Raw genomic sequence first — 57,671 nt, 5'->3', positions numbered from 1 at the left:
TATCATTAGCTGCACCTTGCCTACATAAAGCCGCTTGCGAGATAATAATATCACCAATTTTTATTCTATTTTGAATTGCGCCACAAGTACCGATACGAATAATAGTTTTAATTCCCACCTGTATTAATTCATTAACCACAATACTCAAAGATGGCGCACCCATGCCACTGGTAGCCAGAAGAATTGGGGTAGAATTATCTAGATAGCCAAGATAACTATTTAATCCGCGATAATCCGATAGTAAACGTGCATTTTGTAAATAAGTTTCGGCAATATAGCGCGAGCGTTCTGGTTCCCCCGATAATAGGGTGATAGTCGGTTTTACTGTGCCTAAATCCTCACTGCTAAAGTTGAGATGATAGGGTTTTTGGTGAGATAAGTTATTGGACATTGAAGTTAACTAAATACTGAAAAAAGGTAAGGAAAATCAATTCCTTACCTGATGATTGTAGCCTTTTGAAAACAAATTTACACTTTTGCTGACTCTTTAACTAACTTATCCCAACCCAATTCCTTGAGGTTATTGTTGCGACGCAGGGGACGAGTAGCTAACTCTAAAATATCTCGCGCATTGGTAAAACCGTGGATTTGAGCAAAAGTAAATTCTACCGACCATTTAGTGTTAATTCCCCGCGCTTCTAAGGGATTTGCATGGGCCATTCCCGTAATCACTAAATCGGGTTTTAACTCGTAAATGCGCTGAATCTGATTATAGTTATCAGGTTTTTCGATAATTTTCGGGATGGGGACACCCATATCATTACAGGTTTTTTCTAGTAATGCTAATTCGGCCGCTTGGTAGCGTTTATCCATGTAGGGAATACCGATTTCATCGCAAGTCATCCCACAGCGAATTAGGAAACGTGCCAGAGAAATTTCTAGTAAATTATCCCCCATAAAGAAGACCGATTTACCGCGCACAAGTTGCAGATAATCCTCTAAACTTTCCCAAATTTTTGCCTCTCTTTCTTCTAATCCCTGGGGTTGTACTCCCAAAACCGAACAGATTTTTTCTATCCAAGCGCGGGTTCCATCCGGACCGATGGGAAAGGGTGCGCCAATTAATTTACACTTACGACGACGCATTAAAGTGGTGGCAGTTCTTGATAGAAAAGGATTGACACCAGCGACATAATAACCTTCTTCAATTACCGGTAATTCAGTAAAACGTTTGGCAGGCAACCAACCATCAATTTTAACTCCTTGTTTTTTCAATTCTAGGGTTAAATTGGTCACAATCGGGTCGGGAACAGAACCAAATAAAACCAAAGGATGATGGTCTTTATATTCCGATTCTTCCTGTTTAATTTCTTCTTTTTTACGTCCAAAAGTTAAGAGTTTCTGGATAGCATTCCGTTCTTCTTTTTCATCTTCGTGCTTAACTTTTTCGGGACATTTATGCACCATAGAAGCGAGGACGGTATCTTCCCCTTGGGTAAAGGCATAATCTAAACCATTAGCGCGCGCTGTCACGATAGGAATACCGATTTCTGACTCTAGTTTCGGTGCTAATCCTTCTAAGTCCATTTTGATGATTTCGGTGGTACAAGTACCGATAAAAACGATAACGCTAGGGTTTCTATCTCGTTTAATTTGTAAGCAGAGGCGTTTTAATTCTTCGTAGTCTTTTAGTTGAGCGGAAATATCCCCTTCTTCTAATTCAGCCATAGCATAACGTGGTTCAGCAAAAATCATCACCCCCATAGCATTTTGCAGGAAGTAACCACAGGTTTTTGTGCCGATAACAAGGAAGAAACTATCTTCGATTTTTTGGTATAACCAAGCAACACAGCTAATCGGACAAAAGGTGTGATAGTTGCCGGTTTCACAATCAAATTGTAAAGCGCTCGGTTCTTGAGTGGCAGTCATGTTTTTTTGTTCTCCTTAATTGCGGAATTGGTTTAGGTATTCAGTATGTGGATTGGTTTCAGGCAGTAAAGGAATGGCTTCAGCTTCTTGGATTTTTGCTCTTTCTTCTTCTCGTTTTTCGAGTTCTATCTCAGGGTCAAAATTTAAACCTAAAGCATCGACAAGTTTATTACTATCGTTGCTGAGAACACAAAAAGGACTCATCCACATAAATAATTGTGTTTCTAAAGCAGTAGCTACTCCCAGAATTAGATGAGAAGAAGGACGTTTTCCCATATCAGGAGTGTTTATCCAAGAATTAGTAGCAGTCGTAAAAACCTTAATCCAAGCTTGATTAATTTGGTAGTAATCCAACCATTTATCTTTAAGTGCTGCTTTTAATTCCTCAAAGTTACTCATTTTGTCCCCCTGACTGAATAATGATGTTTTCCCTATTCTCATTCCCAATGAGAGGAAAAAATGATCATTATCGAGTCCTCGATAAAATTCGTGGTTAGGATGGGTTAGGCGACGATAAGTTAGGCTATTAACTAATAAGTTAATTATTCGCCGTAACCCACCCAGAAAAAGAGTTTATTGGTGGTTATTGGTGGGTTACGCTGTCCCTAACCCACCCGACAAAATAATCTAAACCATCATTAGATCTAATTCCGCTTCGGCGTTAACTTTGGGTTTATCAGCATTAAGATAGAAATCTGATAATAAAGTGAATAACTCCCGGTCGGCAGATTCTTTAGGAATAACTCCTTCTGGTTTGGCTAAAATCTGATCGGCAATATTGAGATAATAGTCACAAACGTAACTTAACATCGGGTCTTTGTCGGCCATTTCAAAGAGAGTTTGACCTTTAACTCTGGAGACGCGAATATCTTCAATTAAGGGTAAAACTTCTAACACTGGCATGGGAACATGATCTACATATTTATTAATTAAATCGCGTTTTGAGGTGCGATTACCAATTAATCCGGCTAGTCGCAGGGGATGGGTGCGCGCTTTTTCCCGGACGGAAGCGGCAATGCGATTGGCGGCAAAAAGAGCATCAAAGCCGTTATCTGTGACAATTATGCAGTAATCGGCGTAATTTAAGGGTGCGGCAAATCCCCCACAGACCACATCCCCCAAAACATCAAACAAAATCACGTCAAATTCATCAAAAGCGTTCAATTCTTTTAATAATTTCACCGTTTCCCCGACGACGTAACCGCCACAACCGGCGCCGGCAGGGGGGCCACCCGCTTCCACGCATTTGACACCACCGTAACCTTCATAGATAACGTCTTCGGGCCAGATGTCTTCGTAGTGAAAATCTTTTTCTTGTAGGGTATCGATGATTGTGGGAATAAGAAAGCCTGTCAGGGTGAAAGTGCTATCATGCTTGGGGTCACAGCCTATTTGTAGGACTTTTTTGCCTCTTTTGGCTAAAGCAGCCGAAATATTACAGCTTGTTGTCGATTTACCGATGCCACCTTTTCCGTAGACTGCGAGTGTTAAAGGCATGGAAGTTCTCCTAAATGTACGCTTGAATGGTGAGTTTGTTTATCAGTGCTTCGATCGCAATTATTGACCATCTCCCCACTCCTTGGCAAGAGGCTCAATTTTTATCTGCTATAGCTAGAGTGAGAATAAAAGCGTAAAAAGTAGATAAATAATTTTTTACAGCCTATAAAGTCTCTGAAATCGACAAAAACTTATAAAAACAGTTTTATTTATATATTTACTTTAAATAAAAACAATAAACAAAAAACCGCCAAAGCTTTACAAAAACTCGATAAACAGGGTTTTACCGTGCCAAACCGGGACAAAAAAGGCCAAGATAGAGCCAGTCTAGAGACCGATGTCAGATTTTCGTGAATAATCATTACAATTTTCCCGGTCAGCAGATTAAATAAATCGATCCTGAGAAGGATGCTGAAAAAATCTGTAGTACAATTAGAACAAAGTACCTGTAGGGTTTCCCATGCGAGTTAAGCAAAAAACGCTGACTACACTCTTATTAGAGAATAAAGCTCCTAAATATCGTCCTTTTCTGGGTTTTTTTCTGGCTGGGTTTCCTTTGCTGTTTTTAGCATATTTGGTTTTTTTCCAGCGCGCTTATCTCGACTGCATTCGGTTAGGCACAAAAAGGATAGATTGTCAATATGTCCAAGAGTATAATTTTCCTGTTTCTAGTCGGGAAAATTTTTCTTTAACTCACATTAAAGCTACGGCTGTCTATCAGGAAGTTTTTATCAGTGTTGAGCAGGAAAAAACTGTTAATAACACGGTTTTATTGGTCGGAAGAAATAACCATCTCTACATCGAAAATTTTCGGGATGTGCAGTCAGCTAGTGATTTTAAAACTCAATTTGATAGTTTTGTGAATAGATATCAAAATCAGGAAATTATTGCCAAAAGTCCCCTAGATACCTTGTCAGCACTGCTAGAACAGCATCATAATTATCGCTATTATCTTTGGGGTATGTTATGCTTATTCTCTGGTCTATTGTTACTTTATGATGCCAGCTATTGGGAGAGTTATGTCTTTAATCAGGGTACCGCTACCCTAACCCATAAGCGACAACATTTAACTTTTAGAAGTGAAAGTGATTATCTTCTAGAGAGAATTGTTGAGGCAAAGGTAGAAGATTACAAAGGCTTTTTGGGGTCTAATTACCAGCGAATTATTTTAATCCTATCGAACGGGGAAAAAATTATTCTCAATCTCCGTTTACTGGAATCTATAAGTAACGGAAAAAGGGAAGAAAAAATCCTGGCAATGATTGCCGAAAAGTTAAACTTAACTCAAGAGGAACTATTAATCTAAGTAAATGCGCTCAAATTTTAGTTATTTAAAGTCTCTTTTTTTCGGTTTCCTATTGGTGACTGTGTTAGTTTATATATTGCGCGGCATGGGAATATTATCCTTTTTACCCGGAGGATTAATTTTGTTATTAATTCTGTCCTCCGTGGTGACGGGAATCCTCTACGGAATCGATAAAACCCGCCGTTTTTAGGAAAATATTGACTCTTCCTTCCAGACAGAAACGAGAAGAGTCGAACGGTTCTAACGTCAATGTCAAGATTGCGGTCGTTAGTTTCTGAGCAATCCCACTGATAAAAATATCGGCTGCATCTCCTGTTTGTGATATGAGATGCAGCCATTGCCAAAGGCTAACACACCCAGGCTAATTAACCGGGGACTAAAGAAGATTTGAGCGCAAAAATTTTCTCGATTACCTCTTCTACCACCTTATCGGGAGTGGAAGCACCAGAAGTCACTCCGACGATAATTTTTCCCTCATTTAACCAGTTATCGGTGATGATTAAATCGCCACCTAAAGGTTTATGTTCGATGCGATTACCGGGGAGAATGCGCTCGGCACTATCGATATGATAGGAGGGAATGGCACGCTCGATCGCTATTTCCTGTAGGTGAGTGGTATTAGAGGAATTATAACCCCCAATTACCACCATTAAAGAAAGCGGTTCTTTCACCAGTTCAAACATGGCATCTTGACGCTCTTGAGTGGCATCACAGATGGTATTAAAACTCATGAAATGATCTTTAAAATCGATCGGTCCGTACTTTCTCAACATAGTATGCTCAAAGAGTTTGCCAATTGCCTCCGTTTCACTTTTCAGCATCGTGGTTTGATTGGCAATACCGATATAATCTAGATTGCGATCGGGATCGAAACCCTGGGAATGAGCATTTTTAAACTTCTCTAAGAACTCATTTTTATCGCCACCGTGGAGAATATAATTAGCGACATAATTAGCTTGAGCCAAATTTAAAACGATCAGATAAGTGCCAGCAAAAGAGCTAGTGGCGATCGTTTCTTCGTGATTATATTTCCCGTGAATAATCGAAGTGTGGTCGCTTTTTTTGTGTTTTTCCACGGAATTCCACACCTTAGAAACCCAGGGACAAGTGGTATCCACAATCATGCAACCCTTATCGTTAAGTATTTGCATTTCCGAGACACTAGCCCCAAAAGCAGGTAAAATCACCACATCCCCCGATTCCACCACAGTAAAGTCTTTTTGGCCATTTTCCACCGGAATAAAACCCACGGCCATGGAGCGCAGACGCTGATTAACCGAGGGATTGTGAATAATTTCGTTAGTAATCCAGATACGTTCCTGGGGAAAATGTTGACGAGTTTCGTAGGCCATAGCAACAGCGCGTTCTACCCCCCAACAAAAACCAAAAGCTTGAGCGAGATAGATCGTCACGTCACCCCGTTCTAAACGATAATTATTTTCACGAATTTCTTGGATCAGGTCGCTTTGATACTCATTGGTCATCGCATCCATTACTTCCTCTTTGTGACCGAATCCCTTGCGGTTATAGTTATCCGATTGCTGTAGGGTGCGTTTAAAGGATTTTGTATCCATGATTCTCTGATAGGGGTATTGGTGGCGCTAAATTGGGCGAGACAGTAGCTTGCCATATATTAAAAATACCTTATCTAGTCAGCGCAGGAAGCTTTTAGAGACGAGAGAGAAATTCCTCGTCGATATCGTAACCAAACTGTTGAGCGAAAAATTTTAAGCGAGATAAAGCAGGAATTTGCTGACTTTTCAGCCAATCAGACAAAATAAAGAGTTTTTGCATCACAAAAATCTCTAAAGCTTCGGGGTTATATTGAATTCCTTCCCCGCGATGGAATTGATGCGGGACCAACATAGCCGCATAACGAGCGATTTCTCCCTGTTTTGGGTCAAGAATAAAGATTAACCAGGGATAAACTGCGTCTAAATGCAGAAACCACAGCCTGACTTCCGGTATCTCCGATAATTCTCGCAGATCACCCTCCGCACGAGGATAATCTATCTCTAATTGTAGAGCTTGTTCCAGTTCAGCGATCGCTGATCGGGACTGATAATCTTGAATAATAGTCTCTAAAGATGAAAGATCGAGATTTTGGATTTGATTGGGGTTAAGAGGAATTTTGACAGTCATAGGGGCAAATAAAAGGTTATATCGGGCGAAATTACGGTTTTTTATCCCCAGATAGGCAATGATCTATCTCAGAAAATACTCTCGATCGGGACAAAAAAACTAAGTATGACTATTCTCTCACTCCGGAGCGGCCAGGGAAACCGGACTAAAATCACCAAGGTTGGATTTCTCCTACAATTTAACCTACCCTGCACACCGGGTTTTTTAGTCGGCAAAATCGGGAACCAGGGACAGGAATTATGGGAAAATAAGCGTATCTTCTCCGCTTTTATCCCATGCAGGCCAACTTTTTTACTAATATCCTCTTACCCGTTGCCCTAGGCATTTTAATGTTAGGCATGGGATTAGGATTAATTGCCGCCGATTTTCAGCGTATCACCCGTTATCCCAAGGCAGTCCTGATCGGTTTAGTCAATCAAATTATTATTCTACCGATCGTCGGTTTTATTATTGTTTCTCTTTTGCCTCTCCGGCCAGAAATTGCCGTCGGTTTAATGATTGTCGCCATTTGCCCCGGCGGTCCTTCCTCCAATGTTTTAACCTATTTAGCTAAGGGAGATGTGGCTCTTTCTGTTACTTTAACCGCTTTTAGCAGCATCATCACCATTTTCACAATACCTTTTTTAGCTAGTTTCACTCTCCAGCATTTTATGGGGGAAAGTGCCGCCATCTCCCTACCCATTGGTTCCACTATGGCGCAGATATTTTTGATTATACTTTTACCCCTGGTTATCGGTATGACTATCCGCCATTACTTCCCTTTACTGGCCAAAAGTCTCGAACCGATAACTAATCGTTTGGCCGTAATTTTTCTAGCAGTTATTATCTTCTTATTAATCCTGAGAGAATGGCAACGTTTACCTTTATTTATCGCTCAAACTGGCCTGGCAGTGATTATTTTAAACACGGTTGCTTCCCTAATTGGGTTTTTTATTGGTCGTTTATTTCAATTAACTATTCCCCAAAGAATTTGTATCGCCATCGAAGTGGGTATTCAAAGCGGCACTTTAGCTATTGCTATCACTGCCGGTTTATTAAAGAATCCCGATCTGGCTATTCCCGCAGTTGTCTATAGTTTATGGATGTATGTCAGCGCTTTTATCGCTGTTTATTATGGTCGCCAAAAAGCCGCTTTGGCAAAATAGCTAAATCGGGTGATAGGATATAGCTAAAAAACTGATAACTGATTATGTTAATTGGTAAATATTTAACCCTAGAAGAATTATCTACCTGTTCCCAAACCTATCAAAAGTACGCAGCACAAATCGACCCCTATCCAAAAAATCCTGCAACGATAACCGCTTGGCAAAATCTCGCTCACTTTATTATCGATCCAATTATTGATAATTTTGGTCGAGAAAAATTCCAATTAACCTACGGATTTTGTTCCAATGATCTGAGAAAATTTCTCCAAAAAAAAGACCCGATCACCGGCTTAAAAAACGGTAGAATCGATCCCAGTCGTGATCAACATTGCGGCCACGAAATTAATCAAAAAGGTCAATATTATTGTCAGCGATTGGGGGCAGCCTGTGATTTTCTGATTATCGATTTAACGAGCGATCGCCTGATAGATTGGATTTTAACCGCAAAATTACCCTTTGATTCTCTCTATTTTTACGGAATTAATCGCCCGATTCATATCAGCTACGGACCCCAACATAAACGAGATCTATGGACTTTTACCCCTAAAGGAACACCGACTAAAAAAGGTTTACAATCATGGTTAGAAGCGGCAAAATCTATCGATTCTGAAACAAAAAAATCCCCCGAAACTGGGGGATAACCAAGACTTAAAACCGTCTTCTTTTAGATTTCTGGTTCCTGATCGTCGTCATCGTCCTCATCGGCCGGTTCCGTGGGGAAAGGAACCGAACCCATGTCTAATTTATCCCGCAATAACTTCTCAATTTCTGCCGCTACTTCTGGCTTTTCTTCGAGATATTTAACGGCATTATCGCGACCCTGGGCAATATTTTCGCCATTATAGCTATACCATGCCCCTTTGCGAGTAACCACGTTAGTTTGTTCGGCAATATCCAGCATACAACCCACTTGGGAAATGCCTTTACCGAAGATAATATCAAATTCAGCAATCCGGAAAGGAGGCGCGACTTTATTTTTAGCCACCTTAACTTTAGCCCGAATTCCGTATTCTCCTTCCGTGCCTTTTTTCAGAGTTTGAATGCGACGGATATCTAAACGCACCGAGGCATAAAATTTTAAGGCCGTTCCCCCGGTGGTCACTTCAGGATTGCCGTAGGTGACACCGATTTTTTGCCGCAGTTGGTTGAGGAAAATCACCACACAACCGGATTTACCAATATTACCGGCAATTTTTCGCAGGGCTTTACTCATCAAACGGGCCTGCAAACCCACCTGATTATCCCCCATTTCCCCCTCAATTTCCGCCCGCGGCACTAAAGCAGCCACCGAGTCGATGACAACGATATCCACGGCCGAAGAACGCACTAACTGGTCAACTATTTCTAAGGCTGCCTCCCCCGTATCCGGTTGTGCTACCAGTAAATTATTGATATCTACCCCTAAATCTTCCGAATAGGTGGGATCTAAAGCGTGTTCCGCATCGACAAAGGCCGCCACTCCCCCAGCTTTCTGCACTTCTGCGATCGCATGGAGGGCTAAGGTGGTTTTGCCGGAACTTTCCGGCCCGTAAATTTCGACGATACGGCCCTTCGGTAAACCGCCACCCAAAGCCATATCTAGGGTTAAAGCACCACTAGGCACGGTTTCCACCCGCATCCGGGTGGCGTCTCCCAAACGCATAATCGAACCTTTGCCAAAGTTGCGCTCGATTTGAGTTAAGACTAAACCTAAGGCTTTATCTCGATCGGGATTACTTGTCATTGTCGCCATTAATTTTCTCCCCAGTTTTCTTAAGTAGTACAGCAGTATGCAAAGATTGTAGCCTGTTTTAATCTTGATCACCAAAAAGTTAGAAACTTTTTCCAGAATGGTGATCAAAAATCAAAAGTTTTGATTTTTACAGCCAAGGTCGGCTCATCTGTTCTAATTGCGTCACCTCTTGCGCTTCTAAACTCCATCCTAAGGCCCCGGCATTTTCCCTCGCTTGGGCCGCAGTTTTTGCCCCCGGAATGGGAATTACATCCCCTTGGGCGATTAACCAATTGAGGGCGACTTGTGCGGGGGTTTTTTGGTATTTTGCGCCCAACTCTTGCAGTACCCTTAAAATTGGGGCTATTTTCTCCAAACCTTCTTTTTTGAACCGCGAGTCAACTTTTCTGGCTCCATCGGGCAAATTCTGGCTTTCTGGGCTATATTTACCCGTCAGTAGTCCTTGAGCGAGGGGGCTGTAGGCGAGGATGGTGACACCTAATTCCTTGGCCGTGGCTAAAATTGCCTTAGTTTCTATTTTGCGATACAAAAGCGAATACTGCACCTGATTGACCGCTAAGGGAACCTCTTTTTTCGCCAAAATCTGGCTTGCTTGACGCATTTGCTCGGCGGAATAATTACTTACACCCACGGAACCAATCCGGCCGCGTTTTACTTCTTCCCCTAGGGCATTCATTAGGGTTTCTTGGCTAATTAGGAAGGTGAAGGGCCAATGTACTTGGTAAAGGGTAATTTTATCGGTTTTTAGACGGTTTAAGCTCTCGGTAATGGCATTATGCACCGCATTCGCCCCCAATCGCCACGGTACGGGGGCAAACTTGCTGGCAATATCGATGGGAATATCGGTCTGTTGGGTAAATTTTCCTAAGAGTCGTTCCGATTCCCCCAGTCCATAGACTTCGGCAGTGTCAAAAAAGGTGATTCCTGCCTCTACTGCCGCTTTAAAGGCCTCCTCTACCTGACTAGCTCCGTATTCCTTGCCATAGTTCCAGAATAGTTTATCTCCCCATGCCCAAGTCCCGATTCCCAAGGCACTGACGGCAATTCCTGTTTGTCCGAGATTAGCGGTTTGTCTAGTCATATTCCCTACAAAGAATGACAGCGTTTCTCATTTAAAGTTGAAGTGTAACCTATATTTGGTCTGACTCCCCACTAACCCCCTTTTTTGATTCTGGGAAATTCCCACCCATAATTAATGGGAAAGGACTTGACTTTGCCGGCGACTTGCGCTATGCTTTTCTTATAATGGGAATCCGTGCAAAATTTTTTTAGACCCGCAGATTTCCATTATGAATAAAATCTTTTAAAAATATTATCCCAAAATCTGCCGAGAAAAGCAAGCAAAATTTTGCCGATAATTGTTAAGTTTTGTTAACAAAGAAATACAGAGATCAGCAAGGTCAAAAAATCGAAGTCTCTTGCTGATCCTGTTTGTCGCTTAACCTATGATTAGGTTAGGCGAATTTTGCGCTTTGACTAATTGTTAGTGCTAACTTCCGTGGTTTCAACAATTGCCGTCGGTTGGCAGGGAGTGGGTTGAAATTTCTCTGGAAAAGAGAAGCCTAAAAATGATGCGATCGCAAATATGGTGCTGATAATTTTGGCAAGACTGACAAGGTCTTCTCTGTACTTTAACCAATATTTATACATAATCATCAATCCTTTTACCTAGGAGGTGAACTATCTTTAGATTAAAAAAAATCTGATTATTTGTCGTTACTCAAAAGTCCTAAAAATGGTACTTTTTTTAGGTACTCTCAAGTAACCTGACAAGGTACTGAAAAGTAATCTTAAGTCCTGTTACCCTTAAAAAATGATGATAAATGAACTAAAAATGACTGAAATTAAACCCCTTTCATGGACTGAATTAGAAATGCTGGTTAATGATCTGAAAAAAAAGCATACAAACAAGGGATTAACGGACGTGGAGACAAAAATATTAAAAGGTATTTTTGATGATAAAAAATATGCTGATCTAGCGGAAGAAATTAGGCAAGAAGAACAGTCAATCAAGAATGCGGCTTATGATTTATTTAAAATCTTGTCAGAGCAAACAGGTGAAAAGATTGGAAAGAGTAATCTGATTACTGCTTTGGCAAGGTGGTATAGAGATAATTCTCAGACATTTGATCATAACAATAAACCGCAAACTCAGCAATCAAATAAAGTTCTTGAATTAGTTATTGAGGTAGGGATAGACGACCTGACACCAGAGAAAATTGATAAGATTAACAACCTTATTCAAAAAATCGCCAAAGACAACACGATCAAGCCTATTATGAAACTTAAAGGCAGTATTCGGCTATTTTTAGAAGGTTCAGAAGATGGACTACAGAGCCTAGCAGATTTACATCAATCGGGGGAATTGCAAGCCCGTCTCAATGAACTTAAATCAGACGATATACCCGAAATTATCGTCACAAAAGCAGAGTTCACTACAGATGCAAAAGTTATTGAAAAAGCCGAATTAATTAAGGCAATTCGAGAGGGAACAATCGATAAGACAACTCTACGATTTGTTGATTTAAGTGGGGCTATCCTGAGTGGGGCTGACCTGAGTGGGGCTGACCTGAGTGAGGCTGACCTGAGTGGGGCTAACCTGAGTGGGGCTATCCTGAGAAAGGCTATCCTGAGAAAGGCTATCCTGAGAAGGGCTATCCTGAGTGAGGCTGACCTGAGTGGGGCTGACCTGAGAATGGCTGACCTGAGAGGGGCTGACCTGAGAGGGGCTGACCTGAGTTGGGCTGACCTGACAATGGCTTACCTCAGTGAAGCTGACCTCAGTGAGGCTATCCTGAGTGAGGCTGACCTGAGTTGGGCTGTCCTAAGTGAGGCTGACCTGAGAAGGGCTATCCTGAGTGAGGCTGACCTGAGTGGGGCTGACCTGACAATGGCTTACCTGAGAGGGGCTGACCTGAGAGGGGCTAACCTGAGTGAGGCTGACCTGATTGGGGCTAACCTGAGTGAGGCTTACCTGAGTGGGGCTGTCCTAAGTGAGGCTGACCTGGGTGGGGCTAACCTGAGAAGGGCTAACCTGAGTGAGGCTGTCCTAAGTGAGGCTGACCTGAGTTGGGCTAACCTGAGAAGGGCTATCCTGATTGAGGCTGACCTGAGTGAGGCTAACCTGAGTGGGGCTGACGTTAAAAACGCTATCTTTATCGATGCAACGGGGATCACCCCCGAACAAAAACAGGATTTAATTCGACGAGGGGCAATTTTTGGGGATAATTCTAACGATCGCAGTAAAGTATTAGTTTAAAACAGCCTTTGATCTCCACCTTCAGCAGAGATTTAGGTGGGGTTGGCTGAATAAATGTGAAATATAGACGAGGTAAGGGGTTTGGCGGCCTGTTTGGCCAAGCAGCTGCAAGATTTTCAAGCTGGTGGCTCAAAAACCTTGTATCTTAACCGGCGATCGCTCCTACTTTTTCAGCCAACCCATAATTAATGGGAAAGGACTTGACTTTGCCGGCGACTTGCGCTATGCTTTTCTTATAATGGGAATCCGTGCAAAATTTTTTTAGACTCGCAGATTTCCATTATGAATAAAATCTTTTAAAAATATTATCCCAAAATCTCCCGACAAAAGCAAGCAAAATTTTGGCGATAATTGTTAAGTTTTGTTAACAAAGAAATACAGAGATCAGCAAGGTCAAAAAATCGAAATCTCTTGCTGATCCTGTTTGTCGCCTAAGCTATGATTAGGTTAGGCGAGTTTGGCGCTTTTCTCTAATTAAGATTAACCCACCGCAAACCCTGTATATTCTCTGACTAGGGGTTCATGAAAGGCTAAAACAATATCTTCTTTAGGAACACCTAAATTAACTAATTCATTGGCAATTCCCACCTCAGTGCCATCATGTTGTATCCAGATTTTACCCTTTTTAATATCGAGATGCAAAACACAACCATGATATCTTCGTCTATTTTTCCAGCCAACATACATCAATTGATAGTGATCGCCAACAGTATCAAAAATCAATTGTTGTTCAATCGGATCTTTAGATGAACCTATCTGAGAATATTCAGTAATGACTTGCTTGACATAGTGACGATATTGTTCTAATTTTTCCATGCGACAATTACCTCCCCAATCGGATCATAAATAATCAGGTAAATTTGAAATCGTTTAACGACAGTTTGAATAAATCGCAATTCAAAAAAACTATAATAAATATCTAAGGGAACAGCTAAATATAACTGTCTTTTAGGTTCTTTTTCTTCTAAAGCAACACGATAATTAAAGAATTGTCCAATGGCAGTATGAAACTCTGAAATAGTGGATTTACCGATAAAACTTTTAATTTCAACGGCTATCGTTTTATTGTCTTTTTCTGCGGCTATCAGTTGCTCTGCTCCTAAATCGACATACATTTCTACATCACCCACTTCAATCCTTAAAGGGTCATCCGTAATGATCCAACCCTCTTTTTCTAATCCTTTTCTCACTGCACCATGAAAACGATCTTTAGCAGACATGAATCTTGAAGTTAGCAGGCATAATAATTATTAATTATAACATTTCGTCATGACGATCGATCCGGGGTGAGAACATCTCAAACCCTATTGACAATTGGCCAATTTTGTGATCCGCATGGGTATTTCAAGTGATAAGCTAAGACGTATTTAAACCGCTTATTCTTAGATTAGCCCCCCCTTGCCTGATCTCAACAAGCAATTTGAATTACGAACAGCTTAACTAGCCGACATCTGTGATAAAATCGGCCTTGTCTTTCTTCTGCCAGCGCGAAGCCGAGCGGCGGTATGTTGAGCTTATTTCCCCTTTTACTTTTTACTTGGTATAAATCGTGCAGGTTTTCATTTATCATACTCCCGAACTTACCCCCGTCCATACTCTACCCGATTGCGCCGTCGTTATCGATGTTTTAAGAGCGACAACCACGATCGCCACTGCCCTCAATGCCGGTGCAGAAGCAGTGCAAACCTTCAGCGATCTGAAAACCCTGATGCAGGTGAGTGATACCTGGCAACCGGCAAAACGTCTCCGGGCAGGAGAAAGAGGCGGCGCAAAAGTGGAAGGCTGCGATCTGGGCAATTCTCCCCTCGATTGTACCCCTGATTTAATGAAAGGTCGTCGTCTGTTTATCAGCACCACTAACGGCACCCGCGCTCTGCAAAGGGTGGAAGAATCCCCGATCGTGATCACTGCGGCTATGATCAATCGGCAAGCTGCGGTTAATTACTTATTGGATAGGCAGCCCGACACCGTCTGGATTGTTGGCTCTGGTTGGGAAGGGGGTTATTCTCTGGAAGATACGGCCTGTGCTGGAGCGATCGCCAATGCGCTACAAGAACAATCGGGGCAAATGGCGATCGGTAATGATGAGGTGATCGCCTCGATCGCTCTTTATCGTCAATGGCAAAATGATCTTTTAGGAATGTTCCACAGTTGTAGTCATGGTCAGCGCCTCTTGCGTCTCCACTGTCAAGAAGATTTAAAATACTGCGCTAATATTGACTCTCTTGATGTTTTACCGATCCAAAAAGAACCGAGCATTTTAGTCAAACTTTAGACATTTCCCCCCAGAGAAAGGGTCATCCGTGCGGGTAGGATTGATGCTCCTGAGTAACGCACAGAAAACGGGTTTCTCGGAGAAACCCGTTTTCTACTCATGCAAAAGGCAAAACGGAGAATAAATAATCAGTTTTTAATAACTGGATTTAGTATTATTTATAGTTTGCTGATCATAGAGTTCTTGCATAATTAATTGTTGATAGTTCAAAAATGAGAAAAATAGGCATAAAATTGCATAAAATCTCTAAATAGAGCATTTAATAATGTTCATTCTTAATTCTCCTGACTCCTGACTCCTGACTACTGACTACTGACTCCTCACCTAAGGTCAGATTTTTGATTTTTGCAAGAGGTCTCATGACTATCGATTCTTTACTGCAATCTTTTCAGCGTTTTGGGGTTAATCTCGGTTTAGAAAGAATAAAAAATCTGCTGGAGATTTTAGGCAATCCCCAAGATCAAATTCCGATTATTCATGTCACGGGAACTAATGGCAAAGGTTCGGTTTGTGCCTATCTATCCTCCATTCTCAGCACTGCTGGTTACAAAGTCGGACGTTATATTTCTCCCCATTTAATTGATTGGACAGAAAGAATCTCTATTAATGGCGAAAATATTGAAACTGCGACTTTAGAAAACCTGCTTAAAGATATAGAATCGCTTATCGATCCCCAGCAGGAAAGTCCTACTCAATTTGAGGTAATTACTGCCGCTGCTTGGCTGTATTTTGCCCGGGAAAAGGTGGATATTGCCGTGATGGAAGTGGGTTTAGGAGGAAGATTAGATGCGACTAATGTTTGCGCTCAACCTTTAGTTACTGTCATCACTTCTATTAGTCGGGAACATTGGCAAAATTTAGGGCCGACGGTTGCCGATATTGCCGGCGAAAAAGCGGGGATATTAAAAGCGAATTGTCCCGCAGTTATCGGACAATTACCGGAATCAGCGCAGGGGGTAGTTAGGGAGAGAATCAAGCTGTTAAATTGTCCGACGGTATGGGTAGAAGCTGCCGAAAAAATTGCCGATAATCGGGCCAAATATCAAGGGTTAGAATATCCTTTATCCTTAGCGGGAGATTTTCAATTAACTAATTCGGCTATAGCGATCGCTGTTGTTAATATTTTACGTCGGCAAGGTTGGCAAATTAGCGATGAAGTCGTGCAAGAAGGAATGGCAAAAACTCGCTGGTTAGGACGTTTACAAACCGTTAATTGGTGTCAGCGAGAAATTTTAATAGATGGCGCTCATAATCCTGCTGCTGCTATTGGTTTAAGGCAGTATGTAGATAGTTTAAAGGCTCCAAAAATTATCTGGGTGATGGGAATTTTATCGACTAAAGATCATCGGGAAATATTCCAAGCTTTATTAAGAAAAGGCGATAGTTTATATTTAGTTCCCGTCCCCGATCATAGCAGTGCCAATCCTGAAACCTTAGCGGAATTAGCGGCTTCAATTTGTCCAGAATTATCTCACCTAGAGACTTGTTCCGATGTATTTTTAGGACTAAAAAAAGCCATCCAAGAATCGGCCGATAGTCAGATAATTCTCTGTGGATCGCTTTATTTAGTCGGTTACTTTTTAGGGAGTTTGCTTCAGGGAAAATAAAACATCAATTTTACTGGTGGTTTTATCAGGCATAGTGGCAGTAATTCCGATCCCGCGTACCGATTCTAAAAAGGCCTTTGCTTCCGGGGTTAATTCCGTGGCAGGAAGATTATTAATTCCCCCTGCTTTAGCGATAATTTGCTCCACATCGATGAAGAAATAACCGAGATTATTTTTAGGCAAATTTGCGATCGATGCTTGGAAAATCTCACTTTTGCTAATCGGTTGATTCGATTGGGGTTGATAGGGAATTCCGACGGTCATTTTTAGGGTATCATTATTAGGCCAAGTATAGGTTAAAATCGCTTGTTCTTCCGCTTTCCATTCAGTCACATCTTGACCAGAAATTTGACTGTTTTTTATGGTGATAAAGGGAAAAGTTTTTACCAATTTATTTAACCTATCGAGGGTAGTTTTTGCCGCTTTCTGATCGCCGGTTTGCCAGATCATCATTCCCCCAAAACCTAACCCTCCCACCCCTTGCTGGTTGGGGATAATTCCGAAAGCAAATTCTCGATCCATCCAGTTAAAAACTTCTTTATCCGCATCAAGGGTTGCCATCTGAAAATTCTCACGGATCTGACGCAGAAAAGCTTGTAATTCTGGGTTAGTTTGGGACTGTTTTTCTGCTTCTTCCCATCCCTGTTTAAGATTATTCCCACTCCAGAGTGCGATGGTATCTCCGGGTAAATAATTTAAAACTTGATTTCTGCTGGGGGAAGGTAGGTTAGAAATAGTTTCAGGAGCAAGTTTAGCCACCATTTGTAACTGTAATCCCGTATCGGTGACACCCACTCCTGCGACAATATCCTGAATTTTTGCTAATTCTTGCCGACTTTGGGGAGATAAATTAGCATCTGCTCCCAATATTTTGGCATAATCATCGATATAAATTGTTGCTAGGGTATTGGGTAGATTGAGGGATTGGGAAAGCAGTTTTATCACTTCCAGTTTACTGCTAAAAGATGGCTGTCCTTGGTAGGTATTGATCGCCGCTTCTAACACCTTTTTATCGTAGGATATCAACAAAAAATCGCCAGTAACGGCAGTATAAATGGTGGTGTTATCCTGCCAATCTATAGCAGTAATTGTAATACCTTTGTAGTCACTGGTGCTAGTTTTGCGATTAACTTTTTGTCCTAGTTTTTTCTGGAATTCTGACGCTTTAATTTTATCTTTGATCCCGATAACCGTTAATAATTCCGATTGTCCGGGGGTAGTTGCGGGAAGGAAAGCAAAGCTAATACTACCGATCCAAGGTTCGATATCCCGTTGATAATCAATCTTATCGGTGAAGATATTTTTTTGTAATTCTTCTAGTCCTTGACTAACCGCAGTTCGCGATTCTGGTGTACCATATTTAGCTAACACTGACCAAGCTTTTGCATCCGTGGAGACAAAACTACTAGCGAAAGCAGTTTCTGGGATAACTTTTGCCGATTGCAAGGGGGTGAATCTTTGCCAAGGTAGTTGTCCTCGTAGATAAAGATAGACACCTCCTGCGGTTACTGCTGTTAGTCCTAAGACGACTAAACAACCGGGTAAAAATGATTTTTTTGACATAGAATTGTGGTTTGGTTAAAAAGTTCAATACTTGGCGATCGATTTGTCTCTGGTTGTAGTTTCTAAAGAATTGGTTAATCTTTAGTAAGCTTTAACTATTATTATAGCTTCTGGAGGTACTAAGCTGTTGACTATCTAAATTACTCGTTAAGACTGCACGGGAGCGGGGGGAAGTAGTTGGAGCTTTTGTACTAAAATATCTAATACGCAGTTTAAATGCAGTACAGCTTAGAATGATCAAATATTGTTGATATGAATACCATAAAAGGCTGATTTTATCATTAAAATGGACATGATTATGGAAAATTTTCTGATTACTAAGTATGCAGAAATACAGACAAGAAAAATCCCTATTATTAGAAAATAGTTTAGATTAAAAAGTATTGTTTCTGAATTCTTGTATTTATTTTAAATATATTTATTTTAAAAAATATTACAACTACTGCTGTTAACTCTGATGCTTAAAAAGCTATCAGAATCATAATAATTTCGTTGAAAAGTACAGCTTTTTGAAAAAATAAGGTTATTATGAACCTATATTATACTAAATCTGGTTATTAAAGACTGATTATTCATTCCCCTTTTTGCATGAGTGCATGAGTAGAAAACGGGTTTCTCCGAGAAACCCGTTTTCTGTGCGTTATTCAACGGATTTAGTATTAGACCTTTTTGACCCAATATCCAAGAGAACCAAAAATGACAAAAAATAGGGGCTGAATTTTTTCACCCCCCTACAATACAAGAAATTATCGTTTTAGCGTTGTTTACGTTTTAATGCCAAGGCAGATAAACCAAAGAAACCTAAACCAAAAAGGAGAGTCGGTTCCGGGGTTTGGACAGTTAATAAACCTAATTGACCACCTTCGACAAGATTATTGGGACCGCCGATGCTGCCATTTCGCACACTGTGGGCCTGCACGTCGAGAATTAGAATTTTTTCTCCCGGTCGAGCGCCCGGAAAGAATTCAGTAATATCTAAAATCCCCGAAGTTTCCCAGTTACCTAAATCATTGGGGCTGCTGTCGGTTTGACCACCTGGTAAACTAGCACTACGATCGATCTGACCTACTCGTGTCGCTCGTCCAGTGGTGGCATCAAGTCGCCAAATCGAGGCTTCTTCTTCAGAGGTTTGACCGAAATCAGAGAAAGAACGGTCCTCTTGGATATAGATAGTACCGTCATCAGACCAATCGAGGTTATCGGGACTTCTCACCCCAAAATCTGGACCGCTAAATTGACCGCCACCCGCATCATTACCATCGTAGAGAATGCGAGCGCTGACGCTAGAAGCAGCGGTGTCGAGATTGCCGTTTTGATCGAAAACCAGATTATTATCGAAGATATAAACGGTTCCCCAGCTATCGGCCCCATTGAATAAAGAACTGCGTCCGGTGGAAGCAAGAACAATTTGGGAACCATCACTGGGATTAGTCGAGACATCTTCCGGACGGGAGAAGGAAAAAGCTCCTAAAGCGTCCGCTTGGGCCCGAAGATTGCTATCGGTGGCAAAACCATTAAGAAAACCAACCCCACTTCCCTCGTTCACCACTTCTACCCAACGTCCGGCGCTGGTGTTACCAGTACCAGCAAAGTCCCGGGGATCCACACCTTCATCACCTACCCAAACATACAGTTTGCCCTGTTTGAGACCATTGCGATCGAGAAAACTACCATCTCCGACTCCGTTTTTCTCCCCAATGTAGAGATAGAGAGGCGCGGACTCGGTATCATCACCCCCGATCATCGCAATGCGATCACTTCTACCTGTATCAATTTCTGTCCAATTTTCCCAACCACCGCGACCCATTTCTGGGGCAGCCCAAAGACCGAAATTGGTAGGATCGAGAACCCATTGAGTCCCATTGCTGGTTTCTTCTCCAGCAAAGTAGATATTATCTTCAAAACCGATCCCTTGACCGAAGGAATAACGACCGAAAGCGGCACCAGAACAAAAACGATCTAAACCTCCAATGGTGGGAGCGAGTTCAAATTGACTGGTACTGGTGATTAGATTGTAAGAGCGATCGTAGATTTTATCGAAGGCTAATCCAGAACCGATAATTTGACGACTACTGGTGTCGATGTCAAAGTAACTGATTCTTGCTCCTCTCACGGAAAGCTGGTTAGCAGTACCCGGATTCAGGGTATAAGAGGCTCCTTGGTTATTTCTAACTTCGTGGTTGACCAAGGCACGAATCGTCCCATTTCCTAGATTGATAACGCCAATTCCATCAAGAATACCGATGGGAGTGTAATTGTTGATGGTTTCACCCACTGTAAATAGGGGCGTATATTCATAACCATTCAATCCTGTCACCTGCGGTCCGCCTGTATTAGTATGAGCTTGCGCTAAAACCGTCGGTACGTTTATTAGGGAAATTCCCACTGTTAGCAGTGTTGCCGCTAGAACATTTTTGGGGTTGGAATGTGAAGCAATCATTAATTTTTTAGTCCTCTAATCTCAAGGAAACAAAACGTTCTCTCTTGAGATTAAAAGGCTTTTATTAAGGGATTGATAACCTGAGAATAAAAACTCTTTAAGAACTGATGCTTTGTCATAATTATTAATGTTTGTGTAAACAATTGTAAAAAAGCTGGATGCTCACGACCTAGATTCTTTCTATTAACAATTGTTATTTAATCATCGAGCCTAATAAACAATTTCTTTCTTTTGCTTATTCTGACTCTTTAATACTGTCCCGTGACTCTTTCCCTAAGGGAATATTTTTGATTTTTGGCAGAAGTTCATTATTAATTCCCACCCCCTGATTAATATTAGTCAACCGATTGGCCTCTAATTTTTCTGTTAATCCTTGTAAAATATTTGATACTAGCCAGGGTCCTCGGTATAACCAACCGGTATAAATCTGTAATAAACTCGCACCGGCCGTAATTTTTTCCCAAGCATCATCGAGGGAAAAAATGCCTCCCACTCCAATTATCGGTAAATTGCCTTGGGTTTGCTGATAGATAAAACGGATCACTTCCGTGGAACGTTCCCGCAAAGGTTGCCCACTAATTCCCCCTGCTTCTTCAGTGATTGGTTTACCGGTTTCAGGCAGAATTGTGGTTTTTAATCCCGTGCGTTTAGTGGTGGTATTAGTAGCGACAATTCCAGCTAACTGATAGGAGAAAGCTAACTCAATAATTGTTCTTATATCTTCCCATTCTAAATCAGGAGAAATTTTCACTAATAGGGGTTTTCTGCCTTGATTTTCTGTTTGTAAAATGTCGAGAATTTTATCGAGTTGTTCCCCACTTTGCAGGGAACGCAAACCGGGAGTATTGGGAGAACTAACATTAACGACAAAATAATCAGCATGGGGGAATAAATAGCGAAAACTGCCTAAATAGTCCTCTGGAGCCTTTTCTAGGGGCGTATTTTTCGATTTACAGAGGTTAATACCGATGGGAATCTGTCGGGGTTGTCGTTGCCAAGATTGCTGGAGAGTTGCCGCTAGAACTGGCGCTCCGAGGTTATTTGCCCCCATACGGTTTAATCCAGCCAAATCTTTCGGTAAACGAAATAATCTCGGTTTTGGGTTGCCCGGTTGCCCTTCTAGGGTGACAGCACCCACCTCGGCAAAACCAAAGCCGAAATTATGCCAAAGTCCAGCCCCTAAACCGTCTTTATCGAATCCTGCCGCTAATCCGACGGGATTGGGGAAATTTAACCCCCAGAGGCTTTGAGATAGGCGAGAATCGCTAAAACTAAGGGATTCTGATAATTGTGAGATTAGCCATTGTCCCCAAAATTCCCCTCGCGAGCGATCGATTTTTTGCAGAGTATTTAATAATTGTTTTTGGGTTCCCTCTAAATTGCCCCGAATAGCCTTGAAAGCTAGAGGATAAAAAGGTTTAATTGTATCAATTATATTTATCATAAAAAGACAGGAATTAAGGGTATTTTTCAGTTATCAGTTATCAGTTATCAGTGGGGAGACCACTTCGTGTGCGACGTTCGGCGAAGCTCAGTCGAGCCGTTGCGGGGGAGCAGGGAGAAAAAGCTGTCTTCTGAATACTAACCACTGAATACTGATAACCGACTTCTGATCAATAAAAAATAGACCGTAACCCACCTAGCATAATCTTTATAAACCTTGACGAGGATTAAAAGTTTCGATCGCCCGTATTTTTTGATAAAGTTCCAATTCTTCTGGGCTAGGATTGGGAGGATTAACTAAGATAATTTCCACTAATTGATCGCCCCTTTCTCCTTGGGAAGTGGGATAACCTTTACTAGCTAAACGTAATCTTTGACCGCTTTTAACTCCCTTAGGAATCATCATTTTAACTAACCCGTCAATTGTGGGAATTTCCACAAAACCGCCCACAATTGCCTCGCTAGGAGTAATCGGTACTTGACAGACAATATCGGAACCTTGAATCCTAAAAAAATGATGCCTAGCGATAGTTATTTTTAAATATAAATCACCCCCTTCAATACCCTGACCTTTGAGACGAATTTTCTGCCCATCGATCATGGCTGCCGGCATATCTACCTCTATTGATCTACCATCTTCCAGACGAATTCTTTGTCTGCCACCTTGATAGGCTTTCTCTAAAGGTAAAGTTAATTTTGCCTCCACATCTCGACGAGTTAAACGGGGAGAGGAGGCAATTTTAGCGCGCTTAGTATTAAGGTTATTAAAATCTCTAAACTTCCATAAATCCTGTTCTGTACGGGGGATTTTTCCATTACCGTTACTATTGGCTTTTTCCCCCGGACGTATCCCGCGGCGCTTAATCCCCGTCAAGGAACGATTATACTCAACCCGTTTTTCTTCATCGGAGAGAACATCATAAGCTTCATTAATATCTTTAAACTTTTCTTCGGCCGATTTATCCCCCGGATTAACATCGGGATGATATTGGCGCGCCAGTCGTCGAAAAGCTTTTTTTATCTCGTCACTGGTAGCCGTGCGAGATACTCCTAAAACATCATAATAATTAACTAATTGTGGCATATATTCAGTTATCAGTTATCGGTTATCAGTTATCAGTTATCAGTTATCAGTTATCGGTTATCAGTTATCGGTTATCAGATTTGAGTTCTAAGTGAGCAGTATGTATTAAGCGAGCAGTATTAAATAGTAGTTTCCCACTGTCTTTTTACTGTTTACTGTTTACTGATCACTGTTTACTGATCACTGATTAAAACCAATCATCATCCTCATCATCCCAGTTATTTTGGGGGGGAATATTGCGGGAACGATTGCCGCTGCTGCGGTTACTTTTACTATTGTTATAACTTTTTCCCTCCGAAAGGGGGGGACTTTGCCAATCGCTATCGCGGCCATTGTCGTAATTGTCCTGATTGCGGGGGCGATAACTATCTTGATTAGCCGAATAATTGGGTCGATAATCACTTTGATAACCCGGTGTACTAGGACGATAATCCTGACGATAACGATCGCGACGCGGTTCGGAGGGAAGATCATCTTCCTTATCCCCGGTAAAAGTCTTGCGAATAGCGCTAAAAAAGCCCTCGTCTTCCTCGTCGTATTGTAGCCGTACCTCGCGATTTAATTCATAGATAACATCCTGTAGGTCTGCCTGGGCGCGATCGATGCGACGGTCATCATTTTTCTCCAAAGCGTCGATAATTTCCGTACTCAAAGACTCAATTTGACGACGATAGGAACGGGTAAACTCATTACCAAAATCGAGAGTAACATCTTTTAAGCGTCGTTGAGCTTGATCCACCAGAGAGCGAGCGCGATTGCGTTTATCGACCTTTTCGCGACGGGTACGATCTGCTTCGGCAAATCGGGCAGCATCGCCGATCATACGGTTAATTTCCCCTTCGCTGAGGGTAGAAGCGCCTTGAATGGTGACACTTTGCTCCCGTCCGGTCATTTTATCCCTAGCGGTGACTTGTAGAATACCGTTAGCATCGATATCGAGGGACACCTGCACTTGGGGAATACCCCGGGGTGCGGGGGGGATACCGGTTAATTTAAAACGTCCCAGGGATTTATTATCGCTGGCCATTTCCCTTTCCCCCTGCAAAACGTGGATTTCCACCACAGTTTGATTATTTTCGGAAGTGGAAAAAAGGTCAGATCTGCGGACGGGAATAGTGGTATTGCGGGGGATTAACTTTTTCATCACACCGCCGATGGTTTCTAAACCCAAGGATAAAGGGGTCACATCGAGGAGCAGCACGTCTTTGACCTCGCCGCCCAAAATTCCCGCTTGAATAGCCGCCCCGACCGCTACAACCTCATCAGGGTTAACATTTTGATTGGGTTCCCTATCGATAAAACTCCGCACTAAATCCTTCACCACCGGCATCCGCGTGCCGCCGCCCACCAGTACCACTTCGTCTAATTGGACGGGGGACAAACCGGCATCAGAAAGGGCCCGTTTGAGAGGACGACGGAGACGACTGATTAAATCGCCGCATAATTCCTCAAATTGGGACCGACTCAGGCGAGTTTCGATGTGTTTGGGTCCGTCTTCCGTGGCGATGATAAAGGGTAGATTAATATCGGTGACGCTGACCCCAGATAGTTCAATTTTGGCTTTTTCTGCCGCTTCTGTGAGTCTTTGTAAGGCTTGCCGGTCTTGGCGCAGCTCCACGCCTTCCTGTTCCAAAAATTGATTGGCTAACCAATCGACGATTCTTTTATCGAAATCATTACCGCCTAATTGGGTGTCGCCACTGGTGGCCTTCACCTCAAAAACGCCGTCACCCACTTCCAGGATAGAAACATCAAAAGTACCGCCTCCCAGGTCAAAAACGAGGATTTTCTTGCTTTCCTGTTCATCGAGACCGTAGGCTAGGGCAGCGGCGGTGGGTTCGTTGAGAATCCGCAGCACTTCTAACCCCGCAATTCGGCCCGCATCCCGGGTGGCTTGACGTTGGGAGTCATTAAAATAGGCGGGGACGGTGATGACGGCCCCGGTCACTTCTTCCCCTAGATAACGACTGGCTTCTTCGGCTAATCGGCGTAAAACTAGGGCGGAAATTTCTTCGGGGGCGAATTCTTTTTGCAGACGGGGGCATTTAATTTTGATACTGCCCATCTCATCCCGGCGGATGGTGTAGGGGACGCGCTTCGATTCGGGGTTTAATTCCGAGTAGCGACGACCTATGTAGCGTTTGACTCCATAGTAGGTGTTTTGGGGATTGAGTACCCCTTGTCGCCGGGCCATTTGACCGACCACTAACTCCCCATCTTTATTAAAACCGACCACAGAAGGGGTGGTTCTCATGCCCTCCGAGTTGGCGATGACCACTGGCTTTCCGCCTTCCATCACGGCGACGACGGAGTTAGTTGTCCCTAGATCAATGCCTACTACTCTACCCATGCTTGTTTTTGTCTCCCCCTAGATTTCGATAACTTCGGGACTTTTACCTTCGATCGATAGTTTAAATCGCTTAATGCTTGTTGACAATATTGTATCGAATTGTCTTAGGTTCTCGCTCTCGCTTCGGGGCAATTGAGGGTGTGATTACCGAAGTGGTCTTTTAGTGACTCTGGCGATCGAGCTTGGGGGGTTTTAAATAGGGTCTGCTGAAAAAGTTTTTCCTGGGGGCAGGGTGTGGGGTGTGGGGTGTGGGGTGTGGGGTGTAGGGTGTGGGGTGTGGGGTGTGGGGTGTGGGGTGTAGGGTGTGGGGAGTTTTCTCAGTGAACTGATAACTGATAACTGATAACTGATTCCGGCGGCGCTGGACAACAAATAGAGATTCTTTCCCCTGTACTGGGATGATTAAAAACGATTTGATTGGCATGGAGATAATAACCACAATCTCCCGGTACTGCATCCGGTCGCGGTAATCCCCCCAGACCATACAATGGATCACCGATTAAAGGATAGCCAAAAAAGGCCAGATGAATGCGAATTTGATGGGGTCTGCCCGTAAAAATTCTTACTTCTAATAGGGTACTATCGGGATGTTTTTTTAAGACTCGACCATCACTGCGGGCCGATAACCCATCTGTGAGCGCACCGTAAACATGGCCTAAAATGGGATGGGCAATTTTCCCGATCGCTTGATTAATAGTAAAATTATCTGGTATGTCGCCCTGACCAACTAAAGCTCGATATATTTTAGTAATTTTCCCCTCCCGCATCTGTTGACTCAATTTAGCTCTAGCGGGCTTTGATTTCGCCATTAAGACTATGCCGGAAGTGCCGCGACCAAGACGATGAATTGGATAGGGAGTGACCTCGGCATAATGCTGATGTACCAGATGGATGAGAGTATGTTCGAGAAATCCACCCCCCGCTAACACGGGTAATCCCGAAGGTTTCGCCACCACTAACACCTCGGCATCCTCGTAGAGTACCTCAAAAAAGAGCGGTACATCCGGTTCTGTCCACGGCGGGCGCTGATAGGTCAATTGCTGCCCGATTTCCAAGACTGTATCGGGGCAAGCGGGACGACCGTTGACTAGAATTGCTGCCGATAAAATGCGATCGAGCCATTCTTCTGGGCTAGAATGGCAATATTTGCCCGTATAGTAAGCTAATAAGCTTAATCCTGCCTGATTTTTGCTAATTTTATCTCGATAAATCCAGCCTTGATTGGGCATTGGGGAAGTGGGGAAGTGGGGACGTGGGGGAATTTCCACTAACACCCTAACACCCCAACACCCCAACACCCCAACACCCTATCACCCTATCACCCTATCTCCTGAATACTGACTTCTCACCCAATCTTCGACAAAGATAAGCAAAAATTATTTATTGACTCCAAAAGCTTGAGAATATTTAAATTAACATTCCGCAATATTTACAAATTCTTAAGAATTAATTGAGAAAGATTTTTATTTAACAACGATGTTATGATGGTTACAGCGATTTTACTGAATTTCATAATGGGTTATTCTTTGCTTTTTTGGACAGCAATGGTTGAAACCCTTGCCACACCTACAAGGTAATCCCAATTAAGACAGGTAAATCAGTCAATTTCACCCACAACGATGATCTTTTTTTTGTGTAGTTTTATTGCAAAGAAAAAGTTTTTTTGACAAAAAGCACAAAGTATGTAGGAGTAGTTATGGCAGAGTGGGAAGTGGGGAAGTGGGGAAGTGGGGAAGTGGGGAAGTGAGGAAGTGGGGTGTGGGGTGTGGGGAGTGGGGAGTGGGGAGTGGGGAGTGGGGTGTGGGGAGTGGGGTGTGGGGTGTGGGGAGTGGGGTGTGGGGTGTAGGGAAGTGGGAAGAATAAATAAAATAATCTACTGTCTCCTGTCTCGGAGTCTCCTGTCTCCTGTCTCCTGACTACTGATACCCGAATCTTGGTTGAAAGACCAAAACGCTTGCAGAGCTATCCACAAGTGGACAACTAGATAACAAGTGATATTCTAGTAGGTTCGGATAGGACATAATCGTGTAAGACGTGAGTAGGGGAAACCAGAAAGCGCAGTGATGAGCTTCGAGAATCCCTCCCATGAGCGCTTCGGGGAGTGTCAATTAATTGTATGTCTTTGGTAATTTGTCCGGGTTTTCATGATTCTAGATTGACCGAGGATTTTTTAGGACATCTGGGGAGCCAATCGGTCAAATTACGTTCCTATATTATTATTTCGCCTTTTTCTTGCTTAAATGAAGCTTTTTCACCGGGAGAAGCTCTAACCTTGATTGGGTTTAGTGCGGGGGTGGTAAATGCGATCGCTTTAGCTCATTATTGGCAAGCTCAAGGGGCGACAATTCGAGCTTTAATAGCTCTAGACGGGTGGGGAGTGCCATTAATCGGTAATTTTCCCATTTATCGCCTGAGTCACGATTATTTTACCCATTGGAGTTCCTGTTTACTGGGTAGTGGTCAAGAAAACTTTTATGCAGATCCACCTGTAGATCATCTTAGCCTCTGGTCGTCCCCCGATCGAGTGACCGGTTGGTCTATCAATGGTAATTTTGTCCAACGCACCACAGCATTAACTTTTTTATCTCAAATCGGTCGGGCGAGAATCAATTAACTATAATTAGCTAGTCCCCCCCTGTCTTTCCTATTTCTTTACCGCTGCTGATTTATGAGTACATCCGTTCCGAATTCTTCAATTCTCTTGGTGGGAATTGAGGAGAATATCGCTAAACTAGCTAGTGCGGACTTGAAAGAAGCAGGTTATCGTCCCCTGATCGTGCCTAGCATTGATATCGCTTTCCCAGAAGTGAAAAGTTGGCAGCCAGCGGTGATTATACTCGATCGCTTCCTCGCGGCGGAGGCCGGTGTGAATTTTTGTAGTCGTTTACGTTCCCAGGGAAGTCGCGTTTATATTATTTTGTTAGTATCTCAAGAAACCCTAGAAGAACGTCTCGCCTGTTTGGAAGCGGGAGCCGACGATTATTTTCTCAAACCCTATAATTCGCCATCTTTTCTCAAATTAATCCGTTTTTACCTGCAACCTCTGGAAATTATCCACGAACAATTGCGTTTCGGTGACTTAGTATTAGATTTAGCCAGTCGTCGTCTCTCCTATAAAAACAAAAATATTGAGTTGACGATGAAGGAATTTGAACTGCTGCGCTACCTCATGACTCACCCCAAAGAAGTATTATCGAGGGATAAAATTCTCGAAAATGTCTGGGGAGACGAATTTCAAGGAGAATCAAACGTTATTGAGGTATATATTCGCTATTTACGCCTGAAGATGGAGGCTGGTGGTCAAAAACGCCTCATTCATACCGTGCGCGGTGTCGGCTACGTTTTACGGGAATCTTAACAGTAATCAGTAATCAGTGATCAGTAATCAGGAGATTATTTTATTTATTCTCCCCAATTCCCCAATTCCCCAATTCCCCACTCCCTAATTCATATCACTGATTACTGTTTACTGATCACTGAAAAGCCCCACCACCCTAGTCAAGTGCCGCTATTCAATCTGGATGGAGTTGGGGGAATCGATAGGAGGGGTGGAACTTCCCGGGGTGATAGTTTGACGGTATTGACTATAAAGACGGTTGCGCCAAGCAAAAAAGCCCTCGTAGGCGCTATTATCGGCTAACCCCGGAATGCCCTTGCCTTGCAATTCCCTGGGTAAGTTGAGATAGGAACCCTGGGGAAACTGAAGCAGTACACTTAATCCCGCCACGGCTAAATCGGCTAAAGTGGGCTGCTCCCCGACTAAATAGGGACGATTGGTTAAAATGAGGTTCAAAGCCTCTAAATCCTGTTGTAGCCCCTTTTTCGCTGTATTGATAGCATCTTTTCCCAGACCTACACCCGCCCCCAAAATATCAATTAATTCCCCTGGCATAGAACCCAGCAACAAGCGCATAAAACCGGGAGTTTCCCGGGGTAAAAAAGCGGTACGAAAGTTTTGATTTTGGGCAAAAGCGCCGAGAAAAGCGGTTCTTCCTTTTAATCCCAGGGATTCATCGGCCCATTCTTCGATTAATAAACATTGACCCCGTTGTAGGGGATCTGTGGGGATAATTGGTTTTTCAGGATACTTGCGATCGAGATAAAAAGCAATCTCGGTCGAGTCGGCGATATAAGTATCACCATCCTTGAGGACCGGGACCTGGCGCTGTCCGGAAAGACGGAATAATTCCAATTGTCCTACCCCTGGCACCACGTCCCTTTTTTTATAGGCAAGACCTTTATAGTCGAGGATGAGACGGACTTTCTCACAATAGGCAGATAATTCAAATTGGTAGAGTTCTAGCATAGGATGATATGGCCTCTCGATAAATCAGTTTCTCCCTGATTACTCTAACCCTATCGGGCATCAATCGCCTAAACCTAAAGACTTTACTCCGATTTTACTCAAACATTTGTACTAAAAACGAGCAAGGCGAAAAAATAATCGTTTGCTAATTTTAGGGACCAGATCCAGCAAACCCAACTGAATAGCTCCACGCTTTTAGGCTAGAATATCTTCGAGTGCCAGAAGAGCCGGAATAACTTATATATTCTGGCAAGCTGACTTGCGAGAGGCCAATAGCATACCGCTATAGTAGAGGAGGCGTGCGAGAGCTGGCTCCTTTCTCGGATCAGAGGTTACTATGCAATTATCCATCGAAGTTTTTAATGACGTAGTTCGCTATCTCGACAGCCACGAAGAAAAATTACGGATCAAAAAATTAATCTTTTGTATCTGTAAAAAATCTTGGGAAAATGATCCTAATATTTTGAACAGTGTGGCTATGGAAGACTTGGTGAAGGAGTTAGTGGAACTTAAAACAAGTAAAGAACAATTAAGTTTTTCTGTTTATAAGTTAGTTAAAACCCTCAATCGTCCTAAAGTTTATCTGGGAGTAGCAACGGTTATTATCGAGCAAATCAGTCAATTATATAGTAATATTGCTGCCGCCTACGACAATCAATTATTACCAGTGGAACCGGAAGTTAACCCTAGCTTCACCAACGTTAATAATGATGTCAACAACGAGGAAGATAATTTATTAAGACAGGTGGTTAGTAGCCTAGAAAATCATCGAGAGACGGCGAGAATTCAAAAATTAATGTTTGCCGCTTGTAAAAATCGTTGGGAAAACGATCAAGCGGTGATTAATAATTATGGCTTAAAAAATATTGTTTTAGAACTTCAGCGAAACAAGTCCAATTTCCTAAGCTTGCGACAAACTCTCAAGCAAGTTGCCAAAAATATTAATAAAAAAGCTCTCTACCTAGCCCTAGCCGATATTATTCTTACCGAGCTAGAGCCTCTCTACGATACTCATAACGATGACGAAGAAGAGGATAATGAGTCAAAAAGTCAAATCTTGAACACTCAAATAGTTCATCTAAAGAATGATTCTGATTCTGCGGCTAAAACCACATCTTTCTCCCCCTCTAGAAGTGAACCTGTGGATTTTTCCTCTTCGAGCATCAATCTAAATGAACCGCAATTAGTCATGGAATTGCCCTTTGCCGAGCCGGCTTCCTCAAATAACAACCCCAATAATTCCCCACAAATTCCCGCCTACGACCCCTTTGAAATTCGTTTAGAAATTTTCCAGTATGCTAATCCTTTACGAGCCAAAATATTGATTTTCTCGCTCCTATTTCATCCTTGGGATCGGAGCGGTCAAGATTGGTCAACTCTGCGAAGTTATACCCTAGAAGATTTACTACAACAACTCATCGAAAGTGGGAAATCTCTCAAGGATATCGAAATTCAACTATACAATATTGCTCAAACCCAAATGGATACGGATGCTAACGTTCAAACCGCCAGTATTCTGGTGCAAACTTTACAAAAAATTCTTTAATTTTTTACCCAAATTTATCTGGATATTCTACCTATGAAACCCAACGAATTAATTGAACGTTATGCCGCAGGAGAAACTCAATTTAGTGGCTTAAAATTACCCGGAGTTAATTTAGTTGGTGCTGACTTAATTGGCATTGTTTTAAATGAAGCAGATCTGCACGGAGCCAATCTTCTCTTTACCTATCTTAACCGGGCTAATCTCGCTCAAGCTAATCTTGTGACAGCTAATTTAAGCGGTGCTAGTCTCAACCAAGCTGACTTAAATGGGGCAGATTTACGCAGTGCCAATTTACACGGAGCGCTGCTACAAGGTGCTAATCTTCGTGATACCGATATAACCCTAGCGACGTTACTTGATGCTAACTTAATCGGGGCGGATTTACGGGGGGCTGATTTAAGTGGTGCTAACCTCACTGGTGCTTGTTTGCGGGGAACAAATATGCGTCAGGAAAAGAAAAATCATAACACTAATTTACAAAGTGCTAATCTCTATCGCGCCGACCTGCAAGGGGCTAATATGAAAGGGGTTGATCTGGTGCGTGCAAATCTAGTAGGAGCCAATTTAAAGGAGGCTAATTTGTGCAATGTTGACCTCAGAAAAGCGGATTTAACTAATGCTAATCTCCAAGATGCTTTACTTACTGATGCTAATTTAATCGGGGCGCATTTAGTGGGGGCAAATCTAGCGGGAGCCAATTTAGTGCGTTCAAAAATGACCGATACGGAAGCAATGCAGGCAAATTTCCATAGTGCAATTATGACTCAAATAAAATTTGATCGAGCTAATCTTAGTCAAGCTAATTTTCAAGCAGCAAGAATGAATCATGCTGACTTAAGAAGGGCTAATCTTTCAGGAGTTAATTTCAGCGAAGCTGACTTAATCGATGCTTTCTTTGCTAGAGCAAATCTCACCGGTGCCGATTTAAGTAATGCTAATCTAACTCGTGCCGAGTTAATGAGTGCTAATCTGATGGGAGTTAACTTCCGCGGTGCAATTATGCCCGATGGCCGGATTAATAATTAAAATTAATAAAGATTGTTGTTAGCAGTTATTCTGGTATAATTTAGGGGTAGAATTGAGGGTAGTATTATGGTTGAGCCAGCAATTATTACAGAAGATATGGGCAAAATTTACACCAGCATTACAGTGATCAATCGCGCCGATCAAATTTTAGCGGCGGCGGCTGTAATTTCTCCGGAACAAATTCGCTCTCTTACCCTAGAAAATGTCTTGGTGGATACGGGAGCAACTACTGTTTGTCTGGTGCCGGAAGTAATCTCCCGCTTGGGTTTACAGCTTTTAAAAGAAGTAGATGTGGCTACGGCTAAAGGGATAGGAAAAGCGAGAATTTTTCGCGATGCTACCTTGATTATTGCGGGACGGGAAGGGACTTTTGAATGTTTGGAATTACCTGGAGGTCAAAACAACTTATTAGGAGTAATTCCTTTAGAAGCTTTGGGATTAGAACCAGATCTTCGCAGCCAAAAACTACGAGTTTTACCCACAGAATCTAACGAGACTTATTTAACAATTTTATCGAACAAAATAGCTCTATAAAATTACTTTTTGTCTGACTGTTCCGGCTCTTTCAGCTATAGCGATAACCTCGATTTCTTGACCAGAAACTCCCTTAATCACCCATTCCACCGTACAGCGATAATCTAAACCATGAGCGAGGCTACTATATACTTTATTTGATCGCCCTTCTAAGTGACCGATTTCCTGCTCTAATTTTCCCACTATTAAACTCACCTCATCGGCTAAATTTAACTTGACTTGAATGGGACGAACGATCTTTCTTTCCAGTGCCTTTTTACTGGTATAAGTGGGTAAAAATCCCTGATTTTCTAACTGTAAAACCAGATGATAAATACCATTTCCCTCCGACTTCAGATCAAGACGAGAGATAGCTAAAAGAGGTGACATTAAAGCATGGGCAATAGTAAACTGACATTGTTTCTCACATAAATCTGGTAAATACTTTTCTGGGGCATTTTGCCAGACATTTTTAAAGTCCCAACCGCCAATTTCCACATCTCCCAATTGGGGGTGATCAAAACTTTGCCAATTAATAAAACCCTTTCCCGCCAAATTCTCATCATTCCAACGCTGTAACTTCAATTCATCTTCCAAAGGATGCCAGCGAAACCATTGAATATAATCATCTTTTTTCACTCCCGCTTGGGTGGGTGCATCCCATAACTCCACCGTAAAACCATACCAACCAAAATGATCGTAACCGTAATCATCCATGGCACCGTTAGTCACTTCTTTGGGATGATAACGAAAATCGTGATAGACAGAAACGCATTCATAACCAGTCATTACTTTTCCCTTGTCAGCAATATATTTATACATTTCTAAGTCTTCCACGGGGAAATATTCATCGGGATGGGTGCTATAGGGACGCAACATGACTGCTGAATAGGTATGATAGGTAACGAAGCCATTAATATTGGTGTTATTTGCCCAAAATTCTGCTTCTGCACGGGTTTCTGGCTCGGAAAAGGGAAAATCTCCGGCCCCCTGTTGTTCCCCTTCAGGAACCCAATAAACGGGGTAATTGCGGTTAAAATCTAAACCTTCTAGGGTGGGGGCAGTGGTAAAATTATAGCCATCGTAATCGCGGATTAAACCTTCGGTGAGCAAAGTGTAAAAAGTTCCTTCAAATTCCTCCGGTTCGCGACGCGCCATAATGCGAGGATCTTGTTCAGAAATTTTCCAAGCGCCACAGGTATCTTTTTGGCGCATTTGTAAGATTAAACCATCGCCGTTAATATCTTCAGGATATAGCCCCGGTTTCTCATCCGTGTGGGGATAGGGGCGAATACTCGAGCGTAACAGATAGGGAGTAGTGAGATATTTTTCCGCTCCATCCACGGCCAATCGCGGCAAAATATAGACAGTGTAATGGTCAAGAAGTCTGGTAATTGGGGAATTATGACCGTATTGGCGCAAAAGATGGGAGATAGTGTAGAGAGCGACGGCAGAGCCTGTTACTTCCCCCGCATGGGTGTTAGCATCGATCCAATAGGCAGGTTTTTCTAAATAATGGCCTGTGGCTTGATTTGTGAGGGTAGTTAACCAGATATCTCGATTTTCGTAGCTTTTACCGATCGAGGTGAGGCTAATTAAATTAGGATAGGATGAGGCTAGGTTTTTCAGGAAAGAAACTAATTCGGCGTAGGGGTAATAGTGGCTAAAATCAAACATAATCTTCTGCAACTAAAAAAAAGGAGTCTCGGGTTAATTTGAGAAAATATAGGATAATAACAGTAAAAAACTATGGATAGTCAAGATATCGCTCGCTATATCGAAGAAACTAACGGTATTTCTAAGCCTTGGCTGTTGGTGCAATTGCGTCTCAAAAAACTGCAAGAACGTCGTGCCAGTCTTTCCCAACAGGAATATATCCAAGAATTGGATGATATTCAGCAAGACTTAATGAAATTGGGCGAATGGTGGCGAGGAATCGAGTCAGAAGTCTTTAACCCCTAAGCGGTGGCGATAATCTGTAATACTCGCGGTAAATCCTCAAATTCGCCGATGATGCGTTTCACTGGTTGCGGCCAAACCCGGACTAAAGTGGGAATAGCAGAGACATGATTAGATTCCGCTTGTTCTGGATGCTTAGAGATATCGATCACTTTCAGGGTATAGGGATGGTGTAATTCTCGCTCTAGAAGCTGATGGATCGATTCTAGGGTGTGTTTAGTATTGGCATTATTGCCGGAGACAAATAACCGCAAAACATAACCCTTGGGACTAGGGTTAGTATAGTCAGAGTCAGCACTAATCCCCGAAGTTGTTGCGGGGCGCTCCTGATAACGGAGAATCAGATCGTGGGATTGCCAAAGTTGGGGAAACTGCTGACGATAGGTTTCTAAGATAGTGGGATTAGAGGATTGTTCCTGCCAAGGTACAGTAAACCAAGCTCGCTCGTCCGTGGCGAAAATAGCATTTAATAAAGGCTGATAGCGACGGACAAGGGGATAGACTTCGGCTCTAGTATGAATACGGTGACTGTAGGGATCTCGCCAGCGATCGATGGTAGCGGTAAAACTAGGAACTAAAAAATGGGGGGGTTCTGGCAACCCTAAAGCGGACTGGAGAGCAGCGCAGAGATTCAGATGCCAATGAGTTTGTTTATCAGGATCGATACAGTAAATCAGGTCGCCCCCGGGGGTAAACAGGGCGATGCCTTTAAAAATATCGGGCAACACAATCGCGGAAGTGGTCACTTGAGGGGTTCCCCTAGGGAATCAATAGGAGCTTCTATTTTTCTAGACTACTAAACTCTTGACCCCTCAAGGATTTCCTTCAGGGTTTTTCTAGATTCTACCCCGCAGCATCATCGCCATTTCATTGGGAACCGGGGACATTTCCAGGGCGACCTCATCGCTAATCCGTCCCTCTTGATAGAGGTTAAACAGAGATTGATTAGTGGTAATCATGCCATGGTATTCGCCATCTCTCATTAATTCGATAATTTCGTCATTTTTGCCGCTGCAAATGTAATCTTTGACGGTTTCTGTGTTGACGAGAATATCGTGAAAAGCGGTCCGTTTACTGTCGGTGGTGCGACATAAACCCTGGGAAATAATACAAACCAAGGATTCTGCGATCGCCACCCGCATCGATTCCCGTTCCTCGGCAGTATAAAGAGTTAAAATCCGCTCCAGGGTTTTAACGGCGCTGTTGGTGTGCAGGGTTCCCATAACTAAGTGACCAGTTTGGGCAGCTTTCAGGGCAGTATTAACGGTGGATTTGTCCCGCATCTCCCCCACCAGAATAATATCTGGGTCTTCCCGCAAAGAGGCTTTTAGGGCATTATCGAACTCATGGGTGTGTATTCCCACTTCCCTTTGTTTGATCAAACTGCGACGACTTTGATGGACAAATTCGATCGGGTCTTCGATGGTGATAATATGTTTGGGGTGTTCTTTATTTATGTAATCGATCATGGCTGCTAGGGTGGTGGATTTCCCTGAACCCGTCGGACCGGTGATTAAAATCAATCCCTTATGCACATCGCACACATTCCGGAACACAGCCGGTAAGCCCAATTGTTCCACAGTGAGGATTTTCATGGGAATTAGACGCAAAACCATCCCCGGACCGCGCAGACTTTCAAAGATATTAATCCGCACCCTAGCGAATTCGTACTGAGTTGCACCGTCAAATTCTAGGTCTTTTTTAAAGCGAAGGATTTCTTCTTCCCCGAGGATTTCCCGTAACCAACTATAAAAAGTGTTGATGTCAATTTCAGGATAGTCGAGAATAATCATTTGACCACGATCCCGCATCCGGGGTTTTTCTCCAACTCCTAGGTGAACGTCCGAATAACCCCGATCAAAGGCCATCCGGATCAAATGTTCTAAGGTGGGTTGATTGGGAGCGCGACCCGGCCGGGGTGGGGTTTGGGGAGAAGCAGCCTGACTGGGAGCGCGATTTTGGGGAGGACGTGGGGCGGAAATTTGACCATTTTGCGGCATATTCGGCACGTTTTTGGTCGGTGTCGCCACTTGTTGCGTCATTTCTTCAGTTATCCCCATGCTGATTTCCGTGATTAACTCTGAGGGAGGTATCGGGATGGAGGGAACCGGCAGCGGCTGCAGTGGTCGCGAGGAAGAATTGGGATTTTGACTCATGAGCAATAGGGGGTTTTTTCTTTACTATTCCCCGATTGTACTAACATCTCATCCCCAATTTCTCAATTCCTCACAGATGTTAGATTGAGGAGTAAGGAGCCAGTAGTCTCCGAGTCAGGAGACAGGAGACTCCGAGACAGGAGATTATTTTTATTTATTCTTCCCACTTCCCCACTTCCCCACTTCCCCACTTCCCCACTTCCCCACTTCCCCACTTCCCCACTTCCCCACTTCCCCACTTCATAATTTATAATTCCCCCTCTCCTATACCTTTTAAACAGGATTTAGACCCCAAAATTGTTACAATGGAGGTTTAGGGCTGATTATTTTGACTACTCATTTCTGTTTGATCGTCAGTCTTAGGAGAGGTAAATACGATGAATAGTCTGCAAACTTCAGTCGAACGGGAAAATTTAGGACAATTTTTGTTAGAAAATCTGCAAGATATTACAGATAAACTCGATCAAATTGTCACCGATTCTGATCGGATAATACTGGATAATTTACTACAAGAAACTCAGATTTTACTTGAGCAAGTTAAGGATAACTCTAAAACTTATCAAGCAAGAGCCGATATATTTTATCAAATTAATAAATTATGGCTTCAGGTATGGAAACAATATAAGAATGAGATTTCGGCAATAAATTTGATTGAGATTATCAATGAATTTACCGATAGAGTAACTGCCTATAATCAATTATTTATCAGCCTTGCTCAGATCAATGAGGGAAAGACTGGTGAGGAAAAAGCCGATTTAATCAGAGTGGTGGAAGGTTCACGCCTTCTCTCGGAAACCATAGATGTGTTTATTGATATGTTTGCCGATTCAGAACTAGAGCAAATTTACAAGGGAGCTAAAAATGCTCTCTCGATTTCTAATCGTACTATAACCGAATATTTCCAAGATACTGACAAATCTTTAGTCACCCAACTGAGAGCCTATTATAGTTTAATAATTTTCAGAATTCAAGAGCGATTTAATCCTAAGAATGTATCTTCAGAAACTACCTCTCATTTCCTAACAGATGACTTAAGCGATCTTGATCCTTGGACAAGAGACTTAGTGGGGGTTGTCGATTTAGAAACTGAAAAATCTTCGTCTGAAAACTGGTTAGATAATCTTTCTGGATCAATTTCTAATGAGGAGGCTTTTGAGAAAGCATTAGAATATGGGCGTGTTTTTCGTCAAACTGGCAAAATTGAGCGGTAAATTCTGACCGAATCATGAAATATTTACTTGATACCGATCATATCAGTTGTATACAGCGTCGCTCTCGGCAGGATTTTCAGCGCTTAAAATCTCGCATGGCTCGATATTCATCTCAAGACTTTGCCCTATCAATAATTAGTTTTCATGAACAAACTTTAGGGGCGCATACTTTTATTAATCGTGCCAAAAATAACGCCGAAATCCTGAAAGGATATACTTTATTAAGAGAAATTCTTCAGGATTTTAGTAAGTTTCCTGTCTTAGCCTTCGATGAAAAAGCACTGATGATTTTTGAGCGGCTACAAAAGAAAAAAGTGCGGATAGGAACGATGGATTTGAAAATTGCTTCGATCGCACTGTCCCGCGATTTGGTATTATTAACCCGAAACGATCAGGATTTTATCAAAGTTCCTGATTTAAAAATGGAAGATTGGATCAGTGAAGTTTGATCGGCTGGAAAAATTGCTGCTGACTAATGCTTCGGTAAACGTAAACCATCCGATCGCATGGGGATTAAAATCTGAGTTAAACTGCGTAATTGTTCGGCCGTTCCCATACAAATTAACAAATCTCCGGCCATTAATTCCGTATCGCCAGTCGGTCCCCCGATTAGCGTACCATCGGCGCGACGTATAGCCAAAACTAAGGCCCCCGATCGAGATCTTAAATGTGCTTGACTAAGACTTAAACCGACACAGGGACAAGTCCTCGGATCGATTAAAAATTCTTCCATATAAAACGATCGATCGGTTCCGGTTAAAATCCCATCAACAAAATCCATCACCTGCGGTCGTAGGGCTGCGGCCGCTAATCTTCTCCCGCCGGTAATATAGGGAGATACTACCGCATCGGCCCCGGCCCGTTGTAATTTTTGTACTGCTTCCTCGGTACTGGCCCTAGCAATGGCGCGAATTTTCGGATTAAGAGTTTTAGCGGACAAAACTGTATATAAATTCTCCGCATCGGAAGTTAAAGCGGCCACAATACAAATAGCGCGTTCAATTCCTGCCATTTGTAAAGATTTATCTAAGGTGGCATCTCCTTGAACAACAATATAATTTAATTCTTTGGCCCGATTTACCTGTAGGGGGTCTGTATCAATGACTACAAAAGGAATATTTTCTGCGTAAAATTCGATCGCTACCTGTCTGCCTGTGCGACCCAAACCACAGATGATATAGTGTTCTGATAGTCGATCGATCACGCGTTTCTCCTGTCTCTGTTTGAGTCCCTCTTGAAAATAGCCTTGAATTAAAGCTTCGGTCAAGCGATTAACAATATAACCGATCGTGATTACTCCCATCACGATCAAAACCATTGTAAACAGTCGTCCCCGTTCACCTAGGGGATTAATTTCGCCAAAACCGACGGTAGCGAGGGTACTAATCGTCATATAGGCCGAATCTAGCAAACTCCAACCCTCGATCAGATGATACCAAAGCGTACCGAGCAAAAACACCACGATCAGGGCAAAAATTCCCCCGATTAATTCCTGACGCAGACGACGATATTTATCTTCACTGATAGACAAGCAAAATTCACCCCTAAGACTGTCTAGTAAATTACAATGAAATCAGTTTTTAATCTAAATAACCCGTCCTTCTCAGACGGATTTGATTATAATTTCCCCTATGTCTAATCGCGCAGGAGTTCCCCAGTGAGTCCAGAAACCCTTTTAGAACCAACCCTAGTTGATCCCACTCCCAATTTAAACCCGAATCAACCCTTCGATCCAGATAGTTTTAACAGCTATGTGATGAATACTTATGGTCGTTTTCCCATTGCGATCGCCAAAGGGTTAGGCTGTCGTCTCTGGGATACTTCCGGTAAACAATACCTTGATTTTGTTGCGGGAATTGCCACCTGTACCCTCGGTCACGCGCACCCCGCTTTAATTGAAGTGGTTAGTCAGCAAATCCAAAAACTCCATCATGTCTCGAATTTATACTATATTCCCGAACAAGGAGAACTAGCTAAATGGATTGTCGATCATTCCTGCGCTGATAAGGTCTTTTTCTGTAATTCTGGTGCGGAAGCGAACGAAGCGGCGATTAAATTAGTACGAAAATATGCCCATACGGTGCTAGATTTCCTCGAACAGCCGGTTATTTTAACCGCTCACGCTAGTTTTCACGGTCGGACTTTAGCCACCATCACCGCAACTGGTCAACCGAAGTACCAAAAAGACTTTGAACCCCTGATGCCGGGGTTTGCCTATATTCCCTATAATGATATCGAAGCGGTGGAAAATGCGATCGCTGATCTCGATGAGGGTAATCGTCGGGTGGCTGCGATTATGTTGGAACCCTTGCAGGGTGAAGGGGGAGTTCGTCCGGGGGATATCGAATATTTCCAACGTTTACGGCAAATTTGCGACGAAAATAACATTTTGCTTGTCTTTGATGAAGTACAGGTGGGAGTCGGAAGAACTGGTAAACTCTGGGGTTATGAGAATTTAGGAGTGGAACCGGATATTTTCACATCTGCTAAGGGTTTAGCGGGGGGTATTCCCATCGGTGCGATGATGTGCAGAAAATTCTGTGATGTGTTTGAACCGGGTAGTCATGCGAGTACCTTTGGGGGTAATCCGTTCGCTTGTGCCTCAGCTTTAACAGTATTACAAACCATTGAACGGGATCACATTCTCGAAAATGTCCAGCAGCGAGGGGAACAATTACGCAGCCGTTTACGGGTGATTGCTTCTCAATATCCCCATCTATTTGTCGATGTGCGCGGTTGGGGTTTAATTAATGGTCTGGAAATTAATTCAGAAAGTGAGTTGGTTTCATCTACTATTGTTAATGCAGCTTTGACAGAGGGTTTATTAATTGCTCCCGCAGGTCCGAAAGTCCTCCGTTTTGTACCTCCTTTAATTGTCTCGGAAACAGAAGTAGATGAGGCTATGGATAAGCTGGAAGTTGCTATCGCTAAAGTGGTTTAATTTCAGTTATCAGTTATCAGTTATCAGTTATCAGTTATCAGTTATCAGATGTAAGTTTTAAGTTGACAGTTTCCAGAACGTAGGTTGGGTTGAAGCATGAAACCCAACGCCCGCTCATGTTACGCTACCGCTAACCCATCCTACAAATAATTGTGCCTACCTACTTATGAGTCAATTATTTTTGAGCTTTACTGTTGTTTGGGGCAAATAAAATGATCACTTCTGAACCTATTTATTCCCTCCCTAAAACCCCTCCTTTAGAAAATGGTGATCAACTAAGTCGCCAGGAATTTGAGCGTCGTTATCAGAACCTTTCTGAAGTAAAAAAAGCCGAATTAATTGAAGGAATAGTTTATATGTCCTCTCCTGTACGAGTGCAGAGTCATGGAGAACCTCATTCTGATATTTTAACTTGGTTAGGGGTCTATAAAGCCGCCACAATTGGGGTGATGTCTGCGGATAATACTACAGTGCGTCTGGACACAGATAATGAGGTACAACCGGATGCTTTACTAAGAATTAAAATTGCTGGACAATCAACTATTAGTGACGATGATTATATCGAAGGTGCGCCAGAATTAATCGTAGAAATTGCCGCTTCTAGTGCTTCCTATGATCTCCACAATAAATGGCGAGTTTATCGTCGTAATCAAGTGCAAGAATATCTTGTTTGGCGAGTTTATGAACGTCAATTAGATTGGTTCCGATTAAATGCTGGAGAATATATTAAACTTGAACCCGATAGTCGAGGGATAATTTACTCGCAGGTTTTCCCCAGTCTTTGGTTAGATGTTAATGCTTTATTAGCGGGTAACTTGGGACAGGTTTTGACAGTTTTACAGCAAGGTTTAGCCAGTCAAGAACATCAAGATTTTCTGAAAATATTATCTCAAAAAACTGATAACTGATTTATGTGGCATCCTGACGCTTATCAAGCTTTAATTGCCGAAGACTATCCTCAAGTTGCGGCAATTTACGAGGAAATAATCGATAACAATTCCGAAAATATTTCTGACTATTGGTACTTGGGAGTTGCCTATCTTCTGCAAAATTTAGAAGCAGAAGCGCAGGTGATGTGGCAAAGTATTTTAAGCGAAGGTAATCCGGAAGAAGTTAAGCAATGGCAAGCAGAATTAGAAGCGGTTTTAGACGCAGAAGCGCGACGACAACAAAGAAAAGGTGATCTGGCAGCCGTAGAATACTTTCGCTATCATCTACAGGAAATTGTTCCCAAGTCAATTAATAATTTATTAGCTTTATTCGACTTAGCTTTAGATTTAGAAATATTCGATCCAGAAGAACTACTTAATTATCCTATTCAAGACAATCTCAGATATAATCCTAATCAAGAATTGCTTTTAAATGTAGTTCTCAAAAGTCTTTTATATCCCCACGAATTAACTTTAGATTTAGCTCAAGTAAGTTTACCCTATCTAGAGGAATTAGCTGATAGTTTTATCCCGCAAGCTTTTCAGATAGCAGCACGAGTCACCAACGAAAAACAAAGTCCCGTTTTTGGAGTAGAAATTATTAAACTTTGTCTGCAATTAAGACCAAATGATCTCAGTCTTTTAGAACAGTTAGTTAACCTCTATATTTTAGCCGAAGACTTTGATAATTCTTTGATAACTGCCTATCAATTGCGAGAAATTTGTCTAATCCCAACCCTAAAGTTATACAGTAATTATCTAATTTTGTTAATACTTTTGCGCTGGGGAGTTTGGCAAGAAATTGATCATATTTATCAAGAATATCAGAATTTATTACAGGAATTAACCAGTCAGAAAAATATCACTTTAGAACCGATTATTAAAACTAGCTTTCTCAATGTTTCTAGTCCCCTACCCTACCTAGGCGATCGAGCCTTAGCCAATCGACAATTAACCAATCGCATCGCCGAAATTTTCCTTGATAATAATAGTTTAAAAACTCCTTTTATTACTATCAAAAAAGCTCAAAAAAAACTAACGATTGGTTATCTTGCTAGTACCTTAAAACATCATTCTGTCGGTTGGTTAAGTCGTTGGTTAATTCACCATCACGATCGAGAAAAATTGCAAATAGCCATCTATACTATTAACCAAGAAGAAGATGAAATTACCCGTCAATGGTTCCGGGATAGCCGAGATATTATCCGTCATTTTCCCTACGCTCAAAATCCCCTAGAAGTTGCCCAACAAATTCAACAAGATCAGATAGATATTCTGGTAGATTTAGACAGTTTAACCCATAATCTTACCAATCAGATCATGGCACTGAAACCCGCAGCAAAACAAGTGACTTGGTTAGGTTGGGATGCTTCTGGATTAGCAACTATTGATTACTATATCGCCGATCCCTACGTTTTACCCCAGCAAGCGGAGGCATATTATCGAGAAAAAATCTATCGTTTACCAGAGACATATTTAGCAGTGGATGGTTTTGAAATCGGTACTCCTAATCTCCGTCGAGAAGATTTAGAAATTCCCCCCGATGCTACCATCTATTTTTCCGCACAAAGTGGCATGAAACGTCATCCTGATACTATTAAACTTCAGATGAAAATTCTCGCACAAGTCCCTAATAGTTATTTTCTGATTAAGGGAGTTGGTAAGACTGAAAAAATTCAAGAATTATTTACTGAAATAGCGATTAGGGAGGGAGTTAATCCCCAAAGATTGCGGTTTTTACCGAGAGATATAGATGAATATACCCATCGCGCTAATTTACAGATTGCCGATGTGGTGTTAGATACCTATCCCTACAATGGCGCTACCACCACCTTAGAAGTTTTATGGCAAGGAATCCCTTTAGTTACATTGGTAGGAGAACAATTTTCCGCGCGCAATAGTTATACTTTTATGATTAATGCCGGTATTGAAGCCGGAATTGGCTGGAATGAGGCAGAATATATCGACTGGGGAGTAAAATTAGGACTCGATCGCTCCCTTCGTCAAGACATCAGCCATCAACTGTTAGGAAATCGTGACATAGCTCCCCTCTGGCAAGGGAAAAAATTCGCTGAAAATATGGAAAATGCCTATTTAAAAATCTGGGAGGGAAGATGAGAAAGTTATCCGCAATCAATAAAGTATCGAATCGGGGCAAGAAAAATTCAACTAATGGGAGTTTAACTGATGACAGCCGCCACTGAAAAAGATTTAAAAAGACTAGAGGATTTAATCATCGGTATTGCCAACGGACAAAAAGCGCTCGAAAACCGACTAACCACCATGGAAAACCGACTAACCACCATAGAAAACGGACAGAAGAATTTAGAGTTAGGGCAGTCGGAAATTAAAGGCGATATCCGAACCCTAGACGCGAAGATAGAGGGTTTAAGCGATCGAGTTAAAGTTATAGAGAATGCGGCGGGGAAAACCACCGATCTCGCCGAAAAAGTCGGAGAATTGAAAAACTGGAAACAGATCGGAGTAGTGGTGATCACGGCTTTGCTCAGTTCGATCCTCAGTGGTGTTACGGGTGGGGTAATCGGTTGGCTAATCCGAGCGGCGAAAGTTAACCCCTAATGGCGTTGCTGAATCAAGATATGAAGACTGATTTTGCACCTGTCCACCAGAACGTAGGTTGGGTTGAAGCATGAAACCCAACGCCCGATTATGTTACGCTACTGCTAACCCATCCTACACATAATTCTGCCTCCCTACTTATGAATGCTGATTTTGCACCTGTCCACCAGTCAACCTAGTTCTAGGTTTTAAAACTTACCCAAAAAGACAGGCAATAATTATCGCCAAAATACTCTAGGGAGTAACCTAAATAACCAACCTTAAAAAAACTCGCTGCTACACTTGAGTCAGTAGATGCACCCTGATGAAAAAGGAGAGTCAAAGAAAGCTCTCCTTTTTTTTTGTTGAGAAAGCAATCCGGGGGATTTAGCGGCGGTTAGCAGGTAGTTTCGCCTTGCGTGCCATGTCTTTGAAACCATTCAAACTTGGACCCGGGCGACGGCGAGACAGACTAGGAGTAATCAAGTATTTTGTCGCAAATTCCACTTCTTGCGGCTCTACTTTACCGTTAGTAGCGGCTACAGGTGCCGGTGCGCTCACAGGAGCGGCGGGAGTTTCTTTTACTTGCTTTTCTTTCTTAACAGAAGTTTTTTGGGCTTTTTTCTCGGCTACAGGGGCGGCAGCAGACTCCACAGCAGCGGCGGGCGCTTCCACAACAGGGGCGGCTGCTGCCGTGGTTGCTGTCGCTTTTTGTTCACCATCGGTTTCTTTTAGTTCTAGGTAAAAGTCAGATTTTTTGCCACCAAAGAGATTTTTTAACATCGGGGATCACTCCGAGAGTTGGGAAAATGTAAAAGACTAGGTATTTAAAAATTTATCATTGACCGGGATCAGGCAGCAAACAAGATTATTCTCTTGACAATTTCTCTCCTTCATCTATTTTTCTCTGGATAATCCATACCAGAAAAAGTGTTTTAAAACAAGTTAAATTTACAAAAATTAACAAAAATCAAGAACGAGAAACCCCGACGCAAACAAGGGCAAAAACTGCTAGAGACGTTGCTGACAACGTCTCTAGATTATTTATTGGGGATTTAGCCGGCTGCGGGTACACGGCTGCCGCTAACTCCGGGTGCCGGACCACGACGAATATTGGTTTCCGTTTCGATGGGAACGAATTCAATATGATTAAGGAGGGTAGTAACGAAAGCAAAGAGTAAAAAAGGCAAAGAGAGGACGACGACTAACCCCACGGTAGCGAGGGCGAAAATTTGTCTAGTGCTACTCCAAAGAGCTAGAGTGGAAGCCAGAGTAAGAAAAATAACGATTAACCAGACGATTATTTGTCCGTAAATATCTCCGAAGGTGAGGGTGCAAACCATGCGATAGTTACGAAAATCCTTATCCATAACAGTAAACCCGTAGATAGTCAGTTATTGTTTTAGGGTAAGTCTAGAATCGTCAGCTTGGTCAATATTTAAAGGTTTTTATAAACACTTGTTGATAAATCTTTACAATTCCGCGCCGAGCGGGTAGCCAAATCTAGAGATAAGTAGGGAGGCACAATTATTTGTAGGATGGGTTAGCGGTAGCGTAACCCATCGGGGCGTTGGGTTTCATGCTTCAACCCAACCTACGTTCATCTTATATTTAATTCCACCCACCTACTTAAGAGCGGTATTGTTTGGTTGCTCTCCTCAGAATTGATAAGAATTGCTAAGAATTACCAAAAAACTGGCCATAATTTTGGCGAACGCTCTTTACAATTAAATTATAAAGGCAAGGAGGAGCAAGCCTAATGAAAACTTTTGTTGAGCGTTATTGGTCTTGGTTTAATTGGACAACCCTAGCCATGGTTGTTCTCGGTTTCTGGTTAAGTGCCAGTTTCGTCATCGATTTAATCATTCTCCCCAGCTTATCCGTAGCTGGCATGATGACACAAAATGGCTTTGCCAGTGCTGGTTACTTGCTATTTGGCATTTTTAACCATCTGGAATTAGTTTGTGCGGCGATTGTGCTGTGTAGCTTTGTTGTCTTCCACCGCTATCATACCTTAATCCATCTCCCCGAACATCGATCGCTCCTATTCGCCGGTGTTCTCTTAGTAATCACCCTAATTTACACCTATTTTCTCACTCCCAATCTGAGCGCTATGGGTTTACTGGCTCCCGTTACCGCGTCGGGAATGTCGGGAGAAATGATGTCTTTGCAGATTGGTTACTGGTGTCTAGAAGTGGTTAAAGGTTTAATCGCTTTCACCCTGTTGCGCTGGTGTTGGCGAGATGCCTTTAAGTTAGCTTAGTTGTTGATTACAAGCGGGGTTCAACCCGCTTTTTTTAGTTCTAGCAATATAATCCGCCTATTGGATTCATGGACGGAGAGGCACCACAACCATCGAAGCCAAGAATACAAGTCATAAATATTTTACACTTCATTTAGGTGCCCTAGGGGATTCCATGATTGATAACGGACAAGTTTAATAATTTGCTATCTAAGAATAAATCAGAACGTAGGTTGGATTGAAGCATGAAACCCAACGCCCGCATGGGTTACGCTACGCTAACCCATCCTACAAATAATTGTGCCTCCCTACTTATCTAAGAATAAATCTAGGGGATTCCATGATTGATAACGGACAACTTTAATAACTTGCTATCTAAAAATAAATCAGTTACAATCTTTACAAATTAACTTCGTCTGTGAGGAAAGCTGGAAGTGTTGTTAAAAAAAGCCAAAAGAAACAGCCAGATGAGACACATATTTTCCGGAGGAATTTTCATTGCCTCCTGTGTGGGTACAGCCATACTTGGCGATGGGGTGAAGGCCCTTCCTTCCCCCTTAGACATTGACGCTGCTTCTATTCGGGTATCCCAGGAAAAAATTATCATTCATTCCCCCGTGGAATTAGAGAGGACAGAAAGAGTTCTGACCACCAATTCCTTCTCGACAACAGAGGGATTAGCCGATAGTAATCTGCCCTCATCCTTAGAAAATAAACCAGAGAAATCTTCCCGCGATACTTTAGCAACAGAAAAGACCAGGACAATTTCAACCCTAGAAGAATGGAAGGCGAATCTAGGGACAACGCAAGCGAGTCAGCTTTTACCAGCAGGGGATAATAACTCTCCAGAAGTCGGAAAATGGCAAGCACAAGCATCCACCCCCGTTGATACCAATGTTTCCCCCGAATTGCAGCGTTTACGTCAAGAGTTTCTGATTGAGAAACCGCAATTAACGCTACAAACCCTTTCTGCGAAACTGGCGGAATTTGTGGTTACTCCTAGTGGCAGTATCTCTACTCCCAGCGCTTTTGGAGCGACTTTTGGGCAGATTTTCGGTGGTTTCGGTTTCCAGTCGAGAACCCGTTTTACCAATCAAGCAGATGGTGGGTTAGCCCTAGGGGGTGGTTTGGGAGACCCCCAGAAAATTGTCGGTTTAGATGTAACTCTGGCGATTTTGAGCCTTTTTGGTGATAATGCCGGACGGGGCAGTTTTAGCTTTAAAATTCACCGTTCTCTGCCAGAAGGTTTTGCTGTGGCCCTAGGATTTGAAAACGCTATTAACTGGGGTGGGACAGATGGCAGTAGCAGTATCTACGGGGTGGTGAGTAAATTTTTTCAGTTAACAGAAACAACGAAAGAACCCTTTAGCCAATTGACGCTCTCTTTGGGTGTTGGTGGTGGTCGTTTTCGCTCGGAAGGAGCCATCGAAGATGGGGTAAATTCCCTGGGTGTCTTTGCTAGTGCGGGTTTACGAATTGTTGAACCAGTCTCGGCCATTGTCGAATGGTCGGGTCAAGACTTAAACGCAGGTATTTCCCTGATTCCTTTCCCGAAAATCCCCTTGACGGTTAACCTTGCCGGCGCTGATTTAACAGGCAATGCCGGGGATGGCGCTCGCTTCGTCATGAGTATCGGCTACAATTACTTTTTCCCCCGTTAGTCGTTTTTTACATTGTCTAATTTAGTTTTTTTGAATGAGGATAAAGACCATGTTGATGAAATGGTTGACTAATTGGCAAGTTTCCCTAGTGGCGGCGGTTTTGCTGACCAATGCCCTAGTCTCTCCCGTTATGGCGCAAACCGGCAACCAATCCGATATCACCGGACCAATTCTTTCCACCAGTGATTTTGCCGGTCAAACTATCCCCACCACCACCGTCACGGGATTGGGATTTCAGGGGGGAGAACCGGCTCAAATCTCTGTTAATCAGGCGGCTGCTTCTGTGAATACTCAGTTAGCTGATAATAATTTAACCTCCCCCACGGGTACCCCGATTCCCGCAGCCGTTCAGCAATCGCTACTGAGCATCTTAACCGGGGATGCACAGGCGGGTAATAATATCAATGCTGTCATTGCCGGTCTTTACTCAGCCCCCGGCGCACCGCCTTTAAATGTCATTCAAGACTTATTGGACAGCTTAGAGGGACTGACCAGGGATGAGAAGGTAGTTCCAGCTAAATTGCTGGCGGCGGTGCAGGCCTATAATGCGATGATTTTAGCCAGTAACGAAGAGTTTCTCCGCAATCCTCCCGCAGAACTGCGAGCAATTCAAGCATTCTTAGCTAAATTGGTGCAACCCACTATTAGCTAACCCGCATTTTCCCGGCTCACTTCACCATAGTCTCCTTGGATTAGAGGGCTGTGGTGAAGGCTCCACGGTGGGCGCGGTGGTTGGCTGTGAGGGAGTTAGAGGAGGGGTATTTCTTCCCCCTAAAGATTCTTGGAGCTTGTCGCGCAGTTTTTTGGCAGTATCGGAGTTAGGATTAATTTTGAGAGCTTGTTCGTAGGCGGCCAGCGCCTCTTGGGAGCGTTTCCAGTAGGTCAAGACCAGACCTTTCCCATACCAAGCTTGATAGAGTTGAGAATCGAGTTGCAAGGCTTTTTCATAGGCGGCATAGGCGAGGGCTAATTGTCCTAACCGCCACATTTTATTGCCTTGATTAAGCCAGTTTAGGGGATTAGTATCGTTCTTATGGGGAACTTCAAAAGCCTTGTATAATTCATCACCAATTTCCTGGAAAGATAAGGCATTGGGGGGCGAACTTTCGACATTTATCTGCCCTTGAATGCCAGACTGGGGTGCTAATTTCAAAAAAGTAGTGATGGGAATAGCGAGACTAAAGCCAATTGGCACGGGAACCTTTGCGATTTTTTCGGCTTCATTTTGTCCGTGAACCGCGATGACTCGTCCATTGATATCCAACACTGGACCGCCACTCATGCCCCCATAGGTGACACTGGTATAAACTATCTCATACCCCAACTCCGGAGGAAATATTTTCAGCAAGGGTGTAATGTATTTGGGTAGCACTTTCCCCACATTGAACAATCGTTTCCGCTTGCCGATAAATTTCGGATCCGGCCATCCAGAAGCAAAAATAAATTGTTCGTCAGCTACTTGATAGTTACCCAAGGTCGCTAATTGATAATTTTGGTCGCTCTGAAACTGCACGAGGGCTAGATCTACTCCGGGTAATTTTTTGATGCTATTGTAATCGAGCGGATATTGCTTACCATCCCAAGTAATAATTTTAAGTTGATCGTAATAGAACTTGCAGGCATCTCTAGCATCTTTACAGATTACATGACTAGCAGTAAGAACAGTATAAATCCTTCCTTCTTTGGCAATAATTGATCCAGAGCCATTAGCAGCAATTTTCCCATTCGCCCCCTCTTCTTCTGAGGGGATTAAAACGGTAATCTTTTCAGCAATTTTTTCTATCTGCTCAGTTGTTAATGCCTTAGCAATCTGAGGAGAAACCACAAACACCGCTATACTAACTAGGGCGGCGGAAATTTTCAAGAAATTGTTGCTCATTCTGGTTTAAAAATACAGTTGAGTGGAATTTACCAGAGTGGTCTGGGAGCGGGATTCTTTTCTCTTGGGGTTGACGAGGATGGAGAAGGAAAATCTTCCGAGAAAGTGGTTTCTCTATGGGTGGGAAGCGATGGAGGGGAAACCGAGGGCCGTTGCGGACTGGAAGCAGATAGAGAAGATGACCCCGATTTTAAAAAAGTCCCGATAGGAATCGCCCAACTTAATCGACTCATTTGTTCCCACAGTGCTGGTGAAGTCACCGTTCCATCAGCAAAAACGTAGGATTTACCCCAGAGAGGATAAGCATGAATCCCGTTAATACCAATAACTTTACCTTGCCGATTCAGCAGCGGTCCGCCACTCATACCATTTTTAATCTTATTGGTGTAGCCGATTTGGTAGCCTCCCGAAAAGGATTTATCACTCAAAAGCGACAGTTTACCCACGGTGAAGGTAAATCCTTGTTCTGTCGGGCGATCGCCATCGTAGGGAAAGCCAGCGGCGAAAACTTCATCTCCAATAGTGAGATCATCAACATTAGCCAAATCAGCAATAGAATAAACTTGGCTACTGCGAAAAGAAACTAAGCCTAAATCATAATTATTCAAGCGAACTGTTCTGACCAACTCACCCCGATGTATCTTGCCGTCAGGGGTTTGTATTTGCCAACCCCGATAGCGATACCGCCCTAAAACATGGTCATTCGTGAGGACTTTGTAGGAAGAACCCTGCTTTTCAACTAAAATGCCCGAACCCCAGCCTTGCCCTGATAACACCTTAACGGTAACTGCTCTGGCTAACTGACGCAGCTGTTGTTCTGAAAGTTGTTGAGAGCTATGGGCATTGGCCTGGTTAGGTTCCAGAGCGGGAGCATAGCTTGGGACAGCAAGCAAAGGTGTGGACAGTCCCAATAATAAACCGCCCACACCAGCCAAAATTCTTTTTATAGGCCGACTCACTTGATCACTACGCTCCTATCTATAGAACTAGAAAAGTTTACCAAACAGGGGGCGTTGGGTTTCATTCTTCAACCCAACCTACCTTATCTATAGAACTAGAAAAGTTTACCAAACAGAACCGCCTGATGGTTTTTGGGGCGATTGTTCGGGAGAAGTCCCCGGCAGTGGAGAGGGGGACGAACCGGTAGCCAGATTTGTTTCCACGGGAGCATTTTCTAGGAATTTGTTGAAATAGACAATGACAGAATCCGATGAGCTTTCAAACAAAGGCTCGGTTCTGGAGCCCTCCCGGAGGTCGAATAGCTGTTGGATTTTCTCGGTTGCGTCTTCCCCTTTCTTGAGGGTAAATAATAGGTTACTGCTATTTGCCGGTTCTCGTCCATGACTAGGGGAATAGATGACCGGCAGACCATTGAGATAGCCAGTGGTAATAATATCAATTCCTCTAGGTCGAGCGTCAAGGGTATTGAATCGTTTAGTTACTTCTAGACACCGTTGCTGGGGAGTGTAACCGGAACCGCTAGAATAACCAGAAACCCAACGAATCACAGCTTTGCGTTCATTAGAGCCGACTTTGACATAGGTTGTGGGAACTCCCACATGGCGGCCTGTCACTGGTAAAAGACACTCGAATCTGGCTTGAGCTTGGCTCGGTGATTGTAAGGTCAAGGCAGCTCCTACACCAATCAGAGCAATGGTCAGAGTTTTTGTCAAAGTTTGTAGTTTCATTGTTCTTATCCTAATCCTGCAAATGGACTCTGTTACACACTTCAAAGGTAGCTATTATCTCTCCGCAAAACCAACAAAAGCAAGGCCTTTGCAACAATTCTTATTTTTTGGGATTAGCTTTTCTTCAAACTCCTGTTAAGATAGCAATCAGATGAGTTCGTTTACCCCAAAGCAGACCAAACTTCTAACTTACTGACCACACGACGAATCACCTCATCGGTAAACTCACTCATGGTCATTTGGCCCCCTAAATCGGGGGTTTTTTTGCCCTCGTGAATAGTTTCAAAGACACTTTCATAAATTGCCCGAGAAGCTTTACGCGCCTCGTTAGTTTCGATATAACCTAACAAAGCTGCCGAGGCTAAAATCATCGCCATGGGATTAGCGATATTTTTGCCCTCTAAAGCGGGGGCAGTGCCGTGGGGAGCTTCTGCCATAATGGTTTTAACTGCTAAGGTCTCCTCATCAAATCCCAAAACTAAACTTTCGGCCCCAGCAATACTGCCATAGAGTTGCAAGACAAAATCAGATAATAAATCGCCATCGCGATTAAGTGCTGGAATCACCAAAGCTTCGCCGTCGGTTTGTAAAAGTAGGGCAAAAGTTGCATCAATTAACAGGGGTTGATAACGCACTTCCGGATGTCTTTGGGCTGCTGCGTCTAATTCCTCTTTAAACATCCCTTCGTAGGTGGCACTAACGGTGAATTTTGGGCCGCCAAATACCCGCGCCCCGGTTTTCTTGGCGTGTTGAAAGGTAAACTCGGCCACAGCGCGACTGGTAGCCCTAGAAATGCGCGAGGTACGATAGGCAATTTCATCGCCGGTGGCCGTGGTTTCTCGCCATTCTTTGGCCCCGTAGGCATCGTCAACGGCCATGCGGACAATGGCAATGGGAGAATAAACGCCCCCAATCGGACGAATACCGGGGATACGGCGACCGATGCGGAGAATTACCTGAGAATTCATTGCTTCTCTTAAAATAGCGTTGGGACTGCCCACATCTCCTTTAATTTCTGGGGTGATAGTAGCAGCTTTGAGGGCTAATCCGGTTTTGAGAGTCGCTTCGGCGGCCTCATGAACCACTTGATTGTTACTCTGGCGACGCTGGGCTAAACTAAGATCAAAATCGGCAAAGTTAAGCGGTTGACGAATTATCGAGGGTTGCAATACTCTCAGAGCTTCTAGTAATAGTTCTTCTCCGGTTTGGTCGCCGTGCATGACCACAATGGTGGGGATATTTTCCGTCATAATTTTTGAGTTTTAATAAAAATTTTCAACTATATGTTAATGCTTAATTTGCCTGTTAATCGGCTAAAAAAGATACTTTTTACCTTAATTAATTCTGTAGTTTTATCAATCTTGCAGAAGAAAATATATAATTAATATTATGCCCGATCGCTAATTAAATTAGCAATCGGGCGGTGGTGAGAATTAATTGAACCAAGATTTATAGAGCTTGTTCAACTTCGGCAATTTCGGGAATCATTTCCCGGAGACGGCGTTCGATCCCCATTTTCAGGGTCATGGTGGAACTGGGACAGGAACCGCAAGCGCCTTGAAGACGCACTTTGACGACTGGCCCGTCGATTTCGACCAATTCCACGTTACCACCATCGGACATCAGGTAGGGGCGCATTTCATCTAAGACTTTTTCGACGTTATCGGGAGTCAGTGTTAAAGACATAATCAGCTTCTGGTCAGAGATTTATTACAGTGTAAGTAAGTGGTTTCAATCAAATTGAAGATAGATTTTGTCTTTGATCCCCCCTGCCCCCCTTGATAAGGGGGGTGCCGATAGGCGGGGGGATCTACCCTTGATAAGGGGGGTTTGATCCCCCCTGCCCCCCTTGATAAGGGGGGTGCCGATAGGCGGGGGGATCCGACAATTTTTAACACCCACCTACTTAGTTACTTCAATCCTAACGCTTTTTGGGCGAGGATAACCCTTAAGCTTCTAAAAGCTGTAGATTGATAAAAGTAAATTCTGTGGTGGATTTTTCGCCCCCGGCCTCGATTGCGTTAATCACTTGACAGGAGGGTAAATAATAATGACCGATTTTTTCGTAGGTTTCCTTAAAGTCACGTTTTCCCTTTAATTCATCGGTTTTAGCATTGCGGAAAATGGCATTATAGCGAATAGAAATATAACCTTCTCCCGTATCGAGACTTTCCTCGGTATTAATAGTAAAAGCCATCGGTCCCATAACTCGACTGACTTGACAGATTTCTTGGCCGCGGACCTTATAATTAGACCCCATCGCATCGCCGGTGACAAGAATTTCTACCGCACCAGTGGGATCATCTTGCCCGAAATTAAACTGGTTTTTGCCGTGGGAAGCATCAAAATTGCCTCTTTTGCGGTGAGTAACGATGTCGCGCATTTGATTATAGATACTTTCTTGCACTTTCTCGTCATCAATGCCCGTTACTTCCACACTATAATCGGCATTAACTTGAATTTTGCCCGTATGGACTTCCTCTCCTTGGGTGAGGATAATATCGGCAGTGTAACCGGGAAATCCTTCACCCCAAGTGTAACGGTTTTCGTAGGCGGAGCGGAAAATATCTCGGGCGTTCGTCGTGGCTACAGTCATAATCGCTTTACTTGTGTTGATAACTCTATTTATATCATTGTCGCTGATTTTTTCGCCTCTGGCCGAGATTTCTAGAAAACTAGATGAATTTGACAACTTAACTACCTATGACTTGTAGAAAAAGTTAGGTAGTTGCTGGGGGCGTATTGCGATAGTATTTGATCATCAAAAATCGGGCTAAAATAGAAAAAACTCACCCTCAGCGACCACGGCGATGGCAGAAGAAACAGCGAAAATCAAGCTTTATCGGAAAACCTATCAACTTCCCCAACTAAATCGCCCCGATTTATTGGTTTTGCAGGATCAGATTCAAGAAAGACAGCAACTGATTAAAACCGGAAAACGGGTTCGCCATACATGGCTAGGATTGAGGAAAAAAGAAGAACCCCTCAATTTCGAGGAAACTTTTCAAGAATTAGAAAGATTAGTCGGGGATTATAACCAGTTAATCGGATTTCTCGCCGACCATAAGGATGAATACCGGCGGTTTTTCCAGTCACTGACCGAGGAAATCAAGGAGGCAGTGGCGGTTAAATGCCAGAAATTGGCGGAAACAGAGCGAAAACGCCAATCTTTGGAGAATAGCATCGGCTCGGCCGACCTGCGAGATACCCTGAGACTACAGAAACAGCAGATTTTCCGCACTGTCATTCTTGTTGGTCGCGCCAGCTTGCTTATGCTCAAGAAAATCGACCTAATCAGCGAAAGTATCCAGAAATTAGCTGAAGATCAGGATACACAAAAACAGGTTTTCTCGAAAATGATCGGCGAGTTAAACGGGTACAAACAAGTGTATCAGTTGCAGCTGGAGTTAGATAATCTGGAACAAGAAGCGATCGAAATGGCCAAAGTAGCCATTAATCTAGAACAATACCTAAAACCAATTATCGGACAGTTTCAAGGCTTAATCGAGCGAGTAGTGACCATTGACGGGGAACTTTCCCGCAGTGTCAGCGAAGTGGAATCCCTCGTCCAGAACATTCTTAGTTCCGAATCGGCGGTATCTTTCCGCAAAAACGAGAATCTATCGGCTAGTTTGCTCAATTTCCTCGTCACCAGCGAAGAAAAGCGCGGCCGTTTAGCGATCGCATTAGAGCGAGCCGAGCAGGAAGGATGGCAATGGACAGACGTGGAAATCCCCGACGAGGAAATCGAACTGGAAACCGCCATTCAACGCATCAACAACCATGTAATCGAGAGAGTTGGGAATTTTAGCACCTCCGTCGTCGGTGACTCTCCTATTCCTCCCCTTCCTCAACCAGAGACACCCCTAGACAATAAAACTCCTTCTTCTCCATCAGATTGGATGATTCCATCTAAATCTGCTCAACCAGAGACAGCACTAGGCAATAAAACTTCATTTACCGAAAACCTACCCAATCGAGTCACACTAGAGATGGTGAGCTTACCAGCAGGTCAATTTCTCATGGGATCTGCTGACAGTGATTCTGATGCTTCCGATGATGAAAAGCCTCCACACCAAGTTAAAGTCAACAGTTTTGCGATTGGTAAATATCCAGTGACTCAGGCACAATATCAAGCAGTAATGGGAACCAATCCCTCTTGGTTTAAAAATAATCCGCAAAATCCGGTAGAAAATGTTAGTTGGAATGACGCTCAAGCTTTTTGCCAAAAATTGAGTCAAATAACAGGGAAAACCTATCGCCTACCGACAGAAGCGGAATGGGAATATGCCTGTCGTGCGGGGACTACTACTCGCTATTATTTCGGTGATGATGCTAATCAGCTAGGAGATTACGCTTGGTATAGCGCAAATTCTCAGAGTAAAACTCATCCTGTGGGACAGAAAAAACCCAATGCTTGGGGACTGTATGACATGAGTGGCAATGTTTGGGAGTGGTGCGAGGACAATTGGCACGATAACTATATCGGAGCGCCAAAGGATGGATCTGCGTGGACTATCAATAATGATAATCGTTCTCAGTCTGCTAAGTGTGTGCGCGGCGGTTCTTGGTACTTCAGCCCTAATGTCTGTCGTTCTGCCTTCCACAACGGGAGCAACCCCGACTACGACGACCACAGCTTCGGTTTTCGGGTTGCGTGTGTCTCCCCAGGACTTTAACCCTTTGTTCTTTTGCTCTTTTGCCCTTTGTCTCCCGCCCTTAGGCGGGTCGATTTTTTTTTGAGAAAAGAATGTTACCCTTGTTTCAAGGCAGAGCCTTGAAACACAATATATAAGGCTCTGCCTTAAAGCAATATTCAGCCGTAGGTTGGGTTGAGGAACGAAACCCAACCCAATTATTTAAAAGTGTTGGGTTTCACTATCGTTCAACCCAACCTACGATCTACTGATTATTTATTCCCCTTTTTGCATGAGTGCATGAGAGCCGTAGGTTGGGTTGAGGAACGAAACCCAACCCAATTATTTAAAAGAGCCGTAGGTTGGGTTGAGGAACGAAACCCAACCCAATTATTTAAAAGTGTTGGGTTTCACTATCGTTCAACCCAACCTACGATCTACTGATTATTTATTCTGACTGTGTTTGTGACGTAATTGCTCGACTCCTTGTTGGCCAACACTTGACTACACAAGGATTTTAACCTTTTTTGCCCACCTTACCCCTTCAATTTAAGCGAACGGTGAGATATAAGGCTCTGCCTTAAAGCAATATTCAGGTAGAACCTGAAGAGAGCGTTCCCAGGTAGAACCAGGGAACGAGATAGCCGCGGTTTTCGGGTGGTGTGCGGTGCTGGGAGGACTCTGTAACCCTTTTTCTCTTTTTACC

General features: G+C 43.0%; 54 protein-coding genes (1 of these 54 running past the window's edge). 24 read left to right on the top strand and 30 right to left on the bottom strand.

What is annotated here, in order from left to right; all coding sequences use genetic code 11:
- From IM515_RS09580 to bchL, 4 genes are all read right to left on the bottom strand, one after another.
- Positions 1 to 391, bottom strand: the beginning of a protein-coding gene (locus tag IM515_RS09580) for a nucleoside phosphorylase (RefSeq protein WP_287627301.1). It extends 413 nt beyond the left edge of the window; only the first 391 of its 804 coding nucleotides appear in the window; it begins with the start codon at positions 389 to 391; its stop codon lies beyond the left edge, outside the window.
- Between the two features lie 77 nt (positions 392 to 468).
- On the bottom strand, positions 469 to 1,869 hold the full coding sequence (locus IM515_RS09575; RefSeq protein WP_002790983.1) for a ferredoxin:protochlorophyllide reductase (ATP-dependent) subunit N: 1,401 nt from the start codon (positions 1,867 to 1,869) through the stop codon (positions 469 to 471).
- Between the two features lie 15 nt (positions 1,870 to 1,884).
- Positions 1,885 to 2,268: a DUF5331 domain-containing protein gene (locus IM515_RS09570; protein WP_287627302.1), complete on the bottom strand. Its 384-nt coding sequence runs from the start codon at positions 2,266 to 2,268 to the stop codon at positions 1,885 to 1,887.
- Positions 2,269 to 2,496: 228 nt separating this feature from the next.
- The gene (bchL, locus tag IM515_RS09565) at positions 2,497 to 3,366 is read right to left on the bottom strand and encodes a ferredoxin:protochlorophyllide reductase (ATP-dependent) iron-sulfur ATP-binding protein (protein WP_002735653.1); all 870 of its coding nucleotides are present in this window, start codon (positions 3,364 to 3,366) and stop codon (positions 2,497 to 2,499) included.
- A gap of 460 nt (positions 3,367 to 3,826) precedes the next feature.
- On the opposite strand from bchL, the gene IM515_RS09560 reads away from it, so the two are divergent.
- Together IM515_RS09560 and IM515_RS09555 are read left to right on the top strand one after the other, a co-directional pair.
- Complete coding sequence (locus IM515_RS09560) at positions 3,827 to 4,672, top strand: hypothetical protein (RefSeq protein WP_287627304.1); 846 nt, start codon at positions 3,827 to 3,829, stop codon at positions 4,670 to 4,672.
- Between the two features lie 4 nt (positions 4,673 to 4,676).
- Positions 4,677 to 4,862 (top strand): hypothetical protein, encoded by a 186-nt coding sequence (locus IM515_RS09555; protein WP_287627305.1) that lies wholly within the window; start codon positions 4,677 to 4,679, stop codon positions 4,860 to 4,862.
- A 175-nt stretch (positions 4,863 to 5,037) separates the two neighbouring features.
- Here IM515_RS09555 and IM515_RS09550 read toward each other — a convergent pair whose 3' ends face one another.
- Together IM515_RS09550 and IM515_RS09545 are read right to left on the bottom strand one after the other, a co-directional pair.
- On the bottom strand, positions 5,038 to 6,246 hold the full coding sequence (locus IM515_RS09550) for a 4-hydroxy-3-methylbut-2-enyl diphosphate reductase (protein WP_002766361.1): 1,209 nt from the start codon (positions 6,244 to 6,246) through the stop codon (positions 5,038 to 5,040).
- A 94-nt stretch (positions 6,247 to 6,340) separates the two neighbouring features.
- The gene (locus tag IM515_RS09545; protein WP_287627306.1) at positions 6,341 to 6,814 is read right to left on the bottom strand and encodes a CRR6 family NdhI maturation factor; all 474 of its coding nucleotides are present in this window, start codon (positions 6,812 to 6,814) and stop codon (positions 6,341 to 6,343) included.
- A gap of 275 nt (positions 6,815 to 7,089) precedes the next feature.
- On the opposite strand from IM515_RS09545, the gene IM515_RS09540 reads away from it, so the two are divergent.
- Both IM515_RS09540 and IM515_RS09535 read left to right on the top strand, forming a co-directional pair.
- Positions 7,090 to 7,959: a bile acid:sodium symporter family protein gene (locus IM515_RS09540; RefSeq protein ID WP_287627308.1), complete on the top strand. Its 870-nt coding sequence runs from the start codon at positions 7,090 to 7,092 to the stop codon at positions 7,957 to 7,959.
- A gap of 44 nt (positions 7,960 to 8,003) precedes the next feature.
- A complete protein-coding gene (locus IM515_RS09535; RefSeq protein ID WP_287627310.1) occupies positions 8,004 to 8,600 on the top strand; it encodes a hypothetical protein in 597 nt (198 codons plus the stop codon).
- A 23-nt stretch (positions 8,601 to 8,623) separates the two neighbouring features.
- Here IM515_RS09535 and recA read toward each other — a convergent pair whose 3' ends face one another.
- From recA to IM515_RS09520, 3 genes are all read right to left on the bottom strand, one after another.
- Positions 8,624 to 9,691 carry a recombinase RecA gene (gene recA / locus IM515_RS09530; protein ID WP_287627312.1) on the bottom strand — a complete coding sequence of 356 codons (1,068 nt, stop codon included), beginning with the start codon at positions 9,689 to 9,691 and terminating at the stop codon, positions 8,624 to 8,626.
- A gap of 127 nt (positions 9,692 to 9,818) precedes the next feature.
- The gene (locus IM515_RS09525; RefSeq protein ID WP_287627313.1) at positions 9,819 to 10,772 is read right to left on the bottom strand and encodes an aldo/keto reductase; all 954 of its coding nucleotides are present in this window, start codon (positions 10,770 to 10,772) and stop codon (positions 9,819 to 9,821) included.
- A gap of 395 nt (positions 10,773 to 11,167) precedes the next feature.
- Positions 11,168 to 11,347: a hypothetical protein gene (locus IM515_RS09520; RefSeq protein WP_104396165.1), complete on the bottom strand. Its 180-nt coding sequence runs from the start codon at positions 11,345 to 11,347 to the stop codon at positions 11,168 to 11,170.
- Between the two features lie 157 nt (positions 11,348 to 11,504).
- On the opposite strand from IM515_RS09520, the gene IM515_RS09515 reads away from it, so the two are divergent.
- Positions 11,505 to 12,950, top strand: a complete 1,446-nt coding sequence (locus IM515_RS09515) for a pentapeptide repeat-containing protein (protein ID WP_287627316.1) — start codon at positions 11,505 to 11,507, stop codon at positions 12,948 to 12,950.
- A gap of 480 nt (positions 12,951 to 13,430) precedes the next feature.
- Here the strand turns inward: IM515_RS09515 and IM515_RS09510 are convergent, their stop codons facing one another.
- Entirely contained in the window at positions 13,431 to 13,766 is a 336-nt protein-coding gene (locus IM515_RS09510; protein ID WP_002748301.1) for a XisI protein, read from the bottom strand.
- Positions 13,754 to 14,170 carry a XisH family protein gene (locus tag IM515_RS09505; RefSeq protein WP_287627318.1) on the bottom strand — a complete coding sequence of 139 codons (417 nt, stop codon included), beginning with the start codon at positions 14,168 to 14,170 and terminating at the stop codon, positions 13,754 to 13,756. Before IM515_RS09505 ends, IM515_RS09510 begins: the two co-directional genes overlap by 13 nt.
- 329 nt (positions 14,171 to 14,499) lie before the next feature.
- Between IM515_RS09505 and IM515_RS09500 the strand changes: the two genes are divergently transcribed.
- Entirely contained in the window at positions 14,500 to 15,225 is a 726-nt protein-coding gene (locus tag IM515_RS09500; RefSeq protein WP_110578040.1) for a 2-phosphosulfolactate phosphatase family protein, read from the top strand.
- A gap of 359 nt (positions 15,226 to 15,584) precedes the next feature.
- Positions 15,585 to 16,832 carry a bifunctional folylpolyglutamate synthase/dihydrofolate synthase gene (locus tag IM515_RS09495; protein WP_287627321.1) on the top strand — a complete coding sequence of 416 codons (1,248 nt, stop codon included), beginning with the start codon at positions 15,585 to 15,587 and terminating at the stop codon, positions 16,830 to 16,832.
- Here IM515_RS09495 and IM515_RS09490 read toward each other — a convergent pair.
- The 6 genes from IM515_RS09490 to IM515_RS09465 all read right to left on the bottom strand — a co-directional run bounded on the left by IM515_RS09490 (position 16,806) and on the right by IM515_RS09465 (position 26,941).
- On the bottom strand, positions 16,806 to 18,395 hold the full coding sequence (locus IM515_RS09490; RefSeq protein WP_287627323.1) for a DUF3352 domain-containing protein: 1,590 nt from the start codon (positions 18,393 to 18,395) through the stop codon (positions 16,806 to 16,808). The two genes, IM515_RS09495 and IM515_RS09490, sit on opposite strands and share 27 nt — an antisense overlap.
- 754 nt (positions 18,396 to 19,149) lie before the next feature.
- Positions 19,150 to 20,835, bottom strand: a complete 1,686-nt coding sequence (locus IM515_RS09485; RefSeq protein WP_287627325.1) for an alkaline phosphatase PhoX — start codon at positions 20,833 to 20,835, stop codon at positions 19,150 to 19,152.
- Positions 20,836 to 21,070: 235 nt separating this feature from the next.
- Positions 21,071 to 22,279: a quinone-dependent dihydroorotate dehydrogenase gene (locus IM515_RS09480; protein WP_287627326.1), complete on the bottom strand. Its 1,209-nt coding sequence runs from the start codon at positions 22,277 to 22,279 to the stop codon at positions 21,071 to 21,073.
- A gap of 207 nt (positions 22,280 to 22,486) precedes the next feature.
- The gene (locus tag IM515_RS09475; RefSeq protein ID WP_287627327.1) at positions 22,487 to 23,362 is read right to left on the bottom strand and encodes a J domain-containing protein; all 876 of its coding nucleotides are present in this window, start codon (positions 23,360 to 23,362) and stop codon (positions 22,487 to 22,489) included.
- A gap of 187 nt (positions 23,363 to 23,549) precedes the next feature.
- The gene (dnaK, locus tag IM515_RS09470) at positions 23,550 to 25,712 is read right to left on the bottom strand and encodes a molecular chaperone DnaK (RefSeq protein ID WP_287627329.1); all 2,163 of its coding nucleotides are present in this window, start codon (positions 25,710 to 25,712) and stop codon (positions 23,550 to 23,552) included.
- A gap of 317 nt (positions 25,713 to 26,029) precedes the next feature.
- Positions 26,030 to 26,941, bottom strand: coding sequence for an RluA family pseudouridine synthase (locus tag IM515_RS09465; protein WP_287627347.1), 912 nt, complete (start codon positions 26,939 to 26,941; stop codon positions 26,030 to 26,032).
- A gap of 475 nt (positions 26,942 to 27,416) precedes the next feature.
- Here IM515_RS09465 and IM515_RS09460 point away from each other — a divergent pair, with 475 nt between their 5' ends.
- The 3 genes from IM515_RS09460 (at position 27,417) to nblR (ending at position 29,070) form a co-directional block, all read left to right on the top strand.
- On the top strand, positions 27,417 to 27,575 hold the full coding sequence (locus IM515_RS09460; RefSeq protein WP_287632898.1) for a hypothetical protein: 159 nt from the start codon (positions 27,417 to 27,419) through the stop codon (positions 27,573 to 27,575).
- Positions 27,576 to 27,828: 253 nt separating this feature from the next.
- Positions 27,829 to 28,326 carry a hypothetical protein gene (locus IM515_RS09455; protein WP_287627331.1) on the top strand — a complete coding sequence of 166 codons (498 nt, stop codon included), beginning with the start codon at positions 27,829 to 27,831 and terminating at the stop codon, positions 28,324 to 28,326.
- 54 nt (positions 28,327 to 28,380) lie between these two features.
- Positions 28,381 to 29,070, top strand: a complete 690-nt coding sequence (nblR, locus tag IM515_RS09450; RefSeq protein WP_287627332.1) for a response regulator transcription factor NblR — start codon at positions 28,381 to 28,383, stop codon at positions 29,068 to 29,070.
- Between the two features lie 150 nt (positions 29,071 to 29,220).
- On the opposite strand, the gene IM515_RS09445 is transcribed toward nblR, so the two are convergent.
- Positions 29,221 to 30,018 carry a glutathione S-transferase gene (locus IM515_RS09445; protein WP_287627334.1) on the bottom strand — a complete coding sequence of 266 codons (798 nt, stop codon included), beginning with the start codon at positions 30,016 to 30,018 and terminating at the stop codon, positions 29,221 to 29,223.
- 337 nt (positions 30,019 to 30,355) lie between these two features.
- Between IM515_RS09445 and IM515_RS09440 the strand changes: the two genes are divergently transcribed.
- The 3 genes from IM515_RS09440 (at position 30,356) to IM515_RS09430 (ending at position 33,124) form a co-directional block, all read left to right on the top strand.
- The gene (locus tag IM515_RS09440) at positions 30,356 to 31,564 is read left to right on the top strand and encodes a hypothetical protein (protein WP_287627335.1); all 1,209 of its coding nucleotides are present in this window, start codon (positions 30,356 to 30,358) and stop codon (positions 31,562 to 31,564) included.
- A gap of 33 nt (positions 31,565 to 31,597) precedes the next feature.
- Positions 31,598 to 32,590, top strand: a complete 993-nt coding sequence (locus IM515_RS09435) for a pentapeptide repeat-containing protein (protein ID WP_002766339.1) — start codon at positions 31,598 to 31,600, stop codon at positions 32,588 to 32,590.
- A 66-nt stretch (positions 32,591 to 32,656) separates the two neighbouring features.
- The gene (locus IM515_RS09430; RefSeq protein WP_287627336.1) at positions 32,657 to 33,124 is read left to right on the top strand and encodes a retroviral-like aspartic protease family protein; all 468 of its coding nucleotides are present in this window, start codon (positions 32,657 to 32,659) and stop codon (positions 33,122 to 33,124) included.
- Here IM515_RS09430 and IM515_RS09425 read toward each other — a convergent pair.
- Positions 33,119 to 34,780 (bottom strand): M14 family metallopeptidase, encoded by a 1,662-nt coding sequence (locus IM515_RS09425; protein ID WP_287627337.1) that lies wholly within the window; start codon positions 34,778 to 34,780, stop codon positions 33,119 to 33,121. The two genes, IM515_RS09430 and IM515_RS09425, sit on opposite strands and share 6 nt — an antisense overlap.
- 72 nt (positions 34,781 to 34,852) lie before the next feature.
- On the opposite strand from IM515_RS09425, the gene IM515_RS09420 reads away from it, so the two are divergent.
- Positions 34,853 to 35,065 carry a hypothetical protein gene (locus IM515_RS09420; protein WP_002758960.1) on the top strand — a complete coding sequence of 71 codons (213 nt, stop codon included), beginning with the start codon at positions 34,853 to 34,855 and terminating at the stop codon, positions 35,063 to 35,065.
- Here IM515_RS09420 and IM515_RS09415 read toward each other — a convergent pair.
- Both IM515_RS09415 and IM515_RS09410 read right to left on the bottom strand, forming a co-directional pair.
- Positions 35,062 to 35,808 carry a circadian clock KaiB family protein gene (locus IM515_RS09415; RefSeq protein ID WP_002758959.1) on the bottom strand — a complete coding sequence of 249 codons (747 nt, stop codon included), beginning with the start codon at positions 35,806 to 35,808 and terminating at the stop codon, positions 35,062 to 35,064. The genes IM515_RS09420 and IM515_RS09415 overlap by 4 nt on opposite strands.
- A 90-nt stretch (positions 35,809 to 35,898) precedes the next feature.
- Positions 35,899 to 37,218, bottom strand: coding sequence for a type IV pilus twitching motility protein PilT (locus tag IM515_RS09410; RefSeq protein WP_287627339.1), 1,320 nt, complete (start codon positions 37,216 to 37,218; stop codon positions 35,899 to 35,901).
- 377 nt (positions 37,219 to 37,595) lie between these two features.
- On the opposite strand from IM515_RS09410, the gene IM515_RS09405 reads away from it, so the two are divergent.
- Together IM515_RS09405 and IM515_RS09400 are read left to right on the top strand one after the other, a co-directional pair.
- Entirely contained in the window at positions 37,596 to 38,429 is an 834-nt protein-coding gene (locus tag IM515_RS09405) for a hypothetical protein (protein ID WP_193960116.1), read from the top strand.
- Positions 38,430 to 38,443: 14 nt separating this feature from the next.
- Positions 38,444 to 38,878 carry a type II toxin-antitoxin system VapC family toxin gene (locus IM515_RS09400; protein WP_002803173.1) on the top strand — a complete coding sequence of 145 codons (435 nt, stop codon included), beginning with the start codon at positions 38,444 to 38,446 and terminating at the stop codon, positions 38,876 to 38,878.
- A gap of 23 nt (positions 38,879 to 38,901) precedes the next feature.
- Here IM515_RS09400 and IM515_RS09395 read toward each other — a convergent pair whose 3' ends face one another.
- Positions 38,902 to 39,960, bottom strand: a complete 1,059-nt coding sequence (locus IM515_RS09395; protein ID WP_052277467.1) for a potassium channel family protein — start codon at positions 39,958 to 39,960, stop codon at positions 38,902 to 38,904.
- A 126-nt stretch (positions 39,961 to 40,086) separates the two neighbouring features.
- Between IM515_RS09395 and IM515_RS09390 the strand changes: the two genes are divergently transcribed.
- From IM515_RS09390 to IM515_RS09375, 4 genes are all read left to right on the top strand, one after another.
- Entirely contained in the window at positions 40,087 to 41,370 is a 1,284-nt protein-coding gene (locus IM515_RS09390) for an aspartate aminotransferase family protein (RefSeq protein WP_287627342.1), read from the top strand.
- Positions 41,371 to 41,582: 212 nt separating this feature from the next.
- Entirely contained in the window at positions 41,583 to 42,278 is a 696-nt protein-coding gene (locus tag IM515_RS09385; RefSeq protein WP_072926491.1) for a Uma2 family endonuclease, read from the top strand.
- 3 nt (positions 42,279 to 42,281) lie between these two features.
- On the top strand, positions 42,282 to 44,417 hold the full coding sequence (locus tag IM515_RS09380; protein WP_287627099.1) for an O-linked N-acetylglucosamine transferase, SPINDLY family protein: 2,136 nt from the start codon (positions 42,282 to 42,284) through the stop codon (positions 44,415 to 44,417).
- Between the two features lie 69 nt (positions 44,418 to 44,486).
- A complete protein-coding gene (locus tag IM515_RS09375; protein WP_287627098.1) occupies positions 44,487 to 44,879 on the top strand; it encodes a hypothetical protein in 393 nt (130 codons plus the stop codon).
- A gap of 366 nt (positions 44,880 to 45,245) precedes the next feature.
- On the opposite strand, the gene IM515_RS09370 is transcribed toward IM515_RS09375, so the two are convergent.
- Positions 45,246 to 45,641 carry a hypothetical protein gene (locus IM515_RS09370; RefSeq protein WP_287627097.1) on the bottom strand — a complete coding sequence of 132 codons (396 nt, stop codon included), beginning with the start codon at positions 45,639 to 45,641 and terminating at the stop codon, positions 45,246 to 45,248.
- 272 nt (positions 45,642 to 45,913) lie between these two features.
- Entirely contained in the window at positions 45,914 to 46,228 is a 315-nt protein-coding gene (locus IM515_RS09365; RefSeq protein WP_287627096.1) for a hypothetical protein, read from the bottom strand.
- A gap of 389 nt (positions 46,229 to 46,617) precedes the next feature.
- Here IM515_RS09365 and IM515_RS09360 point away from each other — a divergent pair, with 389 nt between their 5' ends.
- From IM515_RS09360 to IM515_RS09350, 3 genes are all read left to right on the top strand, one after another.
- Complete coding sequence (locus IM515_RS09360) at positions 46,618 to 47,121, top strand: hypothetical protein (RefSeq protein WP_190359572.1); 504 nt, start codon at positions 46,618 to 46,620, stop codon at positions 47,119 to 47,121.
- Between the two features lie 413 nt (positions 47,122 to 47,534).
- The gene (locus IM515_RS09355; RefSeq protein ID WP_346304826.1) at positions 47,535 to 48,761 is read left to right on the top strand and encodes a hypothetical protein; all 1,227 of its coding nucleotides are present in this window, start codon (positions 47,535 to 47,537) and stop codon (positions 48,759 to 48,761) included.
- A 49-nt stretch (positions 48,762 to 48,810) separates the two neighbouring features.
- On the top strand, positions 48,811 to 49,413 hold the full coding sequence (locus IM515_RS09350; RefSeq protein WP_287627094.1) for a hypothetical protein: 603 nt from the start codon (positions 48,811 to 48,813) through the stop codon (positions 49,411 to 49,413).
- Positions 49,414 to 49,434: 21 nt separating this feature from the next.
- Here the strand turns inward: IM515_RS09350 and IM515_RS09345 are convergent, their stop codons facing one another.
- From IM515_RS09345 to IM515_RS09320, 6 genes are all read right to left on the bottom strand, one after another.
- The gene (locus tag IM515_RS09345) at positions 49,435 to 50,640 is read right to left on the bottom strand and encodes a tetratricopeptide repeat-containing S1 family peptidase (protein ID WP_287627093.1); all 1,206 of its coding nucleotides are present in this window, start codon (positions 50,638 to 50,640) and stop codon (positions 49,435 to 49,437) included.
- Between the two features lie 29 nt (positions 50,641 to 50,669).
- On the bottom strand, positions 50,670 to 51,599 hold the full coding sequence (locus IM515_RS09340) for a S1 family peptidase (protein ID WP_287627092.1): 930 nt from the start codon (positions 51,597 to 51,599) through the stop codon (positions 50,670 to 50,672).
- Positions 51,600 to 51,704: 105 nt separating this feature from the next.
- The gene (locus IM515_RS09335) at positions 51,705 to 52,328 is read right to left on the bottom strand and encodes a COP23 domain-containing protein (RefSeq protein WP_287627091.1); all 624 of its coding nucleotides are present in this window, start codon (positions 52,326 to 52,328) and stop codon (positions 51,705 to 51,707) included.
- 161 nt (positions 52,329 to 52,489) lie between these two features.
- Positions 52,490 to 53,578 (bottom strand): isocitrate/isopropylmalate family dehydrogenase, encoded by a 1,089-nt coding sequence (locus tag IM515_RS09330; protein WP_106909293.1) that lies wholly within the window; start codon positions 53,576 to 53,578, stop codon positions 52,490 to 52,492.
- 199 nt (positions 53,579 to 53,777) lie between these two features.
- Positions 53,778 to 54,014 (bottom strand): NifU family protein, encoded by a 237-nt coding sequence (locus IM515_RS09325; protein ID WP_002744623.1) that lies wholly within the window; start codon positions 54,012 to 54,014, stop codon positions 53,778 to 53,780.
- A 262-nt stretch (positions 54,015 to 54,276) separates the two neighbouring features.
- Positions 54,277 to 54,924 (bottom strand): DUF3386 domain-containing protein, encoded by a 648-nt coding sequence (locus IM515_RS09320; RefSeq protein ID WP_287627100.1) that lies wholly within the window; start codon positions 54,922 to 54,924, stop codon positions 54,277 to 54,279.
- Positions 54,925 to 55,138: 214 nt separating this feature from the next.
- Between IM515_RS09320 and IM515_RS09315 the strand changes: the two genes are divergently transcribed.
- Entirely contained in the window at positions 55,139 to 57,007 is a 1,869-nt protein-coding gene (locus IM515_RS09315; RefSeq protein WP_287627090.1) for an SUMF1/EgtB/PvdO family nonheme iron enzyme, read from the top strand.
- The last annotated feature ends 664 nt before the right edge of the window (positions 57,008 to 57,671 follow it).

Origin of the sequence: Microcystis sp. M44BS1, assembly GCF_020244875.1 — a bacterium.
Taxonomy (GTDB): Bacteria; Cyanobacteriota; Cyanobacteriia; order Cyanobacteriales; family Microcystaceae; genus Microcystis; species Microcystis panniformis.
The sequence above is the reverse complement of the archived record's forward strand: the minus strand, read 5'-3'. Positions and strand labels throughout refer to the sequence as shown.

What these genes read in the sequence shown, in the direction of transcription:
- IM515_RS09575 (WP_002790983.1), bottom strand. Translation starts at nt 1,869, where the DNA reads ATGACTGCCACTCAAGAACCGAGCGCTTTACAATTTGATTGTGAAACC.
- IM515_RS09570 (WP_287627302.1), bottom strand. Translation starts at nt 2,268, where the DNA reads ATGAGTAACTTTGAGGAATTAAAAGCAGCACTTAAAGATAAATGGTTG.
- bchL (WP_002735653.1), bottom strand. Translation starts at nt 3,366, where the DNA reads ATGCCTTTAACACTCGCAGTCTACGGAAAAGGTGGCATCGGTAAATCG.
- IM515_RS09560 (WP_287627304.1), top strand. Translation starts at nt 3,827, where the DNA reads ATGCGAGTTAAGCAAAAAACGCTGACTACACTCTTATTAGAGAATAAA.
- IM515_RS09555 (WP_287627305.1), top strand. Translation starts at nt 4,677, where the DNA reads ATGCGCTCAAATTTTAGTTATTTAAAGTCTCTTTTTTTCGGTTTCCTA.
- IM515_RS09550 (WP_002766361.1), bottom strand. Translation starts at nt 6,246, where the DNA reads ATGGATACAAAATCCTTTAAACGCACCCTACAGCAATCGGATAACTAT.
- IM515_RS09545 (WP_287627306.1), bottom strand. Translation starts at nt 6,814, where the DNA reads ATGACTGTCAAAATTCCTCTTAACCCCAATCAAATCCAAAATCTCGAT.
- IM515_RS09540 (WP_287627308.1), top strand. Translation starts at nt 7,090, where the DNA reads ATGCAGGCCAACTTTTTTACTAATATCCTCTTACCCGTTGCCCTAGGC.
- IM515_RS09535 (WP_287627310.1), top strand. Translation starts at nt 8,004, where the DNA reads ATGTTAATTGGTAAATATTTAACCCTAGAAGAATTATCTACCTGTTCC.
- recA (WP_287627312.1), bottom strand. Translation starts at nt 9,691, where the DNA reads ATGGCGACAATGACAAGTAATCCCGATCGAGATAAAGCCTTAGGTTTA.
- IM515_RS09525 (WP_287627313.1), bottom strand. Translation starts at nt 10,772, where the DNA reads ATGACTAGACAAACCGCTAATCTCGGACAAACAGGAATTGCCGTCAGT.
- IM515_RS09520 (WP_104396165.1), bottom strand. Translation starts at nt 11,347, where the DNA reads ATGATTATGTATAAATATTGGTTAAAGTACAGAGAAGACCTTGTCAGT.
- IM515_RS09515 (WP_287627316.1), top strand. Translation starts at nt 11,505, where the DNA reads ATGATGATAAATGAACTAAAAATGACTGAAATTAAACCCCTTTCATGG.
- IM515_RS09510 (WP_002748301.1), bottom strand. Translation starts at nt 13,766, where the DNA reads ATGGAAAAATTAGAACAATATCGTCACTATGTCAAGCAAGTCATTACT.
- IM515_RS09505 (WP_287627318.1), bottom strand. Translation starts at nt 14,170, where the DNA reads ATGTCTGCTAAAGATCGTTTTCATGGTGCAGTGAGAAAAGGATTAGAA.
- IM515_RS09495 (WP_287627321.1), top strand. Translation starts at nt 15,585, where the DNA reads ATGACTATCGATTCTTTACTGCAATCTTTTCAGCGTTTTGGGGTTAAT.
- IM515_RS09490 (WP_287627323.1), bottom strand. Translation starts at nt 18,395, where the DNA reads ATGTCAAAAAAATCATTTTTACCCGGTTGTTTAGTCGTCTTAGGACTA.
- IM515_RS09485 (WP_287627325.1), bottom strand. Translation starts at nt 20,835, where the DNA reads ATGATTGCTTCACATTCCAACCCCAAAAATGTTCTAGCGGCAACACTG.
- IM515_RS09480 (WP_287627326.1), bottom strand. Translation starts at nt 22,279, where the DNA reads ATGATAAATATAATTGATACAATTAAACCTTTTTATCCTCTAGCTTTC.
- IM515_RS09475 (WP_287627327.1), bottom strand. Translation starts at nt 23,362, where the DNA reads ATGCCACAATTAGTTAATTATTATGATGTTTTAGGAGTATCTCGCACG.
- dnaK (WP_287627329.1), bottom strand. Translation starts at nt 25,712, where the DNA reads ATGGGTAGAGTAGTAGGCATTGATCTAGGGACAACTAACTCCGTCGTC.
- IM515_RS09465 (WP_287627347.1), bottom strand. Translation starts at nt 26,941, where the DNA reads ATGCCCAATCAAGGCTGGATTTATCGAGATAAAATTAGCAAAAATCAG.
- IM515_RS09455 (WP_287627331.1), top strand. Translation starts at nt 27,829, where the DNA reads ATGTCTTTGGTAATTTGTCCGGGTTTTCATGATTCTAGATTGACCGAG.
- nblR (WP_287627332.1), top strand. Translation starts at nt 28,381, where the DNA reads ATGAGTACATCCGTTCCGAATTCTTCAATTCTCTTGGTGGGAATTGAG.
- IM515_RS09445 (WP_287627334.1), bottom strand. Translation starts at nt 30,018, where the DNA reads ATGCTAGAACTCTACCAATTTGAATTATCTGCCTATTGTGAGAAAGTC.
- IM515_RS09440 (WP_287627335.1), top strand. Translation starts at nt 30,356, where the DNA reads ATGCAATTATCCATCGAAGTTTTTAATGACGTAGTTCGCTATCTCGAC.
- IM515_RS09435 (WP_002766339.1), top strand. Translation starts at nt 31,598, where the DNA reads ATGAAACCCAACGAATTAATTGAACGTTATGCCGCAGGAGAAACTCAA.
- IM515_RS09430 (WP_287627336.1), top strand. Translation starts at nt 32,657, where the DNA reads ATGGTTGAGCCAGCAATTATTACAGAAGATATGGGCAAAATTTACACC.
- IM515_RS09425 (WP_287627337.1), bottom strand. Translation starts at nt 34,780, where the DNA reads ATGTTTGATTTTAGCCACTATTACCCCTACGCCGAATTAGTTTCTTTC.
- IM515_RS09420 (WP_002758960.1), top strand. Translation starts at nt 34,853, where the DNA reads ATGGATAGTCAAGATATCGCTCGCTATATCGAAGAAACTAACGGTATT.
- IM515_RS09410 (WP_287627339.1), bottom strand. Translation starts at nt 37,218, where the DNA reads ATGAGTCAAAATCCCAATTCTTCCTCGCGACCACTGCAGCCGCTGCCG.
- IM515_RS09405 (WP_193960116.1), top strand. Translation starts at nt 37,596, where the DNA reads ATGAATAGTCTGCAAACTTCAGTCGAACGGGAAAATTTAGGACAATTT.
- IM515_RS09400 (WP_002803173.1), top strand. Translation starts at nt 38,444, where the DNA reads ATGAAATATTTACTTGATACCGATCATATCAGTTGTATACAGCGTCGC.
- IM515_RS09385 (WP_072926491.1), top strand. Translation starts at nt 41,583, where the DNA reads ATGATCACTTCTGAACCTATTTATTCCCTCCCTAAAACCCCTCCTTTA.
- IM515_RS09380 (WP_287627099.1), top strand. Translation starts at nt 42,282, where the DNA reads ATGTGGCATCCTGACGCTTATCAAGCTTTAATTGCCGAAGACTATCCT.
- IM515_RS09375 (WP_287627098.1), top strand. Translation starts at nt 44,487, where the DNA reads ATGACAGCCGCCACTGAAAAAGATTTAAAAAGACTAGAGGATTTAATC.
- IM515_RS09370 (WP_287627097.1), bottom strand. Translation starts at nt 45,641, where the DNA reads ATGTTAAAAAATCTCTTTGGTGGCAAAAAATCTGACTTTTACCTAGAA.
- IM515_RS09365 (WP_287627096.1), bottom strand. Translation starts at nt 46,228, where the DNA reads ATGGATAAGGATTTTCGTAACTATCGCATGGTTTGCACCCTCACCTTC.
- IM515_RS09360 (WP_190359572.1), top strand. Translation starts at nt 46,618, where the DNA reads ATGAAAACTTTTGTTGAGCGTTATTGGTCTTGGTTTAATTGGACAACC.
- IM515_RS09350 (WP_287627094.1), top strand. Translation starts at nt 48,811, where the DNA reads ATGTTGATGAAATGGTTGACTAATTGGCAAGTTTCCCTAGTGGCGGCG.
- IM515_RS09345 (WP_287627093.1), bottom strand. Translation starts at nt 50,640, where the DNA reads ATGAGCAACAATTTCTTGAAAATTTCCGCCGCCCTAGTTAGTATAGCG.
- IM515_RS09335 (WP_287627091.1), bottom strand. Translation starts at nt 52,328, where the DNA reads ATGAAACTACAAACTTTGACAAAAACTCTGACCATTGCTCTGATTGGT.
- IM515_RS09330 (WP_106909293.1), bottom strand. Translation starts at nt 53,578, where the DNA reads ATGACGGAAAATATCCCCACCATTGTGGTCATGCACGGCGACCAAACC.
- IM515_RS09325 (WP_002744623.1), bottom strand. Translation starts at nt 54,014, where the DNA reads ATGTCTTTAACACTGACTCCCGATAACGTCGAAAAAGTCTTAGATGAA.
- IM515_RS09320 (WP_287627100.1), bottom strand. Translation starts at nt 54,924, where the DNA reads ATGACTGTAGCCACGACGAACGCCCGAGATATTTTCCGCTCCGCCTAC.
- IM515_RS09315 (WP_287627090.1), top strand. Translation starts at nt 55,139, where the DNA reads ATGGCAGAAGAAACAGCGAAAATCAAGCTTTATCGGAAAACCTATCAA.